We start from the raw sequence: 54,759 nt of genomic DNA on the forward strand, positions 1-54,759 counted from the left end.
GTTCCTGCGCGACCAGGAAGAAAGCTGCCGGTGGCGACGATGTCGACACCGCCAAGCCGACTTCGATGCCCTTCAGCCGGGGCTATTCGGGTGAGCCGAACGGTTTCCGGACACCAGTGCGCGGAGGCGGGACCCAGGGCTTCCATCTTCACGCGCTGCGCGCGTGCTCTGGGCCCCCGCCTGCGCGGGGGTGACGGAGAAGGAGAAGGCAACGGCGGTGACAGAGATACGCCGCAGACACCGCGACCGTCACCGACCACCCGCAAGGCCCAGCAGCACCACCGCCCGCGCCTCGATGCTCTGCCCCATCCCCACCGGCCCCAGGCGCTCCGCGGTCTTCGCCTTCACATTCACCGCACCCGGCGCGATGCTCAGCGCCTCGGCGATCCGCCCGCGCATGCCCGCGATATGCGGCGCCAGCTTCGGCGCCTGTGCCACCACGGTGCTGTCCACGTTCACCAGCTCCCAGCCCGCTTCGCGCACCCGGCGCATCGCTTCCTTCAGCAGCACCACCGAATCCGCCCCGCGGAAGCGTTCGTCGGTATCCGGGAAATGCTGGCCGATGTCGCCCAGGCCGGCGGCGCCGATCAGCGCATCGGTGATCGCGTGCAGCAGCACGTCCGCATCCGAGTGCCCCAGCAGCCCGCGCGCATGCGGGATCTCCACGCCGCCGATCACGAGGCGACGTCCAGGCACCAGCGCGTGCGTGTCCCAGCCTTCCCCGATGCGCAGCTGCATCACCTGCGGCCGCGCAGCACGGCCTCGGCCATCGCGAAGTCCTCGGGATAGGTGACCTTGAAGTTCTGCGCGCCGGCTTCCACCAGCAGCGGCTTCAGGCCCATCTTCTCGATCGCGCTCGATTCGTCCGTCACGTCGTCGCCGGAGGCTTCGAGGGCCTGCCGCAGCATGCCCAGGCGGAACATCTGCGGCGTCTGCGCCTGCCACTTGTCGGTGCGCACCACGGTCGCGGCGACGCGGCCGTTCTCGCCGATCTTCAGCGTGTCGGGCAGCGGATGGGCCAGGAGCCCGCCCACTTCATCCTGGCTGCACTGGTCGATCAGGCGGTCGATCAGTTGCGGCGTGATGAGGCAGCGCGCGGCGTCGTGCACCAGGACCCAGTCGCTGTCGACGGCGCCGGCGCGGCGCAGTTCGCGCAGGCCGTTGGCCACGCTCTGCGCGCGCGTGGCTCCGCCGCAGGGCACGACCAGCGCCGAGGTGGTGGGATTGCGTTCGAAGAAGCCGTCGGTGGGCGCCACCACCACGAGCGTGCGCGCGATGCGCTTGACGCCCGCGAAGGCCGACAAGGTGTGCCAGATCATCGGCTGGCCGGCGACACGTTCGTATTGCTTGGGCCCCGCCGTGCCGGCGCGGCTGCCGTTGCCGGCGCAGGGAATCACGGCGAAGTAGCGGGAGCTGGATGCGGTAGCGTTCATATCCGTCCCTTTCATTCTACGGAGAGCATCGTTCCCCCTACAATGGTCGCACACCCCGCCCTCTCGAGCGCGGGGTGTTTTGCATTTTCGCTGCCGCTTCCCGTATGGATCTGCCCAAGCTTTCCCCTGGACGACGAATGACCGTGCCGCGGCCGGTCGGCTCGGCCGACGCGCTGCTGCTGGCGCAGCTGGCCCAGCGCGAATGGCTGGGCGGCAAGCTCACCGCCATCGTCACCGCCGACGCGAACGACGCCCAGCGGCTGATGGACGAAATCGCGTTCTTCGCGCCCGACCTGCGCTGCGCCCTCTTCCCCGACTGGGAAACCCTCCCCTACGACCAGTTCTCGCCCCACCAGGACCTGATCAGCGAGCGCCTCGCGACGCTGTGGCGCATCCTGCAGCGCGAAGCCGACGTGGTGCTGGTGCCCGCGAGCACGGCGCTGTACCGCCTCGCGCCGCCCGCCTTCCTGGCCGGTTACACCTTCCACTTCCGCGTGCAGCAGAAGCTGGACGAAGCGCGCCTGAAGGCGCAGCTCACGCTGGCCGGCTACAACCACGTGACGCAGGTGGTGAGCCCCGGCGAATACGCGGTGCGCGGCGGCCTCATCGACCTGTTCCCCATGGGTTCGGCCGTGCCGTACCGGGTCGACCTGTTCGACGACGAGGTCGATTCGATCCGCACCTTCGACCCGGACACGCAGCGCAGCCTCTACCCCGTGCCCGAGGTGCGGCTGCTGCCGGGGCGCGAATTCCCGATGGACGACGACGCCCGGGCACGCTTTCGCAGCCGCTGGCGCGAGCTGCTGGAAGGCGACCCGACCAAGAGCCGCATCTACAAGGACATGGGCAACGGCGTCGCCACCGCCGGCATCGAGTACTACCTGCCGCTGTTCTTCGAGGACACGGCCACGGTGTTCGACTACTTCGGCGAGCAGTCCACGCTGGTGTTGCATGGCGAGCTGGAGCCTGCGTTCCAGCGCTTCTGGCAGGACACGCGCGACCGCTACCGCCTGGTGCAAGGGGACCCGGAGCGCCCCGTGCTGCCGCCGGAAGCGCTGTTCCTCACCAGCGAGCAGTTCTACACGCGCGCCAACGCGCACGCGCAGCTCGCGTTCAAGGCGGTGCCGCAGGAAGAAGGCTACGCGGAGTTCCGGCGCCTGCCGGACATCGCCGTGGTGCGCGGCGCCGAGGAGCCGCTGAAGAATTTCAAATACCACGCCGAGCGCTCCTCGCACCGCGTGCTGGTGCTGGCCGAGAGCGCCGGCCGCCGCGAGAGCCTGCTCGACTTCCTGCGCGCCAGCCACCTCACCCTGCCCGCCTTCGACACCCTGGCCGAATTCCAGGCCAGCGAAGAGAAGCTCGGGATCGCGACGGCGGCGCTCGCCAGCGGCTTCGGCTGGGCCGAGGAGCGGATCGACTTCGTCACCGAGACCGAGCTGTTCGCCAGCGCCCCCACGGGGCGGCGGCGCAAGAAGCAGGAACAGGTCAGCGATGTCGACGCACTGATCAAGGACCTGTCCGAGCTCAATATCGGGGACCCGGTGGTGCATGCGCAGCATGGCATCGGCCGCTACCGCGGGCTCATGAGCATGGACGTGGGCCAGGGCAGCACCGAGTTCCTGCACCTGGAATACGCCGACAAGGCCACGCTGTACGTGCCGGTCAGCCAGCTGCACCAGATCAGCCGCTACACCGGCGTCGGCGCCGAGGAAGCGCCGCTGCACAAGCTGGGCTCGGGCCAGTGGGAGAAGGCGAAACGCAAGGCGGCCGAGCAGGTGCGCGACACCGCCGCCGAACTGCTGAACCTCTACGCGCGCCGCGCCGCGCGCCAGGGCCATGCCTTCCGCTTCTCCGCCCAGGACTACGAGGCCTTCGCCAACGAGTTCGGCTTCGAGGAAACGCCGGACCAGAAAGCGGCGATCCACGCGGTGATCCAGGACATGGTCTCGCCGCAGCCGATGGACCGCCTGGTCTGCGGCGACGTCGGCTTCGGCAAGACGGAGGTCGCCCTGCGTGCGGCCTTCGTCGCGATCACCGGCGGCAAGCAGGTCGCCTTCCTGGCGCCGACCACGCTGCTGGCCGAACAGCACTACCAGACCCTGGTCGACCGCTTCGGCAAGTGGCCGGTGAAGGTGGCGGAGATGAGCCGCTTCCGTTCCGCCAAGGAGATCACCGCCGCCGCCAAGGGCCTGGAGGACGGCAGCATCGACATCGTGGTGGGCACGCACAAGCTGCTCTCCACGACCATGAAGTTCAAGAACCTGGGTCTTTTGATCATCGACGAGGAGCACCGCTTCGGCGTGCGCCACAAGGAGGCGATCAAGGCCATGCGGGCGGAAGTCGACGTGCTCACGCTCACCGCCACGCCGATCCCGCGCACGCTGGGCATGGCGCTGGAGGGCCTGCGCGACCTGTCGGTGATCGCCACGGCGCCGCAGCGGCGCCTCGCGATCAAGACCTTCGTGCGCAACGAAGGCAACGGCGTGATCCGCGAGGCGGTGCTGCGCGAGCTCAAGCGCGGCGGCCAGGTCTACTTTCTGCACAACGAGGTGGAGACGATCCAGAACCGGCGCGAGGCCCTGGAGCGCCTGCTGCCGGAGGCGCGCATCGCCGTCGCCCACGGCCAGATGCCCGAGCGCGAGCTCGAACGCGTGATGCGCGACTTCGTGCAGCAGCGCTTCAACGTGCTGCTGTGCTCCACCATCATCGAGACCGGCATTGACGTGCCGACGGCCAACACGATCGTGATCTCGCGCGCCGACAAGTTCGGGCTGGCGCAGCTGCACCAGCTGCGCGGGCGCGTCGGCCGCAGCCACCACCAGGCCTATGCCTACCTGATGGTGCCGGACGTCGAGAGCCTCACCAAGCAGGCGGGGCAGCGGCTGGAGGCGATCCAGCAGATGGAGGAGCTCGGCTCGGGCTTCTACCTCGCGATGCACGACCTGGAGATCCGCGGCGCCGGCGAGGTGCTCGGCGAGAACCAGAGCGGCAACATGCTGGAGGTCGGGTTCCAGTTGTACAACGAGATGCTGTCCGAGGCCGTGCGCTCGCTCAAGGCCGGCAAGGAGCCGGACCTGCTGTCGCCGCTGTCGGTCACGACCGAGATCAACCTGCACGCGCCGGCGCTGCTGCCGGAGGACTACTGCGGCGACGTGCACCTGCGCCTGTCCTTCTACAAGAAGCTGGCCACGGCGAAGAACGTCGACCAGATCGACCGCCTGCTCGAGGAGATCGTCGACCGCTTCGGCAAGCTGCCGCCGCAGGCGCAGACGCTCATCGACGTGCACCGCCTGCGCGTGCTGGCGCGGCCCTATGGGGTGGTGAAGGTGGACGCGGCGCCGACGGTGATCAACATCACCTTCCGCCCCAACCCGCCGGTGGAGCCGCTGGCGATCATCCAGATGGTGCAGAAGAACCGGCACATCAAGCTGGCCGGCAACGACAAGCTGCGCATCGAGAAATCGCTGGTGGAGGTGAAGGACCGGGCGCAGATGGTGCGCGACGTGCTGCGCTCGCTCGGGACGCCCAAGGTGACGGAGCCAGCGTAGCGCACCCCGTCATCCCCGCGCCCTTTCCGTCATCCCCGCGCCCTTTCCGTCATCCCCGCGCAGGCGGGGATCCACGCCCCACCCCCATGCTCGACTCCACCCTCGCGCTGATCGCCCTCGCGCTCGCCCTCGCGCTGCGCCCCTGGCGCCTCTTCGCCGGCCGCCCCGCGCTCGTCACTCCCCTGCTGGCGACGCTCGCGATCCTGCCCTGGCTGTGGGCGCTGCCTGCGCTGCTGAAGCTGTCCCCGCAGCTGCAGTGGTCCGGCGCCGTGCTGGTGTTGCTGATGCTGGGATGGCCGATCGCCGTGCCCGTGCTGCTGCTGGTCGCCCTGCTCGCCTGCCTGATCTCGCCGCTGTCGGCGCAGGACGCACTGGCCGCCGGCGTCTGGCAGGGCATCGTGCCGGCGACGCTGGCGCTGTTCGCCGGGGCGGCGGTGCGGCGCTGGCTGCCTTCGCATGCCTTCGTCTACATCCTGGGGCGCGGCTTCGCGAGCGCGCTGCTGTGCCTGTTCGCGGCGCGCCTGTTGGCGCAGCACTTAGGCGCCGCGCCCGCAGCCGGTGTCGGCGGGATGGGGCTCGTCGTCGCGCAATGGCTGATGGCGTGGGGCGATGCCTTCGTCACGGGCATGCTCACCGCCATCTTCGTCGCCTTCAAACCCGAATGGCTGCTGACGTGGTCCGACGCGCACTACCTGCGACGCTGAGGCAGGCGCGCGGGCCCGATGCGAAAATCGCTGCCATGCCTGCCCAAGAATTCGCTCCCGGCCTCCAGATCCAGGGCTTCACGCCGCCCCTGAGGCTCACAGACTACAAGCTGGTCGCCTTCGACATGGACTCCACGCTGATCAACATCGAATGCGTGGACGAGATCGCCGACGCGGTGGGCATGAAGGAGGAAGTGGCCGCGATCACCGAGGCCGCGATGCGCGGCGAGATCGCCGACTACAAGGAGAGCCTGCGCCGCCGCGTCGCGCTGCTCAAGGGCGTGACGATCGCCGACCTGGAAGAGGTGTACGTGCAGCGCCTGCAGCTGAACCCGGGGGCGCAAAAGCTGGTGCAGGCCTGCCAGGCGGCCGGCCTGAAGACGCTGCTCGTCTCGGGCGGCTTCACCTTCTTCACCGACCGCATCCGCGACCGGCTCGGCATCGACTTCACGCGCTCCAACATGCTGGAGATCCGCTCCGGCCCGAACTGCGGCGAGCTGACCGGCCGCATGGTGGACCAGCCCTGGGGCGACATCTGCGACGGCGCGGAAAAGCGCCGGATGCTGCTGGAAACCTGCCAGCAGCTCGGGATCTCGCCGCGGCAGGCGATCGCCGTGGGCGACGGCGCGAACGACCTTCCCATGATGGGAGAGGCGGGCCTGTCGGTGGCGTATCACGCCAAGCCGAAGGTGCGGGAGCAGGCAATGGTGGCGATCAACGAGGGGGGGCTGGATCGGGTGCTGGAGGTGTTCGCGCGATGAAAGCTGGGGTTCCGGCGCTTCGCGCGTCACCGCCAGCCTGCACGTGACGCCGCCTCGTAGGCTGGCGGTGAGCCGCGAAGGTAGGCTGGCGGTGAGCCGCGAACCGCGAACCCCAGCGCTTCCCGCCTTCAACCCCGCTGCACCGCCGCCCTCCCCGCCCCGGCCGGCCAGCCACGAATCAGCCCCAGCGCGCTGGCGCGCCACAGCAGGAAGCCGACGATGGACAGGTTCAGCAGGTTCCAGGCGATCCCGTTCAGGAACGCCGCGCGATAGGAGCCGGTGAGGTCGAACACCGCGCCGGACATCCAGCCGCCCAGCGCCATTCCCATCAGCGTCGCCATCAGCACGGTGCCCACGCGCGAGCCGACCTCGCCGGGCGCGAAGTACTCGCGCACGATCATCGGATAGCAGGGCACGATGCCGCCCTGGAACAGCCCGAACAGGGCCGAGACCACGTACAGCGACGCGAGCCCGTCGGAGGGCAGGAACAGCAGCAGCGCCACGCCCTGCAGCAGCGAGCCGAGCAGCAGCGTGCGCAGGCCGCCGATGCGGTCCGAGATCCAGCCGGAGACGAGGCGGCTCACCACGCCCATGGCCAGCATCAGCGACAGCATCTCGGCCCCGCGCGCCGCGCCGAAGCCGAGGTCGCCGCAGTACGCCACGATGTGGACCTGCGGCATCGACATCGCCACGCAGCACGCCACCCCCGCGGTCGACAGCAGCACGAGCAGCAGGCCCGGCGCCATGCCCAGCGGACGCGCCGAAGCCGCCGGCCCGCCCGCCACCGCCACCGCGGCCACCACCGGCTGCTCCGGCGGACGCCGGCGCAGGAACAGCGCCAGCGGCACCATGCTGGCCAGGCAGAACACGCCCATGCCGACATAGGTCTGGCGCCAGCCCACCGTGTCGATGAAGTGCTGCATCACGGGCGGCCACACCGTGCCGGCGGTGTAGTTGCCGCTCATGCAGATCGCCAGCGCGATGCCGCGGCGGCGATCGAACCAGCGCGTCGTGTCCGCCACCAGCGGCGCGAAGCTGGCGGAGGTTCCGAGCAGCCCGATCAGCAGCCCCTGCGCGGCCCCGAACAGCACCACGCCGGGCGCGAAGCCCGCGGCGATGTAGCCCAGGCCCAGGCCAACGCCTCCCAGCATCACGACGCGCATCACGCCGATGCGGTCCGCCAGCCGGCCCATGAGGATCCCGCCGAGGCCGAATCCGACCATGGTCAGGGTGTAGGGAATCGACGCGTCGCCCCTGGCGATCCCGAAGTCCTGCTGCATCCGCGGCAGGACCACCGTGATCGAGTACATGCCGGAGCCGCCGATCGTCATGAGCACCAGCGACATGACGAGGCGCCCCCAGGCGTAGGGGGATTCGATCCATTCACGGCCGCTGCTTTGCATGGCCCCGATTGGATACCAAGCCGCGTTCCTCGCAACGAGCCCGTTCGTCAGGGCTTTCCATATGGCCCGGCTGGTGCCTCGTCCCGGGGCCGGCTGCATCCGCCAGTGGGCGCGTGCGGCGGCCGCCGGGCGGATCGTCGGCTGGCGACTACAGTGGCCCCTGCCCGGGGCCGACGGCGGCGCCGCTAGCTGGTGCTTATCGTGGGCGGGCTTCGAGGAGCCGAACATGCAGCAGACCGCGCCCCGTCCGCGCCATTTCTCCATGGTCAGGGAATTCCACCTGGCCGATTTCTTCACCCTCGGCAACGCGGCCTGCGGGGTGGGCGCCATCCTGCTCGGCATGCTGTACATGGCCAGCGGCGACCGCACCCACTTCCTGTTCGCGGCGGCGCTGGCCCCGGCTGCCTTCATCTTCGACGTGCTCGACGGACGCATCGCGCGGGCGCGCCACCAGCACTCGGCGCTGGGGCGCGAGCTCGACTCGCTGTCCGACGTGATCTCCTTCGGCATGGCGCCGGCGGCGCTCGGCTTCGCGGCCGGCCTGCAGGGCGGCTGGGATGCGGCGGCCCTGATCTACTTCGTGTGCTGCGGCGTGAGCCGGCTGGCGCGCTACAACGTGACGGCCGAACAGCTCGCCGATGATGCCTCCGGCAAGGTGAAGTACTTCGAGGGCACGCCCATCCCGACCAGCGTGGTGCTCACGGGCGTGCTGGCGTGGGCGGCCTGGCAGGGACAGCTGGGCGACCGCATCTGGGGCGGCGCGGTGGACCTCGGCCCCTGGGACTTCCATCCGATCGCCCTGCTGTTCGTCCTGTCCGGGAGCCTGATGATCAGCAAGACGCTGCGGATCCCGAAGTTCTAGCGCGGCGGCCGCGGCCGGTTCTTCTGCCAGATCGCCAGCAGGATCAGCCCGTAGGCGACGATCCGCAGGCTGTAGATCGCCGGGCTGTCTTCCGCTGCCGGCGCCATCAGCCCCAGGGCCAGGCGGTCGGCCGCCTCCAGCCAGAAGGACAGCGCGAACCAGAGGAAGAAGCGGTCGCGCGTCTGGCGCCAGAAGCGGAAGAAGAACAGGCCCGCCGCCAGCCAGCCGGCGGCGATGGCGCCCATCAGCATCTGCTCCATGTCAGTCCTCCTCCCAGATGAGGCCGAACAGCAGCAGGAGCACCGCCACCAGCGCCGCGATCAGCCGCGGCATGCCCAGGTCCACTTCCACCGGGAACACCACCCGGTCGAACACCAGCAGCACGTTGTTGACGCTCAGGGCGCCGAAGCACAGGGCGCTCCAGAACAGGAGCCGCGCACCGCTGGCGCGCCAGCTGCGCCACAACAGCACGAGGCACATGATGGACGTGAGGGCACAAAGGGAATAGATCACCGTGGCCATGCCGGCTATTCCTTCCGGAAGCGGAACGCATCGGCGAACTGCTGCGCGCGCCGGTCGATGCGGGAGTGGATGAGACGCGTCACCGCGACGAGGTCGTGCGCGTAGGCTTCGGCGAGCTGGTCGATCAGCTCGCGCAGTTCCGGGGACGGTGCGTAACGGACGCTGCCCGGCGAGGCGTGCTCCGACGCCACGCCGCTGTCGCGCAGCAGCGCGAGCAGTTCCACGCCGGTCTGCTCGGGCACGTAGAGCCGGCGCGAGAGCTGCGCGGCACCCCAGGCCTGCTCCGGGTCGGCGCGCAACAGCAGCACCGCCTCGAGGTAAGGCACCGACGGAACGCTGGTGAGGATGAACCGGCGCAGGTCCGCCGGCAGCTCGCTGGATGTCATTGTTGTTCGCCGTAGCAGGGAGCACGCCGCGCTGGTTTTCCCCCTTGCACCCTGGGCACGCGCCTGTACATTGGCCATGAATGTAGCGCCTGCCATCGCGGCCGGTGGCTCATCGGCGAAATTTCACGAGCGTTGGAGCCCTTCGGGGCTCGTTTTTTTTCGACAATGCGGCCGAAATGACTATGCCGCCGCTCCCGCCGCTGCGCCTGTTCCTCGCCTTGTGGCCTTCGCCCGACACCGCCACGGCCTTGCAGGCCCGGGCCGATGCCTGGGACTGGTCGGCCGGCGCACGCCGCACCCGGCCCGAACGCCTGCACATCACCCTGCATTTCATCGGGGCGGTGAACGCGCCCGACGTGCTGCCGCTGCAGGCGGCGCTGGACCTGGCCTGGGAGGGATGCGAACTGGTGCTGGACCGCGAGGAGGTCTGGCCCGGCGGCATCGCGGTGCTGGAAGCGAGCCGGGTGCCGCAGCCGCTGGCGGCGCTGCACGCGGAACTGGCGGAGCGCCTGCGGGCGCGCGAGCTGCCCGTCCAATCACGGCGCTATCGGCCGCACGTCACCTTCGCGCGCAAGGCGCAGGGCTCCCGGGCGCCGCCGGAGCCGGCGCCGCTGCGCTGGGCGACGGGCTCCGACTACCTGCTGATGCAGTCGCTGCCGGGCGGGCGGGGCTACGTGCCGCTTCAGCGCTTCGGCTGAGCCGGGCGGCGCCGTGCCGCATCGATGGCGCTGCGGGCCGCGATCTCCGCGGCGAGCGCCGTTTCCAGCGGCGATCGGCACAGGCCGGCGTGCTGGTAGTTCATGTTCTCGTAGAGCTCGGCGGCGGCGGGGGAGGCCTGGAGCACCGCTTCCAGCGCGGCGTCGTAGGGCGTGGAACGCAGCACCTCGGTGAGGTGTTCCACCACCCCCCGGTACTGCTGCGGGTCCACGGGCTCCGCACTGCGGTCCAGACGCTCCAGCATGCGCGCGAGCATGACGAGATTCTTGGAGACGGTCGTGTTCATGCATTCGAGTTGAGGCTGCCGCGCCAGCTTTGCAAGGGACTGGCCAGCCCCCACGCACAAAGGGCCTGCCGGCTGGCAGGCCCTTGCCGCGCATGGCCGACGCACTTACGCGGAATCGGCCGTCGCGATCAGCCCTGGCCGGGATGCGTGTCCTCGAAATCGGGCCGCGCCGGGTCGCGCTCGGGCTTGCGGCCCGTATCGGCCATCGCGGCATCCCGGATGGCGAACAGGGCCTGCAGGTCGCTTTCGATGCTCTCGTCGGCGGGCGCCTGCTCCGCACCAGGGCTGCTGCGCTGCGCCTGCGCCTGCGCAGGCTCCAGGGGACCGGCCGGCCGGGCAGCACCGGGGTTCCAGCTCTTGGGGTCCGGCATGTCGGCCGCCTTCACCCCGGTGAATTCCCAGCCGAGGCTCAGCAGCCAGTCGCGGCAGCGCGGCTCGAAGCGGGCGAGTTCCTTCTCGAAGCTGTCCTGGAACGGGAAGACATAGGGCAGCAGGCGCTCGTGGGCCTGCTTGACGACGAAGTTCACGTGCAGCCCGCGCCGCCCGGTGCGGGTGACGGCGGACAGGATGCGGCTTTCGATCCAGTCGGAGGGGATGCCATGCTTGCGCATGGTGTCGCGCAGGATCACCTGCACCAGTTCGCGCCGGGGCGCATTGCGGCCACCCCCCTGGGGGCTGTCCGAATCCGGGTCGTCCTCGTAGAACTGGGTGCTGGACTGCGTTGGCGGTCCGACCTTGTCCTTCTTCTCTTCCTTGCCGGCCGGGCTGTTCTTGAATATGCGATCGATCAGGCCCATGCGGCCATTTTGCTTCATTCCCTGAGCTGGAAGCGCATTTGCGTTCCAGCAAGCTCCAGCACGTCAGCGTCCGCCAGCTGCAGCGGGTCGGCGCCGAAGGTGCTGCCATTGAGCATGGGCGCGGTGGAGCCGGCGAGATGGGTCACGAAGAAGCCGCCGCGCCGGTGCGCCACGGAGACCACGCAGACGTTGGGCTTGCCGAAGGTGGTGACCGCCTTGACCACCGGCATCTCGAGGCCGGCGGAGGAACCGTTCATCACCGAGAAGCTGGCCTGCAGCTGCGGCGGATCTATGCTGCCCATGTGGGTGCCGCCGAAGGCCGTGGTCGGCTCCTCGCTGGCCTGCAGGTACTTGATGCGGTAGGGGCCGATGGCGATCACGTCGCCGTCGTGCAGGCGGGTGCGCTCCTTGACCATGCGGTCGTTGACGTAGGTCCCGTTGGTGCTGCCCAGGTCCTGGAGGAAGACGTCGGCCACGCCCACCAGCTCGAAGGCGCAGTGGTTCCCGCTGACCACCATGGTGTCCAGCACGATGTCGTTACCCGCCTTGCGCCCGAGGGTCGTGCGGTCCTTGTGGAGGAACACGTGCTTGACCTCGACACCCTTGACGCTTGCGATCAGCTGCGGCATGAAGCACCTCCAGCCGTCCGCTGCGGCCGAGTCCCCATGCTAGCGAAGCCGGGGAGCCGCCACAAGCGGAGCGGCCTAGATGTAGCCCACCACCTGCGGGACATGCCGCAGGTGCAGCGCCAGCCCCAGGGCGGCCATGTGGTTGCCGTCGCGACCGAGGATGCGTTCGGCCAGCGGCAGGAACACCGTCTCCTCGTAGCGGGCGTGGCGCAGGAAGGCGCGCACGAGCTCCTCCATCACCTCCGCGTCGACCTCGCTGCGGTTGCCGCGGGCCGCGATGCGCACCGAAGGCTCCAGCTGCTTCCACAGCCCTTCGACCTCGCGGTGTTCGGCCGTCAGGCGCTCGATCATGCCGCGGACCGCCTTGCGTTCGGTCCCGTTGGCGCTTTGCAGGACGGCCGGGAACAGTTCCGCCTCCTCCTCCGCGTGGTGCGGGATGATGGTCCGGCGGAACAGGTCCAGCGTGCTCTGCGCCATCTCGCGTGCGAGGTTGGCCGCATCCACCAGCTCCGGCAGGCGCGCCGTGCCTTCGAGCTGGGTGACGATGCCCAGGTGGCAGCGGGTGAACGAGGTCAGCGGCGTTTCCGGCGCGGCGTCGGCGACGTCGTGCGAGGGGCTCATCGTGGGCTCGTTCGCGCAGGTGCGTTCCGTGTCGGTCGTCGCGTTCGGCGCGGGCGTGAGGCTGCTCATTGCGGGGGGTTCCTGTGCGTGATGCCGCGATGTTGCCCCCGACCCCGCGGGCCCAGTTGACACACGTCAAGCGCGCCGTTCGGGCCGCCCTGCACCATGGTCACAGACAGCAACCAAGGAGGTTCCCATGTTCCGCCACATCCTGCTCGCCACCGACGGCTCTTCCGCTTCCGAGCACGCCGCCCAGCTGGCGGTGGAACTGGCCCGCGTCCACCAGGCACGCCTGACGGCGCTGTACGTGGTCGACCCCTATCCGTACCTGGGTGTCGGCGAGGCCAATCCGCTCGGCTTCCAGGCCTACATGTCCGCGGCCCTGCAGCACGCCGCGCAGGCGCACCAGAAGGTGATGGCGCTGTGCGAGACGGCGCCCGCCGTCGAAGTCCAGCCCCGCCTGGCCGAAGACGTGGCGGCGGCCACCGGCATCGTGCAGTCCGCGCGCCAGGTGGAAGCCGACCTGATCGTGGTCGGCTCGCATGGCCGCACGGGCGTCGCCCGCCTGATGCTCGGCAGCGTCGCCAGCAAGGTGGTCGCGGAGTCGCCGATCCCGGTGCTGGTCGCGCGCTGACCGTCTCCCCCCGCGCAGGCGGGGATCGGTGCGGCTACGCCTGCACCGTGGCGCCGGCTTCGCGCAGCCGGCCCAGCACGTCTTCCCAGCGCTGCCTGTGCTCCGCGTGCAGGCGGCTGCCCTCCTCCAGCACCGGCTGGAATTTCCAGCCCCGCACCGGCGCCGCCTCGAACCATTCGCGCGTGCGCTGGCCCACGATCCACACCGGCGTGCGCCACGCGCCCCAGGGCTCCGCCGTGCGCGCCATGTCGGGGCTGCCCCGCAGCGCGCCGGCCGCATAACTCAGGAGCCCGTAGCGGCGCGGCGTCGAGGGCTGGCGAGGACCGTCGTCGAAGGTCTCGAAGGTGGTCGGGTCCTCCAGCGCCGCCGGCAGCAGTTCGCGCGCCACCAGGTGCTGGCCGCCGTCGTGCCCGTTGCCGCTTTCCGCGTGCAGCAGCGGCCGCAGCTCGAAGCCGGTGAGGCCGCTGGCGCGCAGGCCCTCGGCGGCCTGCGGGCCGACCACGTACTCGCCGGTCCAGTCGTCGACGTGGCTGATGGCGGTCCCGGCGACCGGTTTGCTCAGGTAGATCTTCTGCGGCAACCGCACCGACCACCGGCTGGCGGTGGGATGCAGCGTATCCGAGTGGTAGGCCGCCATCGTGGCCTTGGAATCGGCCCGGGTCTGGGTGATGGTGGAGCGGCAGACCGCCTCGAAATGGGTGGCCGCGGACAGGTCCGCCGGGCTGCACTGCACCTCGCGCAGGAAGCTCACGGGTTCGCCGCCGGCGAGCTCCAGCAGCCGGGGCAGCACGGGCCCGGAGGCATCGAAGAATTTCGGGAACAGGAAGCCGAGGGCCGGATGCGCCTTGGCCCCGAGGGCGCGGGCCAGGGCTTCGTCCGCGGCCAGGCGTTGCGCGAGGCCGGGGCTGCACGGTCGCAGCGCGAGCATTATTTTCATGGACCGTGATGGTAGCGGCAGCGGCCGCAGGGCCGCGTCGGCAAAAGCCGCATGCGACACTTGCGCCCGCCGATGCAAGCTTCCGACCCCCTCCCCAGCCCCCTGGCGATCGCACTGGCGGGGCTGGTCTCCCTCGGCGTGGCCATGGGCATCGGCCGCTTCGCGTTCACCCCGCTGCTTCCGATCATGATGGCCGAAGGCAGCGTCAGCATAGGCGACGCCAGCCTCCTGGCCAGTGCCAACTACCTGGGCTACCTGCTCGGGGCGCTGGCGTGCACCTTCCAACCCTGGTTCGCGCGCCGGCTCGGGTGGGGCACGGCGGTGGACGCACCGCGCATGGTGCGCGCCTCGCTGGCGGCCACCGTGCTGCTCACGCTGGGCATGGCCCTGCCCTGGCCCGTGGCCTGGCCGGCGCTGCGCTTCGCCGCCGGCCTGGCCAGCGCCGTGGCCTTCCTCTACACCTCCTCGTGGTGCCTGGAACAGCTCGCCCGGCGCCGGCAGGCGGCCATGGGGGCCCTGATCTACGTCGGACCCGGGGTCGGCATCGTGGCGAGCGGGCTGGCCGCGAGCGCCCTGGTGGCGCTGGGGGCACGGGCGGCTGTCGGCTGGGTGACTTTCGCGCTGCTCGCGGTCCTCCTCACGGCGGTGGCGTGGAAGGTGTTCGACCGCCGCAACGGTGTCGACGCGCCTGCCCTCAGCGGCGCCGGCGCCCTGCCGGCGCAGGCGCCGGCCTCCGCGGGCGGCCTGGAAGTGGGCGCCCTTGCCTTCGCGTACGGCCTGGCGGGCATCGGCTACATCATCACGGCGACCTTTCTGCCGGTGATCGCCCGCCAGGCACTGCCCGGATCGCACTGGCTGGATCTCTTCTGGCCGCTGTTCGGCGCCGGCGTGACGGCAGGCGCGCTGCTCGCCTCGCGCCTGCGCAGCGGCGGCGACCTGCGCCTGCGCCTGGCGGCCTGCTACGCGGTGCAGGCCGTCGGCGTGGCGGCCAGCCTGGTTTCGCCCACCCTCGCGGGCTTCGCGATCGGCAGCCTGCTGCTGGGACTGCCGTTCACGGCGATCACCTTCTTCGCGCTGCAGGAGGTGCGGCGACTGCGGCCGGCGAGCGCGCCCAGCGCCATGGGCCTGCTGACGGCGATGTACGGCCTGGGGCAGATCGCCGGCCCGCCGCTGGCGGCCTGGCTGGTGGCGCGCAGCGGGGACGCGGCCCGGGGATTCGCGCTCTCGCTGGGGATCGCCAGCGGGATATTGGCGGGAGGGGCGGTGCTGTTCGTGCTGCTTGCGCGCGCGTACCCGGTGCGGCGGTGAGGAGGGACGATGCGACGTGCAATGCGTCATCCCCGCGCAGGCGGGGATCCAGGGCACCCGCGCAGCGCGTGCGGGAGCCCTGGGTTCCCGCCTTCGCGGGAATGACGATCGGGGACAGCCTTTTCAGCGCTGCGCCACCTGCTGCACCGGCTGGGCGCGGCTCAGCGCGGGATACGGATTCACCGCCTCGCCCTGCCACCACTTGGCCGGCGAGCCGAGGCGGAACACCGCGAAGTGCAGGTGCGGCGTCTTCGCGTCGGCGTTGCCGGTGCTGCCCACGTAGCCGATCAGGTCACCGCGGTGCACGTCCATCCCTTCGCGCAAACCCTGCGCATAACCTTGCAGGTGGGCGTAGTAGTAGGCGAGGCGCGACTGCGGATCGAACTGGTAGACCGTGAGCCCGCCCGGCTTGCTGGTGAACAGCTTGGCGATGCGGCCGTCGTCCACCGCGACCACCGGCGTGCCGGCGCGCGCGAGGATGTCGATCGCCTCGTGCGTGCGGCGACCGCGGCTTTGCTCGTAGTGGTCCGAGAGCGCGGTGGGCATCACACCCACCACCGGCACTTCCAGCCGGCGCTGCGCGAGCAGTTGCGCGCCTTGCGCATCGCCGCGGTTGCGCACCGCCGGCAGGTCGGCGGAGGAGACCTTGGCCGGCGCATCGCCGGCAGGCGCCGCGGAAGTCGGCGCAGGGGTCGAGCCGCCGGCGGCGGGCGGGAAAGCCTGCCACATCTCCGTCATCGCGGCGCTGCCCTCGCCTCCCGGTGCCTGCGACGGCGCAGCGGCCGCGCCGGCAGGCTGCGGGTTCGCATCGGGCTGCGCACCCATCACGCTGGTCGACGGCGGCGGCGCTTCGGCCGTGGTTTCAGGCGTCGCCGCTGGCTGCGGCCCCGTGGTGCCATCGGCCGGCGGCCTGGCCGCGACCTGCGGCGACTGGGTGCCGTCGGCCGGCGGCGTGGCCGCGACCTGCGGCGCCTGGCTGCCGTTGGTGCCGTTCAGGACCGCGTCGTCCGGCAGCGAGGCCTGCGGCGGCTGGACCGAAGTCTGCGGCGGCGACTGGTCGCAGGCCTGCAGGCCCAGCGCAGCCACGGCCGCGAGCAGCGTGAGTCGCCACGTCCTCATGACTGCACCTCCACGCCCATGCCGGGGCCGGCGATCGTCGACAGCCGCAGCACGTCCCAGTTGGTCAGGCGCACGCAACCGTTGGTGGTGACGCGGGCCATCTGCGAGGGCTCCGCGGTGCCGTGGATGCCCGCGTGCTCCTTGCTCAGGCCCAGCCACATCACGCCCACCGGGTTGTTCGGGCCGGGCGGCAGCTTCAGCTTCTGGTCGCTCTTCGGATTGCGCAGCAGCGACGGGTCGTAGCTGTAGTCGGGATTCTTGGCCTTGCTCACGATCTGCAGCGGGCCGAGCGGCAGCGGCGGGTCGCCCAGGCTGATCGGGAAGGCGCCCAGCACCTTCTCGCCCTCGCCCAGCACGTACAGCACCTTGTCGGACTTGTCGATGCGCAGCGAGGTGGCGCCGGCGGGCGCGGCGGTCGCGCGGCCCACGTCGGTGACCACGATTGCCTGGCCGACCTGCAATGGCCGGCCCTTGTTCAGCGCGGCGAGCAGCTTCGGGCTCATGTGGAAGCGCTCGCCGATCGCCTCCTGCAGGTTCTGGTAACCCAGCGAAGGAAGTTGCGATTCCTGCTCCGGATCGTTCGGCAAGGTCACATACGGGCCGTTGACGTCGCCGTCGGTGAGCACGTAGGTGGCGAAGGCCGGCGCGTTCTGCTGCGCCAGCGCCTGCCAGGTCGCCTCGTCCATCTTTCCGCTGGTGGGCAGGCCGCGCGAGAGCTGGAAGGCCTTGACGGCGCGCGTCATGTTGGCGCCGAAGCTGCCGTCGATCTCGCCGACGGAGAACCAGGCCCGATCGAGCATCACCTGGGCGCGGATCACGGCCGGCCCCTTGGCGCCCTGCGACAGCACCGGCATGGCCGTGTCGCTGTTCAACTGCTCGATGTGCTGCGTGGCGTCGGCCGGGAAGTTGGCCGGAACCACGGCACCTTGCGAGGCCGACTTGCCGGCGGAGGCGTGCGTGTTCTTGTGGTGCGTTGCCGCCGGCGCCGTCGCCGGCAGGGCCGCGAGGCCCAGCGGCAAGGCGAGCGCCAGAGCGCGCAGGAGGGTGGAATGCTTGGGCATGGGAGGGCTCCGATCAGGAATGCCCTACCGTAGCGCTGCGGCGACCGCGCCTTTGTAGTCGTGCAGCGAAGGGCGCAGTCGGCGCAGGCTTGCCCGGAGCGAATCGGCTCTGGCGGCCCAGGCTCTTCAGGCCGGGCCCGGCTCCCGCTCCACGTCGGCGAGGAAATCGCTGGTGCCCAGGGCGCTCAGCGTGCCGGCCTCCTGCAGCCAGCGCGGATAGCGTTCGCGGAAATCCGCCACCAGGCGATCCAGCGGCACGTCGTCGTAGCGCCCGCGGTCCTGCAGGTACTCCATGTGGCGCTGCCCCGACTTGTCGAAGGCGTGGTAGATCGCGTCCTCGCCACCGTCGAACTCCAGCGGGTGCAGGCCGAAGCGCTCGCACAGCGTGAGGTTGAACGCCGGCGTCGCCTTCACCCAGTGGTTGTCGATCCAGAGGTCGGCGTAGCCGTGCCAGGTGAAGACGTCGGTCTCCATCGTCTCGCGCATGCGCTGCGTGGACAGGTGGTTGCGCACGTCGGCGAAGCCCATGCGCGCGGGAATGCCGGACGCGCGGCAGGCCGCCGCCAGCAGCGCCGCCTTGGTGATGCACCAGCCGTAGCCGATCTCCAGCACGGTGCTGGCGCGCATGCCGTGCGGACTCAGGTCGATCCGGTACGGATCGTAGCGGAAGCCGTCGCGCACGGCGTAGTAGAGGGCCACCGCGCGCTCGCGGTCGGTGGCGCCGCGCGCGTGTTCGGCGGCGAAGGCGCGCACGGCGGGATGGTCGCTGTCCACCTGGGCGGTGGAGGCTAGGCAGGACTGCGGATCGGCGATCGACATGGGGCCTCAGACAAAACGTACCGCGAGCGGCACGAGGGGTGGATCGAATTCGGCGCGCCACTGCTCGCCGCGATGAACTGGCCAGGCGTCCGTCCAGGTGCCGGTCGTCACGACGTCGCCGGCCAGCAGGTCCGGCGCGCCGGGGCAGTCGCGCAGCGCGGCCACGAAGTGCGCCAGTGCATGCAGCGGGCCGTCGAGGACATTGGCGCCGCGTCCTGCGTCGATGCGCTCGCCGTTCCGGGTCAGCGTGATGCGCGCGGCGGCCAGCTGGGCGTCGAACGCCGCCGCTTCACGCGGCAGGGCGGCGACGGGAAGCTTGCGGCCCACCAGCAGGCGGCCATGCAGGCCGCTGTCGGCCACGGTATCCGCGGCGTTGAACTTCCAGTCCGGCATGTGCGACTGCACGATCTCGAAGCCGGGCGCGATCCATTCGATGCAGGCCAGCAGTTGGTCCAGCGTCGCACGGGCCGGCGGCGTCGCCTGCAGGCCGAAGACGCACTCCGGCTCGATGCGCGGCTGGCAGGTGCCGGCCAGCGCGATCTCGCCCTCGCCCTCGCAGAACGACAGGGTCGTGTTCCACACCGTGCCCCAGATCGGCGCATGGACGCCGTAGCGTTCCCAGATCGTGCGGTTGGTGAAACCCACCTTGTAGCCGCGCGGCTGCTCGCCGCGGCCGATGCGCAGTTGCCGCACGCTGAGCGCGCGCTCGTAGGCCTCGCCCACCTCGAGGCCGCAGCCCTGCGGCCAGGGGCTGGCGTCGTCCAGGTGCCGCAGCAGGATTTCCGGCGTCATGCCCGCAGCTTACCGCGACACGGCCGGCGGCCGCCCGCCCAGGTGCGTGCCCCCATCGAGCAGCAGCAGTTCGCCGGTCGTGGTGCGCGCGCCCTCCACCAGCCACACGATCGCTTCGGCCACGTCCTCCGGCGTGGAGGCGCGGCCCAGCGGCGCGCTCCTTTCCACGTTGGCCTTCAGCCGCTCGAAGCCTTCCTGGCCGATGCCCTCCACGAACCAGCGGCTGGTGATCATGCCGGGGCAGACGGCGTTGACGCGGATGTCGGGCGCCAGGCTGCGCGCCAGGTGCAGCGTCATCGCGTTCAGCGCCCCCTTGGAGGCGATATAGGGCAGCGAGGACCCGATGCCCAGCGAGCCCGCGATCGACGAGACGTTGACGATGCAGCCCCGCGCTGCCTTCAGGTGCGGCACGCAGGCGCGCACCATCTGGAAGCTGCCGACGGTGTTGACGGCGTAGATGCGCTGGAAGGCTTCCACATCGAGCGCGTCCCACTCCGCGGCCGCGCCGAACACCGAAATCCCGGCGTTGTTGACCAGGGCGTCGATGCGGCCCCAGCGTTCCACCGCCGCCGCGGCGAGCGCGCGGCAGTCGGCGTCGTCGGCGACGTCGGCGCGCAGCAGCAGCGTGTCGGCGCCGGCTGCGCCGCACTCGGCCTCCGTCGCCTGCGCCTCGGCCTCGCTGCGCGAATAGTTGATCACCACGTCGTAGCCGCGGCGCGCGAGCATCTGCGCGCTGGCGGCGCCCACGCCCGTCGCCGAGCCGGTGACGATGGCGACCTTGCGCTCGCCGCTCATGGTTTCTGCGCCTGCGCCATCGCCGCCTTGCGGTCCGCCAGCACCTTCTGCGCGGCGGGTCGTTCGGCGATCATCGCCACGTAGGGCTTGTAGTCGAGGCCGCGGGCCAGCAGCAGGTCCTCGCCATAGACCGTCTTCGTGGCCAGGCCCGCCAGCGGCAGGTCGGCGAAGGCGCAGCAATCCGCCATGGTGAAGCTGTCGCCGGCGGCAAAGGGCGCGAACCGCAGCAGCTTCTTCACCGCGTCGATCTTCTGCTCGATGTCCTTGCGGATGCGCGCGGAATTGCTTTCCGACAGCGGCGGCGCCCCGAAGAAGGCGGCCGGATAGAGCTGGCGCGCCGCCATCTCCAGGTGCCAGTCGATGAAGGTGGCCAGCTCGCGCACCTTGGCCGCGGCGAACGCATCACGCGGCAGCAGGGGCCGCTCGGGATACGCGGCCTCGAGGTATTCGAGGATCGCCTGGCTCTCGCACAAGGTGCCGTGCCCGGTCGACAGGTACGGGATCTTGCCCAGCGGCGAGGCGGCCAGCAGCGCTTCGCCCTTCTCGCGCACGCCCTCGTACTTCTCCTCGAAGGGCACGCCCTTCTCGAGCAGGGCGAGCTTGACCTTGTTGTAGTAGTTGCTGATGGCGAAACCGTGCAGGGTCAGCATGGCGCTCTCCTCATTCGATCTTGGCGCCCGATTCCTTCACCACCTTGGCCCACTTGGCGGTCTCGGCCTGGATCAGGGTGGCCAGCGCCTCGGGCGTGCCGGGGTTCGGGTCCAGCCCCAGCTTGGCCAGCTTCTCCTTCACGTCCGGCAGCGCCATCGCCTTGAGCGTCTCCGCGTTGATGCGCATCTGCACGTCGCGCGGAATGCCGGGCGAGCCGAGCAGCGCGAACCACGAGGTCGCCTCGAACCCCGGCAGGCCCGATTCGGCGATCGTCGGGATGTTGGGCGCCGCCGGCGAACGGTGCGCGCTCGTCACCGCGATCGCCTTGATCTTGCCTTCCTGCACCAGCGGCAGCGCCGAAGGCATGTTGTCGAAGATCATCTGGATGCGCCCGCCCATCAGGTCCGGGATCGCCTCGGCACGGCCCTTGTAGGGGATGTGCTGCATCTTCACGCCGGCCAGCGTGTTGAACAGCTCGCCCGAGAGGTGGATCGAGGTGCCGCTGCCCGAGGAGCCGAAGAACAGCTGCTGCTTCTTCGCCAGCTCGATCAGCTCCTTGACGTTGCCGGCCGGCACGTTGTTGTTCACGACCAGCAGGTTGGGCGTGGAGGCCAGGAAGCTGATCGGCGTGAAGTCCTTGACGTTGTTGTACGGGATCCGCTGGTACAGCGACGGGTTGATCGCATGCGTGCCCACGGTGCCGATCACCAGCGTGTGGCCGTCGCCGGGCGCCTTGGCCACCAGGTCGGCGCCGATGTTGCCGCCGGCCCCCGGCTTGTTCTCCACCGTGATCGGCTGGCCCAGCGGCGCCCACTTCTCCGCCAGCACGCGCGCCAGCGTGTCGGGCGCGCCGCCCGGCGGGAAGGTGACGATGATGCGCACCGGCTTGGTCGGCCAGGCGCCGCCCTGGGCGTACGCCTGCGGCAGTCCGGCGACGAGAACGAGGCTGGCGACGGCGGCGATGGCACGGATGCGCGAACGGTGCATGGGAAGGGAGTCGTTGGTTGGCATGCCACCATTCTCCAGCGGACCTCGGGCCGTGGAAATGCTGGTGTGCCCTAGTCGCGGCGGGGACAGCCGCTATCCTCCCTTCCCATGCCGCTGCCCGTCCCCACCCCGGAAGAGCTCGCCCTGCTGGAGCCCTTCACGCGGCTCGGGCTCGATCGCATCGCCCTGGTCGCCACGGCATCCGACGCGGACCGCGCTGCGGATGTCCTGCTGCGCGCCGACGCCTGGGGCTTCGACACCGAGTCGCGGCCCACCTTCGTCACCGGCCAGGCCTCCGAGGGCCCGCACGTGATCCAGCTCGCCACGCTGGAACAGGCCTTCGTGTTCCAGCTCCACGATCCCGAGTGCCGTGCCATCGCCGGCGCGCTGCTGGCCCGCGCAGGGATCGTCAAGGCCGGCTTCGGGCTGCGCGACGACAAGCGGCGCATCGTGCACAAGCTGGGGGTGGAGCCGGCCGACGTGCTGGACCTCGACACGCTGTTTCGCCAGCGCGGCTACCGCAAGCAGATGGGCGTGAAGGTGGCGGTCGCGGTGCTGTTCGGCAAGCGCTACCAGAAGTCCAAGCGGGCGGCGACCTCGAACTGGGCCCAGCGCGCCTTGAGCGACTCGCAACTGCTGTATGCGGCCAACGATGCCTGGGCGGCCCTGTGTGTGTACGAAGCCCTGCGCATGCAGCAGCGGCCCTAGGCACGGGCGAGCGGTGAACCGTAGGCTGGTGGTGGAGCGCAGCGAAACCCCAGCGATGCGCGAAGCGCTGGGATTTCCGCAGCGCTGGGGTTCCGGCGCTGTCGCGCGTCACCGCCAGCCTACGTCGCAGCCCCGCCCCGCTTCAGGACTTCCTGCACCTTGCGCAGCAGCACGTCGATCAGCACCGGCTTGCGCAGCAGCTCCAGCTTCTGGGCCGCCAGGTCGACGTCCGTCGCTTCCTGGGCGTAGCCGGTGATCAGGATGACCTTCAGGTCGGGCCGCGTGGCCCGCGCCGCGTCGGCCAGCTGCTTGCCGCTGACGCCCCCGGGCAGGCCGATGTCGGTCAGCAGCAGGTCCACGGCACCGAGCTCGTTGAGCAGCTGCGCGCCTTCGGCGCCCGTGGCCGCCGCGTGCACGGCGTAGCCCAGGCCGGCGAGCGTCTCCACCGCCAGCGTGCGCACCACCTCGTCGTCCTCGACGACCACGATGGTCTCGCCGCGACTGCGGGCCAGCTCCAGCGGCGCGGGCTGCACCAGCGGGCCGTCGTCCGCGCCGCCTTCGTAGCGGGGCAGCAGGATGGACACTGCCGTTCCTTCGCCCAGGCGGCTCGCAATGCGGGCGAAGCCACCCGACTGGCGCGCGAAGCCGTACACCATCGACAGGCCCAGGCCGGTCCCCTGCCCGATCGGCTTGGTGGTGAAGAAGGGATCGAAGGCGCGCTCGATCACGTCGGGCGGCATGCCGGTGCCGGTGTCGCCGACCGCGAGCCGCACGAAGTCGCCGGCTTCCAGCACGTCGTTGGGGCCGACCTGGGTGCGCGGCAGCGTCTCGTTGGCCGTGCGCAGGGTCAGCTTGCCGCCTTCCGGCATGGCGTCGCGGGCGTTGATCGCCAGGTTCAGGATCGCGCTTTCGAGCTGGTTGGGGTCGCAGCGCGTCGGCCAGATGCCGGGCGCCAGCTCGGTCTCCAGCGTGATCGATTCGCCGCAGGTGCGCCGCACCAGCTCGCGCAGCGATTGCACCAGCGCATTCAGGTCGACCGGCTGCGGCGCCAGCGGCTGCTGCCGCGCGAAGGCCAGCAGCCGGTGCGTCATGGCGGCCGCGCGCTGCGCGGAATTCATCGCCATGTCGACGAAGCGCGGAATGTTGGCGGTGCGGCCCGTCGCTTCCAGCTTGCGGATCACGTCCAGCGCGCCGACGATGCCCTGCAGCATGTTGTTGAAGTCGTGCGCGATGCCGCCCGTGAGCTGGCCGATCGCTTCCATCTTGTGCGCCTGCCGCAGCTGTTCCTCGGCGTGCAGCAGCTGCTCGGTGCGCAGCTGCACCTGGCGCTCCAGCTCCTCGCGCGAGCGGCTCAGGACTTCGCGCGCATCGACGATGTCCTGGATGTCGGTGCAGGTGCCGAACCAGCGCACGATCGCGCCCGAGGCGTCGCGCAGCGGCTGCGCCCGCCCCAGCACCCAGCGATAGGCGCCGGAGCGGTGCCGCAGCCGGTATTCGATGTGGTACGGCTCGCCGGTCGCCAGGCTGTGGCGCCACACCGCCCAGGCCCGCTTCTGGTCCTCCGGATGGAACACCCCGCTCCAGGCCTGGCCGTCGGTGGAGGCGTAGGGCACGCCGGTGTACTCGTACCAGCGGTCGTTGTAGTAGTCGTGGAAGCCATCCGCCCGCGTGGCCCAGATCATCTGGTCGATCGAGTTCGTGATGGCGCGGAACTTGGCCTCGCTCTCGCGCAGCGCCTCCTGTGCCGTCACCCGCTGCGTCGCGTCGGTGGCCTGGATGAAGATGCCCGTGATGCGGTCGGCGTCGTCGCGCACCGGCTGGAACACGAAGTCGACGATGCGCTGCTGCAGCAGCGTGCTGCCGGCCGGACGCAACTGCACCGCCACCTCGTTGCCGACGAAGGCCTTGCCGGAGGCATAGACCGTGTCGAGGATGCGCACGAAGCCCTGGTCCAGCATCTCCGGCAGCGCCTCGCCCACCGTGCGGCCGACCAGTTCGCGCTCGCCCACCAGCCGCAGGTAGGCCTCGTTGGCGAACAGGAACTGGTGGCGCGGGCCGCCGAGCCAGGCCACGGCCGCCGGGGCATCGCGGAACAGGCGCTCGAGCTCGTGCAGGCCGTAGCGGGAAGCGTCGGCAGCAGCAGCGGCCACGCCCTGGTCCGTCATGCTGTTCACTGGATCATCCTCATGAGGCGCCCCAGCAGGTCGTTGACGATCTCCTGCACCGGGTCGCTGCGGGCGGGCTCGCGCGGTTTCGGCCGCGGCCGCGGGATGTCGAATTCGGCCCGGGCGTCCACGGTGCGCGTGCGCAGCGCCTGGTTGAAGAAGTCGCCCACCATCGGCAGCGCGCTGCGCGCGCCCGGCCCCCAGCTGTCGCCCATGGTGATGCGCGGGTCGTTGAAGCCGACCCAGGCGCCGGCCACCACCTGCGGATGCATCAGGATGAACCAGCCGTCGGTGTTGTCCTGGGTGGTGCCGGTCTTGCCGGCGACGTCGGCCTGGATGCCGTAGCGGGTGCGGATCGCGGTGCCGGTGCCTTCGTCGACCACGCCGCGCATCACGTTCACCAGCTGCAGCGCGAGCGGCTTGGGCATGGCCTCCTCGCCCTTGGGCCGCGTGAACAGCGCCAGCGTGCGGCCCTTGCGGTCCTCCACCCGGGCGATCAGCTGCGGCTCGCCGAGGTAGCGCCCGTTGTTGGCCAGCGTGCCGTAGGCCGTGACCATCTCGCGCAGCGTCACCGGGCTGGTGCCCAGCGCCAGCGACATCACCGGCTCGAGCTTGCTCTCGCGCACCCCCAGGGCCTGCGCGAGCTCGATCACCTTGGGCGGGCCGACGCGCTGCATCACCTGCGCCGTGATGCTGTTGCGCGAATGCACGAGGCCGTCGCGCAGCGTCATCGGCTGGTTGGTGGGCGGGGTGGTGTCGCGCGGGCTCCAGACCGCGCCACCGCGGTCGCGGATCGCCACCGGCTCGTCGATGAAGACGTCCTCCGGCGCCAGCCCCTGACCGAAGGCCGCGCCGTAGACGAAGGGCTTGAAGGTGGAGCCGGGCTGGCGGCGGGCCTGGTTGACGTGGTCGAACTGGTCGACGGCGAAATCGGAACTCCCGACCCAGGCCAGCACGCGGGCGCTGCGCGGATCGATGGCCAGGAAGCCGGCCTGCACCAGCGCCCGCTCCTCGCCCTTGCGGCGGCTGCGGTCGGCGATGCCCTGCAGCTGCGCCAGCTGGCGCGCCACCGCCTGGTTGGCGGCCTTCTGCAGGCGGGTGTCGATGGTGGTGCGCACCACCAGGCCGTCGGCGTAGATGTCGTAGTCCTCGCGGTCGGCCCAGGCGATCAGCCACTTGCGCACCTGCTGCGCGACGTGGGGCGCGATGCCGATCGGCTCGTTCTGCCGCTCGAAGTCGACCCGCAGCGGCCGCGCCGCCAGCACCTCGGCGCGCTTGGCATCGAGCTTGCCGTACTTCACCATCTGGGCCAGCACCGTGTTGCGGCGCTCGCGCGCCCGCTCGGGATTGAGCACCGGGTTGTAGTAGCTCGTGCCCTTGAGCATGCCGATCAGGGTGGCGCTTTCCAGCACGTCGAGCTTGTCGGCCGACTTGTCGAAGTAGGTCCGCGCGGCCATCTCGATGCCGAAGGCGTTGTAGAGGAAGGGGACCGTGTTGAGGTAGGTCTCCAGGATTTCCTGCTTGGAGTAGATCGCCTCGATCTTCAGCGCGGTGATCGCCTCCTTGGTCTTGCGCGTGAGCGAGGCGGCGCGGCCGATCTCCTGCGGATAGAGGTTGCGCGCCAGCTGCTGCGTGATGGTGGAGCCGCCCTGGCGCACGCCGCGCAGCGTGTTCAGCGCCGCCCCGGCGGTGCGCCGCAAGTCGATGCCGTGGTGCTCGTAGAAGCGGCGGTCCTCGGTGGCGATCAGCGCGTCGACGACCGACTTCGAGACCTTGTTCAGCGGCACCCACTGGCGGTTGATGCGCTTGAACTCGGCGAGCACCACCCCGTCGGACGACATCACGACGGTCGGCACCTCCGACTTGGCCTTGCGCAGGTCGGAGATGCTGGGCGTGAAGGGGATCAGGACCAGGACGTAGAGCAGGAACAGGGTGGGCAGCGCCAGGATGGCGCGCACGGGATGGCGCCGCGCCAGCTCGCGCAGGCGGCGCAGTTGATCGACGCCCCAGGCCTGGGCCCGGGCAAGGGCCGGAGTCATCCGCTGAAATCTAGTGACGGGGGTGGCTGAGCGTTGTAGGACTCGAGCGCGTGGGCACAGTTCAGCTTCTCGCGTAAGCCGATGTTGAGCTCAGCCACCCGCGCGTTTCACCTTGTGGCCGCGCTGCTGCAGCAGGAGCATGACTTTTTCCACGTGGTCGCCCTGGACCTCGATCGTACCGTCCTTGACGGTGCCGCCGGAGCCGCAGGCGGCCTTCAGCTCCTGGCCCAGGCGGACCAGGGCCGCCGCGTCGCCCGGTGCGCCGCGCACCACGGTCACGGCCTTGCCGCCGCGGCCCTTGGTTTCGCGCTGCACGCGCACGATGCCGTCCGTGGGCGCAGCGGCGGGCGTCCTGCTGCAGCTGCATTGGGCCAGGGGGCGGCGGCAGGCGGGGCACATGCGGCCGCCTTCGGTGGAATAGACCAGGCCGCCGATCGACGATCGGGACTTCACTTCAGTAGGCTTTCGTAGGCTGGCGCTGGAGCGCAGCGCACCCCCGGCGATCGCTCAGCGTACCAGCGTCGGGGTTGCGCTGCCCTCCACCGCCAGCCTACCAAACTTGTAGACCGACTCGTCCAGGTAACGCGCGACCGCGTCCACGTCTTCCTCGGTCCACTGCAGGCGCGACTCGCCAGCCCAGTGGCGCACCCAGGTGCGCAGCGTGTCCCAGTCGCGCGCCCGGCGGGCGTCGCGCCAGTGCATCTGCGTGCTGTGGCATTCGATGCAATGGGTGGTGTACAGCAACTGTCCGCGCGAAGGCGTGGCCTGCGCGTGGACACCGGCGCAACCGGCGATCAGCAGCAGCGGGAGAAGGCGCATCCAGGGCATGCCTGCATGCTAGGCAGCGGGGCCGGCCCGCCATTGCGACAGATCAACGCTTGCGGCCGGTGCGCGCCAGCAGCCACTCGACGAATACGACGACGCCGGCGATGCCGACCGCCCAGAGCGCCACCGACGAATCGAAGGACCAGGTGGCGTACGCATCGGACGCCCGGCCATAGGCCTGCACGCCCCTTTCCGCGTCGTGCACCAGGGGCGCGAAGTCCGCGGCGCCGCGCGCGTGCGCCGCCGGCAGGCCCGAGGCGGCGGCCAGGGGCTGGAGCGAGTCTCCGAGGAATTGCAGGATGTTCATGGATCCTCCCTCACATGGTGCCGCAGTGCAGGTTCATCAAGGTAGCCCCCTTCGATCAGCCCTCGCCGCCCCGCGCGCCCTCCGGCAAGGCCATGTAGCCCACGCCGGCTTCGCAACCGGCGGGATAGGCCTTGCGCTCCGGCTCGCCGGGCTGCAGGTCCGCTTCGGAGCGGAACAGCCGGCCGAACAGGCGCCGGCTCTCCCCCGTCAGTCCGTCGACGAAATAGCGGTGGCCGCAAGGCCCGGTGTGCGCATTCGAGAAGCTGATGTAGCGAAAGCCCGCGCCCTGGAGCGGCAGGGCGCCCGGCTCCACGCCCAGCTTGGCCTGCTTGCGCCCGTCGGCGATGAAGGCCCCGGCCAGCACCGTGTCCGCCCGGTTGAACGTGACGTAGGTGCGGCCCTTCGGGCGCAGCTGGTGGATCCAGCCGCGGTGGCCGTCGGCGCGCACGCAGGGCGCGAGCAGCACCACGTTGTGGGCGGCGCCCAGGGCCTCGCTGGCGCCCGGCACCTCCAGCGCGTACTGCAGCAGGTGGGCCCCGAGGCCGTGCGCCGCGACGGTGAACGGCTGCGCGTTGGAGATCAGCCGGCAGGTCGCGAGCATGCGCAGCAACCTGGCGAGGCCGTCGACCGACTCCTGCGCGTTCACTTTCGCCTGCCGGTAACGCCGCGCGAGCTGCTGGCCGGTGCCGTCGACCCGGTTGCCGCCCTTGAGGCCGGCGAGCTCCAGTTCCTCCACCGGGGCGTCGGGCGCGGCCAGCCCGGGCAGGGGCTGGCCGTCGCACAGCAGGCCTTCGGCGGGCCACGAGAAGCCGATCACCTCGACGCCGTATTCCGCTTCCAGGGCGGCGCAACGCGCGAAGCAGGCCGCCGGCGCGGTGCCCTGGTCGTGCAGGTACAGCAGCAGCGGCCGCGCGCCGCCGAAGAGGGGCAGCAGCCGGTCGAAGGCATCGCGCTCGGTCACGTCGTCGTCGAGCTTCGAGAGCGCCCACCGGCCGGCGCCATCGCGTGCCACCGAAGCGACGCTGATGCGGTTGCCGCCGGGCGTGAAGCTGCGCTGGAACGCGGACGGGTCGGATGCCGCGGCGATAGCGCGGTTGGTGAACACCAGCATGGGGCCTCCTCGGTCCCGTCCACTGTGCCCGCGTGCCGGCCCCTTGTCCTCCTCCGAAAAGCCGGTCCCGCGTCAGCGGGCTTCCCCCTAGAAGCAGCGGGGGCAGCCCGGGCTAGATTGCAGTCCGGGTCACCGTACCCCCCTTCATCCGCGACCAGGAGACCACCCATGCCCCGCAATTTCCGCCGCTCGCTGATCGCCGGCGCGTTCGTCGCTGTCGCCCTCGCCGCCGCCCTGCCCGTTGCGGCACAGAACTATCCCGCCCGGCCGATCACGCTGATCGTGCCCTGGGGCGCCGGCGGCGGCACCGATGCCACCGCCCGCATCCTGGCCAGCCTGATGGAAAAGGACCTGGGCCAGCCCATCAACGTGGTCAACCGCACCGGCGGCAGCGGCGTGGTGGGCCACGCCGCCATCGCCGCCGCGCCCCCGGACGGGTACACCATCGGCCTGGCCACAGTGGAAATCGGCATGATGCACTGGCAGGGCCTCACCGAGCTGAGCGGCGCCTCGTACACGCCGGTCGGCCTGGTCAATGCCGACCCCGCCGGCGTGCAGGTGCGGGCCGACGCGCCGTACAAGACCGTGCAGGACCTGCTGGCCGCCATCAAGGCGAATCCCGGCAAGTTCAAGGCCTCCGGCACCGGCCAGGGCGGCATCTGGCACCTGGCGCTCGCCGGCCTGCTGCGCGACCAGAAGATGGATCCGGCCAGCGTGGCCTGGGTGCCGAGCAACGGCGCCGCGCCCGGCCTGCAGGACATGGTGGCCGGCGGCATCGAGATCGCGCCGGTGTCGCTGCCCGAGGCGCGTTCGCTGATCGACGCCGGCAAGGTGAAGAGCCTGGCGGTGATGGATTCGAAGCCGGCCGCGCTGTATCCCAACGTGCCGACGCTCAAGGCGGCCCTGGGCAGCGACTGGACGATGGCGGCCTGGCGCGGCATCGTCGCGCCCAAGGGCATCCCCGCCGACGTGCGCGACAAGCTCGCGGGGGCGGTGCGCAAGGTCGCCAACAGCAAGGAATACCAGGACTTCATGCACAGCCGCGGCTTCGGCGTGGTGTACGCCGGGCCGGAGGACTTCGGCAAGTTCATGGCCAAGTCGGACGCCGAACTGGGCGCCACGATGAAGGCGGTGGGCATCGCGAAATAGCGCCGTCGTCCCCGCGCAGGCGGGGACCCGGAACGGCCCGCGCGACGGGCCGGCCGCAAGTCCTGGATTCCCGCCTGCGCGGGAATGACGGAGCAGCGCGGGAATGACGGAGCAAGGAGCCGCTTGTGAAATTGAATGACGCCATCTTCGGCGTGCTGCTGATGCTCCTGGGGGCGGCCGTCCTGGTCGCCATCCAGGGCTATCCGAAGATCCCGGGCCAGCCGGTCGGGCCCGCGCTCTTCCCGGGCCTCATCGCCGCCGGCCTGTGCATCGGGGGCGTGCTGCTGATGGCCCGCGGCTGGCGCCAGCGCGGCGCGCAACCTTGGCTCGCCTGGGACGCCTGGGTGCGCTCGCCGCGCCACATCCTTGCGCTGGTAGTGCTGCTGGGGTCGGTGGTGTTCTACATCCTGGCGGCCGACGCGCTCGGCTTCCTGATCACCGCGCCGCTGATCCTCGCCGCCCTGCTGTTCGTGCTGCGCGTGCCGCCGCTGCGCGCGGTGACGATCGCCATCGTCGCCACGCTGCTGGTCCACTTCGCCTTCTACAAGCTGCTGCGCGTGCCCCTGCCCTGGGGCGTGCTGAAAGGGATCGCCTGGTGACGTCCTCCGCCGCCGTGCTGCAGGCGTTCTCGATGGTGTTCGAGCCGGGCACCCTGCTGGCGATGCTGCTGGCCTCGCTGTTCGGGCTGTTCGTGGGCGCGGTGCCGGGGCTCACGGCCACGATGGCCACGGCGCTGCTGGTGCCGGTCACCTTCTTCATGCCGCCGATCCCCGCCATCGCCACCATCGTCACGGCCACCGCGATGGCGATCTTCTCGGGCGACGTGCCGGGCTGCCTGCTGCGCATCCCCGGCACGCCGGCCTCGGCGGCCTACACCGACGAAGCCTTTGCCATGACGCGCAAGGGCGAGGCCGAAGTGGCGCTGGGCGCCGGCCTGGTGTTCTCCGCGGTCGGCGGCCTGTTCGGCACCGCGGTGCTGATCGTGGCGGCGCCGGCCCTGGCCGAATTCGCGCTGCATTTCAGCTCGTTCGAGTACTTCTGGCTGGTGCTGCTGGGCCTCACCTGCGCCGTGTTCATCACCAGCGACGAGCCGCTCAAGGGCGTGATGACGCTGTTCCTCGGCCTGCTGGTGGCCTGCGTCGGCCTGGGCAATCCGGCGGGCTTTCCGCGCTTCACCTTCGGCAGCGCGGAGATGACGGGCGGCATCGGCATGATCGCCATGATGATCGGCATGTTCGCGATCTCGGAGGTGATCCGCTACGTGGTGGACACCAGCCCGCCGGCGGAACTGGCGGTCGAGAAGGTCGGCAACGTGCTCAGGGGCCAGTGGGTGCTGGCGAAGAAGTACCCGCTGCAGATCCTGCGCGGCAGCACGCTGGGCACCGCGGTCGGCGCCCTGCCCGGCGCCGGTGCCGACATCGCGGCCTGGATGTCCTACGCGATGAGCAAGAAGTTCTCGAAGGAGCCGCACAAGTTCGGCACCGGGCACGTGGAGGGCATCGTCGAATCGGGTTCCGCCAACAACAGCGCGCTGGCGGGCGCCTGGATCCCGGCGCTGGTGTTCGGCATCCCGGGCGACTCGATCACGGCGATCGTGATCGGCGTGCTGTACATGAAGAACATGAACCCGGGGCCGACGCTGTTCACGACCAACCCGCAGAACATCTATGCCGTGTTCCTGCTGTTCATCCTGGCCAACATCATCATGGTGCCCATGGGCCTGCTGTGCATCAAGGTGGCCCGGCGCATCCTGCTGGTGCCGCGCAACATCCTCATGCCGCTGATCCTGCTGTTCTGCATCGTCGGCACCTTCGCGATCAACAACTCGCTGTTCGAGGTGACCGTGATGCTGGTCGCGGGCATCGTGGCCTATGTGCTGGAGGCCAACCGCTTCCCGATCGCGCCGGCGATCCTGGGCGTGGTGCTGGGCGGCATGCTGGAGGAGAACTTCATCACCTCGATGATCAAGTCCAACGGCGACCTCTCCGCCTTCGTAACGCGGCCGATCGCCGCCGGCCTGGCGCTGGTGACGGTGCTGGTGTGGTTCGTGCCGCCGGTGCTGAGGGCGCTGCGGGTCAGGCGGGCGGCGGTGCCGGCGTGAGGGCTGCGGGGAAACGCTGGGGTTCGCGCTGGCGCGGCTCACCGCCAGCCTACGGGATGCCCCGCTGCGCTCGCGTAGGCTGGTGGTGAGGAGCGAAGCTCCCGAACCCCAGCGATGCGCGAAGCGCTGGGGTTTCGCTGGCGCTCCACCGCCAGCCTACAAAGGCCGCGGGAACTCCACGGCCAGCTTCTGCGCCCACGGCTGCAGCGCCTCCATGATGCCCGCGTGCAGCGCCACGCCTTCGGCGCGCTGCTGCCGCGCCAGCGCGAAGCCCTTCTCGCCCGGCAGCCGCACCGGCTGGCCGGCACGCGCCGGGCGCGACGCATGGCATTGCTGCGAGACGGCATCCATCTGCCGCACGAAATCCGCCCGGCCGGCGAAGGCCTGCGGGTCCAGGATCTGCAGGAAGACGGTGGCGCCCCAGCCCTGCCTGGGATCGGCCCGGCCGAAGCCCGCCAGCCCGCCCGTCAGCGCTTCGACGGTGAGCGACAGGCCGTAGCCCTTGTGGCCGGAGTCCAGCCCGCCCAGGGGCAGGATCGTCCCCTTCGGTTCGCGGAACAGCACGGAGGGGTCGTCGCTCGGCTGGCCATGGCCGTCGATCACCCACGGGGCCGGCAGCCGGCCGCCTTCGTCGTGCAGGCGCTTGGTCAGGCCGTTGGTGGTGGCGGACGTGGAGATGTCCGTGACGATCGGGTCGCCGCTCCCCGGAATGCCGATGGAGATCGGGTTGGGCGTGAACACCGGGTCGAGGCCACCGAAGGGCGCCACGCTGGCGGAGTTCGCGTCCGACGAGGCCAGGATCATCATCAGGCCGCGATCCGTCGCGCGGCGGTGGAAGGCGGCCAGGCAGGCGATGTGGTGGCTCTGGCGAATGACCACCGTGCCGGTGCCGCACTGGCCGGCCTTGGCTGCGGCCGCCTCCATCGCCTGCAGCACCAGCCACGGCCCCGGCAGCCGGCGGCCGTGCCAGGTGAGCGTGGCGGGCGTTTCGCTGATCACCTCGGGCCCGCCTTCGACGACCATGGAGCCGGACTCGATCTCGCGCAGGTACGAGGGCAGCAGCTGCAGTCCGTGCGTGGTGTGCCCGAGCAGGTCGCCGTCGACCAAGACTTCGGCGACGCCCTGCGCCTTGTCGTCGGGCATGCCGGCGGCCGCCAGCAGCCGGCGGGCCAGTGCGAGCAGGTCGGAAGCGGCGTAGCGGGGGGAGGACTGCGTCATGGGCGGGCTTGCGTGCAAGGCGCCGAGTCTACGGCGGAACACTCGGTTACCGACAGCCCCGCGCCACGCCGCACGCGCCCACAATCCGCCGAAACAACGGCCGAGCTTGTCGCTTCACCCATGCTTGCATCCACCCTCTGGGTCTGGCTTTCCTTCGCCCTGATCGCCGTCCTGATCCTGGTGATCTACTCGATCCGCTGGCACCGCAGCCCGATCCTCCAGGTCAGCTCCGAATCGACGATCGACAAGCTCATGCCCTCGCTCTCGGGCCTGACGCTCAGCACCTCCGTCGACGGCAACGCGGTGGAAGTGCTGGAAAACGGCGCCTTCTTCGACGTGCTGATCGAGCGCATCCGCGCCGCGCAGCATTCCGTGCACTTCGAGACCTTCCTGTGGAAGCACGGCGAACTCGCCCAGCGCATGTACGAAGCGTTCATCGATAGGGCGAAGGCCGGCGTCACGGTGCGCATCCTGCTCGATGCCCAGGGCGGCAAGAAGATGGACAAGGACATGATGCAGCGGCTGCGCGAACAGGGCTGCAAGCTGAAGTTCTTCCACAAGAAATCGCTCTACACCATCGGCGTGCTGAACGACCGCGACCACCGCAAGCTGTGCGTGATCGACGGCCGCGAGGCCTTCGTCGGCGGCCACTGCATCACCGACGAATGGCTCGGGAACGCGGAAGACGGCCAGCACTTCTCCGACGTGAGCGTCTGGCTGCACGGGCCGATCGTGCACAGCGTCCAGGGAGCTTTCAGCGAGAACTGGGCCGGCGAGACCGGCGAACTGTTCGTCGGCGACGAGTTCTTCCCGGTGCTGGAGAAGGTGGGCGACACGCCGATCCACGCCGCCTTCGTGAAGCCGGAAAACTCCGCCCCCGCGGTCAAGATCCTGCACCACGCCGTGCTGTGCCTCGCCAAGAAGCGCATCTGGATCCAGAACCCGTACTTCATTCCCAAGGTGGAGGCGATCCACGCCCTGGCGGCCGCGGTGCGCCGCGGCGTCGACGTGCGCGTGCTGATGCCGGCGGCCAGTGGCTCCGACAGCCCGATGGTGCAGCACGCGGGGCACCGGCACTTCGAGCAGATGCTGCGCAGCGGAGTGCGGCTGTTCGAGTACCCGCACACGCTGCTGCACCAGAAGCTCATGACGGTGGACGGCTGCTGGTGCGCCGTCGGCTCGACCAACTTCGACGACCGCTCCTTCGACACCAACGACGAGATCACGCTGGGCATCCTGGACCAGGACGTGGCCGCGAAGTTCGACCGGATCTTCGAGCACTACGGCGAGCGCGCGACGGAAATCGAGCTGGAGCAATGGCGCAAGCGCGGCGCGCTGCACAAGCTCAAGGACAACGCCGCCTACCTCCTCAACGACGTGCTCTGAGCCGCTGGGCGAAAATCGCCGCCATGTCCCGTCCGCTTGCCGAAGACCTCCCGCCCGAAGCCCTCTCCCTCCTGCGACAGGCCACGCGCCTGACCACGCCCTGCGGCGACGGCGACATGGTCTGGCACGCCTGGGGCGACGGCGAGCCCCTGGTGCTGCTCCATGGCGGCAGCGGCAGCTGGACGCACTGGATCCGCAACGTCGCCACGCTGGCTGCCGCCGGCCGGCGCGTGCTGGTGCCGGACCTGCCGGGCTTCGGCGATTCGGCACGGCCGCCGGGCAACGGCGACGCCGACGGCGTGGTGCCCGTGCTCGCCGAAGGCCTGCCCTACCTGCTCGGGATGCAGTCGGCCGACATCGCCGGCTTTTCCTTCGGCGGCCTGTGCGGCGGGCTGCTGGCGGCCGCGCACCCCGAGCTGGTCCGGCGACTGGTGCTGGTGGGAGCGCCCGGCTTCGGCCTGCGCGAGAAGCGCCTGACGCTGGTCGCGTGGCAGCACCTGGACGACCCGCAGGCCCGCGCCAACGCCCACCGCCGCAACCTGGCCACGCTCATGCTGCACCGGCCGGAAGCGGTCGATGCCCTGGCCGTCGCCGTGCAGTCGGCCAACGTCCCGCACGACCGCATGCGCCGCCGCAAGCTCGCCATGACCGACATCCTGCTGCGCCAGCTGCCCGGCATCGAATGCCCGGTCGATGCCATCTACGGCGAGCACGACTCCCTCTACAGCGGCGGCCTGCTCGACCAGGTGGAGCAACTGCTGCGCAGCGCCGCCCCGCGGTTCGGGCGTTGCGTGCGTATCCCCGGGGCCGGACATTGGGTACAGTTCGAGGCGGCCGCCGCCTTCGACCAGGCGCTACTCCAGATCCTGGGGTGAAGGCAAGCCCAAACAGACGTGAACGGATCACATTTACACCGGTATCGAGTCGTCTCCCCGCGTTGCCTTGCGTTCATAGACTGGCCTCACCCTAATGGAGGACAGCGCATCATGGACGCAGCAACCCAGTCTCTGACCACCTTCACCCTGTACCGCCCGGCGCCGCCCACCGGCGACCCGCGCGCCGTCGCGGTGGCGCGCTGCGCCTGGCGCGTGCTCGACGAAATCGACTACGGGCTGATCCTCCTGAGCGCCAGCGGCGAGTTGCAGCACGCCAACCAGCTCGGATGGAGCGAGCTGTCCCGGGCGCGCTTCCTGCGCATGGAGGAGGGCCAGGTGGTCGGCGAGACGCCGGCGGTGACGCAGGAACTGCGCCGGGGCCTGCAGGCCGCGGCGCTGGGCCGCCGCCACATGCTGATGCTGCGCGAAGGCGGCGACGTGCTGCCCGTGACCTGCGTTCCGCTCATGCCCGCGGAAGGCAGCGCGACGCCGGTCCTGCTGATGCTGGCGCGCCAGAGCGCCACGCGCAACCTCAACGTGGGTTTCTTCTCGCGCACCCACGGGCTGACGGCCGCCGAGGAATCGATCCTGCGCCACCTGTGCGAAGGCCTGCAGGTCAAGGAGATCGCGCGCGTCAAGGGCATCACGCCGTCGACGGTGCGCACGCACCTGCGCTCGCTGCGCGAGAAGACCGGGCTGCGGCACATCCGCCTGCTGGCGCAGCGCGTGGCGATGCTGCCGCCGATGCTGCCCACCAATCCCACCCTCATGTCGGGGCCCTCGGCGGGCCGCGTGGTGCATCAGTGAGGAGGGACCTCCGCCTCCCCGGCGATGCCGCGGACGCGGAGGGCCTTCCTTTCGACGGCAACTCGCGCCATACCGAGGCGCTGGCGGCGCGCGGCACGCTGCGCAACTTCCGCCGCGGCATGCTCCTGATCCAGGAGGGCGACTTCGGCAGCACGCTGTACATCGTGCGCGCCGGCCGCCTGCGGGCCTATGCCGCCGACCCCAAGGGCAAGGAAATCACGCTGGGCCTGTACGGGCCCGGCGAATACGTCGGCGAGATGTCGCTCGACGGCGGCCCGCGCTCGGCCAACGTGGAAACGCTGGAGACCACCACCTGCGCGGTGATCACCCGCGAGACGCTGCTGTCGTACATCGCGCAGGAGCCGGACTTCGCGCTCGAGATGATGGCGCGCCTGATCCGCCGCGCCCGCCTGGCCACCGAGAGCACGCGCAGCCTGGCGCTGATCGACGTCTATGGCCGCTTCAAGCGGCTGCTGGAGCAGTTGTCCGAGCCGGCCGCCGCCGACGGCAGCCGCATCCTGCGCGAGCGCATCACCCACCAGCAGGTCGCCAACCACCTGGCCTGTTCGCGCGAGATGGTGAGCCGCCTGATGAAGGACCTGGAGGTGGGCGGCTATGTCGGCAAGCGCGATGGCCGGATCGTGCTGTTCAAGGATCTGCCCGCGCGCTGGTGACCGTGGGGCGGCGGATGTCGTCCGCTGGCGGTGTCGCGTGGGCTGGCGGTGACGCGCGAATGCGCCGGAACCCCGGCGTTGCTCCCGCTACCCGCGCTCCCCCCTCCGCGCCCCCATCCACCACACCACCAGCACCCCCACCAGCGCCAGCGTCAACACGTTGTCCGCGCTCTCCACCGGCCCCACGAACGCGGGCCAATTCCACCCGAACGAGCGCATTCCGACCTGCGCCACCGCCACCTGGATCAGCGCCGCCAGCGCATCGGCGGCCAGGAACGGCTGCCACGGCATGCGCAAGGACCCGAAGAGGAAATACAGCGTCGCGCGCTGCCCCGGCAGGAAGCGCGTGACGAAGGACAGCAGCGCGGCATGGCGCAGCATCCCCTCCTCCAGCCCCGGCAGCCGCTGCGGCGGCACGAACCGCGCCGCCCACGGCCGCCTCACCCAGCGCGCACCGTAGTGATGCCCGAACCAGACGCTGATCGCATCGCCCGCCAGGATCGCGACCCACGCCGTGGCAGCCACCGCCACCGCATCGAGCCCGCCCGGGTGCAGGCTCAGACCCGCGGCGGCGAGCAGGAGGACGTCCTGCGCCCAGGGGGCGCCGATGCCGGCGCTGGCGACCGCGGTGAAGAGAAGCCCACAAGCGGCCGAGCCGTGCAGCGTCGAGAGAACCTCAAGCAAGATTTGCTGAAACACACCCGCATGGTAGCCGCGCAGCTTGGTGGTGGGCCGTCAGGTCATTTCACGACCACCCAGCGCCATTCGAGCCAGTTGTCTGCACGATGAACAGCGGTGACGTTCCTGCGCATCGCCCAGGGGATGACCTGGCGGTGCAGCGGGATGTGGTGGATCTGCGCATTGTGTTCTCGGAACGCTGCCTTGATCAGTTCGGCGCGCTTGGCGGGATCGGGTTCCAGTGAAGATGCGGCAGCGAGTTCGTCGAGCCTCGCGTTTCGGTAGTTTCCCCAGTTCCAGAAGCCGATGCCCTTTTCCCCCCGCGGCCGGAGGACCGGCGTCAGGGTGGTCTCCGCATCGGTGATCGAGCCACCCCACCCGAGCAGGTAGAGCGAGGTGTCCAGCTTCTGCCCCTTGGCGAAGTAAGGCGCGCGCGGCATGGCGTTGACGCTCACCTTCACGCCGACCTGGCTCCACATCGCGGCCAACGCCAGGCAGATTTCCTCGTCGTGAATATAGCGGTCATTCGGGCAGTCCATTGTCACGGCGAAGCCGTTCGCGTAGCCGGCTTCGGCCAGCAGCCTGCGCGCCGCGGCGGGATCGTAGGGCAGGCGCCGCTCGAACTCGGGATCGCTGAAGGTGCCGAGGCTGTTGTGCATCATCGAGCCGGTCGGCACTGACAGGTTGCGCATCAGGCGGGTTTTGAGGGTGTCGATGTCGATAGCCTGGTACATCGCGCGGCGCACGCGCAAGTCCTTGAACGGATTGCGGCCCTTCTCGCCGCCGTACAGGAGCTGGTCGCGCGCCTGATCCATGCCGACGAAGATGATGCGGTTCTCCACGCCTTCCAGCACCCGGATGTCGGGGTGCTCCCGCAACTTCTGCACATCCTGGGGGGAGGGGTCCAGCACCAGGTCCAGCTGTCCGGACAGCAGCCCCGCCGTCCGCGTGGCGTCGCTGCGCAGTGGCGTGTAGACGACTTCCTGCACATTGCCGTCGAACTTTCCCCACCAGGACGGATTGCGCCTGAACACGCTCTTGACGTCCGGCTGCCGCGACACCAGCACGTACGGACCCGTGCCATTCGAATGAAGTGACGTGAACTTGACCTCGCCCGTACGGAAGTCCAGCGGCGTGCCGGCTCCGTGCTGCTCGCTCCAGGCGCGGCTCATGATCATTACCAGCGATGCCTGCTCGAGGAATACCGGATTGAACTGGGGCAGCGCGAATTCGACCGTTAGGTCATCGATCCGCCTGGGTTCCCCCATCGCCGAAGCATAGGCCTGGAACGCCGAGGTGGACTGTTGCGCCCGTCGAATCGAGAACACTACGTCATCGGCGGTGAACGGGCTACCGTCGTGGAACCTCACTCCGCCGCGCAGCGTCATCCGCCAGGTCGTGGGATCAAGTTGCGTCCAGGAGGTCGCAAGCCCCGGCACGAGGCGCAACTGCTGGTCGCGTCGCAGCAACGGTTCGTAGACCTGGCCGTTGATGGAGTTCGTCATGACCTCGTTCTGCGAGTGCGGATCAAGGGTCTGCACATCGCCCTGCGATGCCCACCGCAGCACCTGTGCAGGTGCAAGGCTCCAGGACAGGCAAAGGCCCAGGAGCAGGGCCCAGGCGCGCGGGAACGTCATGGCACCGAGCTACGACGGACGCGGCGCAGGGTCCGCCGCGCCGGCTGCCGACGACATGGAGTCGCGGTGCCGCTTTTCCTTCAGCCTGCGCTTATCCCATTGCTCTCGCCGCAGCAACGGGCTCCGCACAACCGGCAGTTCGTCCCCCGGCTGCCGCTGCGGCGCGGGTACCTGCCCCGTTCCACCATTCTCCTTGCGGTACTTGACCACGGCGCGGGTGGTGACCGCCGCCGATACGCTGGTGCCCGGCAGGCGGACACGGTCCGTGCCGATCACAGCGGCAGCGGCGACTCCGGGAAGCGCATCGCTCTCGTCGCTGAGTGCGAACCACTCCGGGTGCTGCTTGGCGCCGGCGGGCGGTCGCGGACCACGCGCGGAATATGCGGGCGCCGACCCTGCATCGCCGATGAGGCCACCGACAACGATCGTCTCGCGGCCACTCGCCACGCTGTTGAGCGTGTCATCCTTTCGCAGCCACGGCGTGGTGCCGAAGCGCGCCTGCCGCGGGCCACTGGCCGACATGAACACCGGTTCGTCGCGTTCGATCCAGGCCTTGACGGTCACCTCGCCGGTCCCGCCATTGCGCACATCGAGCGACCAGCGGCCGTAGGGCGCCGCCGCCCGCCCGCCACGACGCACCGTTGGTGCGACGACCACCAGCACCATCCTTCCGCGCCTGCCCTGCGTGACTTGTCCGGGTGCGATCACCATAGCGACGACGTCACCGTCCCGCTCGATGGCCGCGGACTTGCCAGGCGCCACCCACTGCGAACGCGACGCGTCGTGCCCAGGGGGCGTCAGGCGAACCTCGCATGGAGAGGCGCCCTCGCCTACCAGCCAGACCTCGGTGAACTGGTCCGTCGGGTTGTCAGGTATGTTGACCCAGGGGAAGGACACCTCGGCCTGGCTGCTGCCCGCAGCAGTGAGCGTTGCCTCGACATGCGTGTCGCTGTCCGCGCCGTTCCCCGCGGCAATGATGATGTCCGTGGGCCCTCCGAGGCCGCGGCGCCTGGTAATCACGGCGTCGAGCGCCTCCTCCAGGATCGACGTGCCGTCGTGCGGCCCCGCGTACGCGCCATAGCTCAGGTTGATCGTCAGCGGGACCTTCGGCTCGGCGCAGGCACAGATGTACCGCACGGCATCGAGAACGTAGGAGCGCAGCAGGCCGGAGACCTGCCGGCCCTGGAAGAAACGCGGCAATTGCACGAAGACAATGTCAGCATCCGGCTCAGGATCCTGCTCCTCTTCGCCCGACGGCTGGAGGGGATCGGGGTAGCCCGCGGCGATGTCCATGACGAAGGTTCCGTGCGCAACCGGGCATCGAACCGCGTCGTAGCCGCTCGCCGCATAGCAGGACTCTTCGTCGAGGACGCCGTTATGGATGAACTGCTCGATGAATGCATCGATGCCGACCGTGCCGGTGCCAGCCCCCGGCGATGCAGGCGTGCGCCGCCATTCCCTGCCGTAGCCGAAACCCGGCACCGGCTGCCAGTCAGGCGCCTTGTACCCGGGAAGCGCCGCGACCGGCCCAGTGGACTGCTGGTCCCAGAGCGCGAATACGCGACTCGCATCCGTGCGCGTTCCGCGACTCCAGCGCCTGAACTGGCGGTGGGCGAAGGCGCACCCGTAGTCGATGAAGCCGATCACCTGTCGACCCGAGCGCGCCCGCGACAGGGGCGCATCCTGGCCGTCGGCGTGCTCCGCGGCGAGCGCTACATCGGACGCATCGCGATGCGTAATCGCGTCGGGGCTTGCGAAAGGGACGGCGAGCTCCCAGCGGATTCCGAGATGGCTGAGAAGTTCTAGCACTGTGCAGCGGACCTCGCGGGCCAGGAGCATGGTGAAGAAGACCGGCCCCGAGGCGCGCGGCACGCCGAGCACTTGCTGCGACTTGTCGTAGCCCCGCGAACGGACCTCGATTTTCAGATCGGCGAGTTGCTCCGGCGTCGCCTCTGCAATGACGGGGATCCAGTCGCCGTCAGCCCGCGGCGTGCCAGCATACCCCGTGATCTCGGCCCAGACCAAGTAAGGGTCCACCCTGCCCCAGCCCAGGATATCCTGGCACATGTCTGCCATGGCGCGCCCCCACTAGAGGGCCGGCTCGGCTGCGGCAGCCGGCCCCCGGGGATCCGCGGGTGGAAAGCCCAGCCCAGCAACTTCCGCCCTCGCCTGGTCCCACATATGCCCCAGGATCTTCGACTTTGCGATCGGCTTCTCGGGGGGTTCGGCGACGTAGTAGGCGCGGGATCCGCTTCCATCCAGGGCGACGGCCAAGTCGAGGTCGGCGTCGCGGAGTTCCTTGGTCGCGGAGCCGTCGAATCGACGCGGCATCCAGCCGGCGCCAATGCACTTGGCAACGGCGTATTCAGCCACGCATGCACCGAGCAGCCGACCCGCGATGCCATCCATCTGGTAATGCAGGCCCGCATACACGCGGTTGTCCGCAATCGCTTTCGCCTGCTCCTGCAGCGCGCGATCAAGTTGCGAGTCGGGCTTCAGGCCCAGCAGGCTGCGCATGAAGTGCGCAAAGACGAATGCCTCGGTGGCATGGCCGCTCGGCAGGGCGGACCAGCCGGGCGTCAGCAAGATCGGCTGGACGGACACCGAAATTTCATTGGGCCGCGGCACGGCGAGCACCTGCTTGATGCGGTGCACGATCTGCATCGAGAAGGTAAGCACGGCGCTTACCAGTTCCCAGGTGAACTTCGTGCGCCAGGGTGTCAGGGGTACGAGCGTGCTCCAGTAAGGAACCTGGGGCAGCACCTGGGTCAGGACTTCGGCCGCGCGCGCGCGCCGCAGGTCCGCGCGGCCGAAGGCTTCGACCTTGCGGGCTTGCTCGTCGACAACCTCGCGAGCAGGGCGGGCGATGCCCGCCAGCCGGCGGATTTTCGCAGACCCTGCCTTCGCCGTTGTCGCATCCAAGGTGAAGTGCGCGCCGCTCCACTCGGCGTGCACCATGACCACGCCTTGGGCGGGGCCCGCCGCGTCCGCGTAGTAGGCGAGACCCTCGTTCAGCGCGCTCAGGCAAAGATGGGTGCGCACCTCGGGCTGCCAGCAAGGCAGGTTCGCCTCATCGTCGAATGCCGGCATGTCCGCGGTGCCGTACTTCCCGTACACCTGGGAGCCACCGCCCATGCTGAGCCGTGCACCGGCGGTGATCAGCCCTTCGGTGACCAAAGGGTCGCCGAGGAGGCCGGCAAGGTCCGCCATCTGCATGACGCCGCGGCCATAGACCGAGGCGCCGGTTGCCCCCGTCGCACCCGTCGCGCCGGTGGCGCCGGTGGCGCCCGTCGCACCAGTGAAAGTGCTCATCTCGTGCTCCTTGCGGAAGACTTAGTTCGCGGGAACGCCAGCCTCCTTGAGTGCGTCGGCCAGCACCTTGGCGTGGGGGTGCGCTCGCCCCCCGTACCGTTGCAAGAAGATCTCCACGCTGAAGCGCGGTTCCAGGCGCAGCAGGGCTTGCACCACCTGCCGCGCCTCCTCCACCTGTCCATCCAGCGTCAGTGCCATGGTCAAGGCGCGGTGCGTGGACGTATGGGCGCCATTGAGCCGCAAAGAGTGCCGTAGGATTTCAATGGCCTTCTTCAGGTCGCCCGCGCAAAGCAGTGCGAGACCCGCGAGCGACTGGACGTAATACTGCATGGGCCCGATCGGCGCGAGCTCGAGGGCGCGCCGGGCCGCTTCGCCCGCTTGCGGCCCACGGCCCTGCCAGGCGCAGAGCGTGGCCGTGTACAGCCACGCGAGCAACTCGTTGGGATTCGCCGCCAGCGCCTGGCCGTAGCAGCGCGCCGCGCCTTCAAGGTCCTGGTCGTAGTAGGCCTTCACCAAGCCGGAGATGGTGAGCGTGAACGGGCTGTCGGGCAGGGCCTGGACGGCGCGATCCGCGAGGTCGGCCGCGATCTTGCGGCTGGAGGGGCCGCCCAGCCCCCGGTTGGTGCCGATGGCATGCCATTTGGCCAGCCACGCATAGGCTTCCGCGTGCCGCGGGTGGCGCTCGATGACGGCCGAGAGCGCCTTGCCACTGAAGTCGAACCCTTCGGGTGCGACGTGGTGGACGCCCGCGATGCCGGCGAACATCAATGCCTGGCCGGCCAGTGTCGGTAGCGGCCTGTGCATCGCCTTCTGCACTGCACTTCCGAGCACCGCTTGGTGTGCCTGCAAGGCGATCTCGTAGCACAGCTCGCTGTTCGGCCGGAGCAGGTCCGCAACGTCGCCGTTGAGTCGGTCCACCCACAAGATGTCCTCGGAGCCGGTGCCCACCAGTTCGGCAGTCAGCAGCAGCCTCGATCCGATCACGACGTAGCTGCCGCTGAGGACATAGTCCGCCTTGAGTTGCGCACCGGCCTCTCGCACGCCGATATCGCGATGGCGCAGCACCGTCGTCGCCAGACGGGAGATCACCTTCAGCTCCGTGGTCTTGCCCATGTGGGCGATCACGCCATCGGCGATCAGCTCGCCAATGGCGAGGTGCTCCGCGCCCATGCTGCGCCCGCTGAAAGGGATGACGGCGATCGTGGGCTGGACGCCCCGGAGGTATTCGCGCTCCGGCAGGAGAACAGGCGTGGGTCCCGCCGAACCTGCGCGGAACACGCGGATGGGTTCTGCGACGTGTTTGACGTAGCACTCCCCCATGTCCTCGACATGTGCATCCAGGCCTTCGGTCAGGCCGTCGCGCACGGCGGCGGTCACCATGGTCTCGCCGGGGCCGGCGAGCGTCGCCACGCGTGCCGCCAGGTTCACGCCGCTGCCGTAGATGTCGATCTCGTCTACATACACGTGCGTGAGATTGAGGCCCGCGCGAAGGTACATGCGTTCGTCTGCGGGGCGACTCGCATTCCCGGCCTCGAAGTAAGCCTGCAGTTCAAGCGCCGCCGCGACTCCTTCGCGAGCGGAGTCGAATTCGGCCATCAGCCCGTCGCCAAGGCTCTTGACGAGGCGTCCTCCGTGATGCGGAAGCACATTCCCGGTCGCGAACTGAAGGAACCCGCGCCATTGTTCAATGACCCCAAGCTCGTTGGCGGACATCAGCCTCACTGACTCCACGAGATCGATCACGAGCACGACTTTCTGCCGCTGCGGCAGTAGGGCACCTGAGCCCGCATGTGCGGCGGCGGTGACGATGCTGTCGCGGCCGTCTTGCGACGTCATGCTTCAAATGGCGTAGTGAAGGGGCGAGTGTCACATGTTGTACAGCCCACCACAAGCTGGCACCAAGACGAAAGGAAAGGACGGTCTGCGGCAATCCAGCGTGCGCCCCCTGCCGGGCATGAGCGGTCGCTCCGGAGTGCCACGGCCTCGCCGGAAGGGCCCTAGAGCGCCCGACCCAGCCGCGCCACCCCTTCCCTGATCTTCTCCACGTCCGCCGTCGCGAAGCTGAGACGCAAGGTGGCCGGATCCGCATCCTTCGCGAAGAACGGCGCGCCCGGCACGAAGGCCACGCCCTGCTCGATCGCGCGGCTGGCGAACTCGCCGGCATCGCGCACCTTGCCGCCCGCGCCGGTCAGCCGGGCCCAGAAGAACAGGCCGCCCTGCGGCTCGGTGAATTCGATCGCGTCGCCCAGTTCGCGCCGCAGCGCCTGCGCCATGGCATGCGAACGCTCCGCGTACTTGCGCCGAACGTTGGCCAGGGTCGCCGGCATGCGCCCGCTCTTGAGGTACTGTGCCGCCGTGGCCTGCGCGAAGGTGCTGGTATGCGCGTCGCTGAACTGCTTGCACATGGTCGCCTTGGCCAGCAGCTCCGGCTGCGCGACCAGCCAGCCCACGCGCAGCCCGGGGCTGAGCACCTTGCTCATGCTGCCGCAGTGGGCAATCCATTCGCGGCTGCCCGGCACCTCGGAGGAAAGGGCCAGCATGCTGGGCGGCGGTGCCTCGCCGAAATAGAGGTCCCCATAGGGATCGTCTTCCACCACCAGCACCTGGTGCTTCACCGCCAGCTCCAGGATGCGCCGGCGCCGTTCCAGCGACAGCAGCGCGCCGCTGGGATTGCCGAAGGTCGGGATCAGGTACACGAACTTCGGCCGGTGTTCGACGATCATTTGCTCGAGCCGGTCCACCTGCACGCCCTGTGCGTCGATCGGTGCGCTCTGGATGTCGGCGCCATAGAGGCGGAAGCACTGGATCGTGGCCAGGAAGGTCGGGCCTTCCACGATCACCTTGTCGCCGGGGCCCACCATGGTCTTGCCGATCAGGTCCAGCGCCTGCTGGCTGCCGGTGGTCACGATCAGCTGCTGCGGCTCGATGTCCGCCACGCCCTTGCTGCGCTCGAAGGCGGCGAGCTGCGCGCGCAGCGGCTCGTAGCCCTCGGTCGCGCCGTACTGCAAGGCGCCGCCCGGCTCCTCGGAGAGGGCCTTCTGCGAGGCCTCGCGCAGGCCTTCGACGTCGAACATGGCGCTGTCCGGAAAGCCGCCGGCGAAGCTGATGATCCCCGGCTTGCCAAGCAGCTTGAACAGCTCGCGGATGGCGGAGGTTTCGACGTTGTCGAGGCGGGAGGCGAATGGCAGGGGCATGGATTCTTTCGTTCGGCTGGCGCGGCGATGCGCCATTTTCGCCCAGGAGCCGGCTGCTACGCCCAGGCGGCCTTCACCCGCGCCAGCGCCTGCTCCACGTGGCGGGTCAGCCGCGACGATCCGACGGCCGTCAGCACCAGGCTGTGCGTGGCCCGCGTCATGGCCACGTACAGCAGGCGCAGCTCCTCGACCCGGTTCGCCTGGGCGTCGTCGATGCGGTCGATGCCGACCACGAACACGCAGGGGAACTCCAGGCCCTTGCTGCTGTGGAACGTGGTCAGCGTCACCTCGGGAGCGCCCTGCTCGCGACGGCGGCGCTCATTCTTCGCCGGCGTGCAGCGCACGCCCTCGGATTCGAGCGCCGCGCGCACGCCGTCCAGCGCCGCCCGGTAGCGCGCGAGCACCGCGATGTCCCCGGGGTCGCGGCCGTGGGCCAGCAGTTCGCGAATCTGGTGCGCGACGCCGCTCGCCTCTTCGCGGCCGCTGTGGAAGGAAAGGAACATCGGCACCGGGCCGCTGCGGCCGGCGGACTGCGGCATCACCAGCGGCACCTCCTCCGCCACTCCGGTCTGGCCCGCCTCCAGGATGCCTTGCGCGCACTCGATCGCCAGCGCGAGCACCTCGGTGGTGTTGCGGTAGTTGACGCGCAGGATCTCGGTCCGGCCCTGGGCCTCGATCCCCAGCCTGGCAAAGCTGGTCCTGCGCCGGCCCCTCTGGTGGTAGATCGACTGCGCATCGTCGTACAGCACGAGCAGGGACTTCGTTGCCGGGTCCACCATCTGCACCGCGGCCGCCAGCCATTCGTCCGCGAGATCGTGGGCCTCGTCGATCAGCAGGGCCGTGTATTGGCCCTTGGGCACCCGCGCGGAGGTGATGCCTTCGCAGGCCAGGCGGGCGAGCGCCTCGTAATCCTCGCTCGTGAGCGCGCCGCTGCGGATCGTTCCGAGCTGGTAGGTGCGGATCAGGTCCATCGCCCAGGCGTGGAAGGTGCTCACCTGCACCGCGGCACCGACGCCCTTGAGGCGCAGCATCGTCTCGATGCGCGTCGCCAGGTCGCGGTTGTAGCAAAGCACCAGGATCGGCTTGTCCGGGCGGGCCGCTGCGGCGAGCTGGACGGCGCGGAAGACGAGGATCATCGTCTTGCCCGAGCCGGCCGGGCCGTGGATCACCCGGTGCCCCTCGCCCAGGTTGCGCGCCACCGTCTCCTGGTGCAGGTCCATCACCTGCAGCACGTCCTGCACCACCAGCCGCGAGGGCGTGTCGGCCAGCGGAAGCATGCGCTGCGCGCCGATGCGCAGTTCCGGGAACAGCAGGCCGCGCACGATGTTCATCTGCGGCAGCGAGAGCGGGTGCTGCCACTGCACGTTGAACATCCCCCACAGCCTTTCCTGGAAGGCCATCGCATCGACGTCCTCGGCCAGGTCGTCCCACAGCAGGACCTTGTGCGGCTCGAACACGCTGGCGAAGCTGGCATCGCCCTCCACCTCCCTGCGGCGGATGCCGTTGAGGACGGCCCCCCAGCCCCAGGGCAGCAGCAACTGGCCGCGGTGGCGGCCTTCCGGGTGCAGCAGTTCCGGGATCTTCTGCAGCTGGTGCGTCAGCTCCAGCATGTAGCCGCGAGCCTGGGCGACCGGGTGCATGGTGCTGACCCGCCCGCGCTCGGTCTCGATCTGCACGCGCATGGGATTCGCGTCGAGGATGGTCCGCCGCTTCCAGTCCTTCACCTCCAGGACCAGCAGGCCGCGGCGTGGATGCAGGAGGACGACGTCCGGCTCGCGGCCGGAGCCCATGATCGGAATGTTGTGCCAGACGGTGTAGTCGTCTTCCAGCTTGCGCGCCAGCGCTTCGAGCAGACGCCTCTCCCCGCCGCGCGAACGTTCGATGACCCTCGTCTTGCCCTGAGGAAAGATCGCCACCCCGGGAGCCCTCCCGGGGTGAGTCTAACGTCGGCGCATCCGGCCCCCGCGGTGCGGGAGCGAACGATCAGCGCGGCTTGTCGCCGCCCTCGTGCGCGCTGGAGATGTCCGGCGAGGCGATCGGCTTGTCCTCGTCCACCACCTTCAGCTCGCGCTGCTCACCCCACCCTTGGGAGGCGATCGCGCGCTCGGGCGTGCGGTCGACGGCGCTTTCGTCCTCCAGATCCGCGCTGGTGCGCTCCGGCGGGAACAGTTCGCCCTCGCGCCGCAGGTCCATGTTGTGGCTCGCGCCCATGTCCGCGCGGGCGGTGCCGAAGCGCTGCTCCAGGCTGCCCGCATTGCGCTCGGCCACCACGTCGCGCAGCGGCCGCTCACCCGCGCGATGCACCAGGCTGAAGTCGGACGGGTTCAGGCCGTGCAGCACGTCCTGCGCCCGCTGCGCCTCGTCCTCGTCGCGGCCCTCGACCAGCACCACGTACAGCCCCCGCTCCACGGCGCGGCTGTACGTGTCCGCGTGCGGCGCGTTCCTGCCGGCGCCGAACAGGCGCTCGAAGAACGAGAACTTGCCGACCACGTCGTGGTCGCGATCGCGCCGCTCGCCGTCGTCGTTGACCTCCGCCATCGGCGTGCCGTCGGCGTGGCGATGCTCCACGTGGACCTCGCGCGGGTCGAAGCCGGCCTGCTCCAGGCGCGCGGCGGCCTGTTCCGCGGCCGCGCGGTCCTCGAACGTACAGATTGCGGTATGCATGGATGCTTCCTCCATCAGCCGTTGGGCTTGTCCTTGTCGGAGTAGCGCAGGCCCGGTGCGCGCTCCACGTCCGGGTCGCGCAGGTCGGGGCCCGCCGTCGGCGCCACGCGATGCGAGGCCAGCGCGCGCTCGCTCTCGAGGTCCGAGGAGGTGTTGGTCCAGCCCTCGTAGGGCTCGCGGCTGCGCTCGGTCATGCCGGCGCCTTCCTGGCGCATGCCCACGATGTCGCGCAGCGGCCGCTGCTCGGCGCGCGGCACCACGTTCAGGTCACCGGCCTGCATCGCGTCGAGCATGCTGCGCGCGCGTTCCGCCTCGGCCTCGTCCCGGGCGTCGACGACCACGACATAGCTGCCGCGCTCCACGTGGCCTGCGTACGTGTCGACATGGCCGGCCGGGTTGTCGCGCCCGAACAGGCTGGCGAAGAAGTGGCCGAAGGAGGACAGCACGCCGCGATCGACGGCGATCTCGCGCTCCATGCCGTCCCAGCGGTCGTTGGCGTCGCGGCGTTCGGCGTGCAGTTCCTTGTGCTCGATGTGCACGTCGTGGCGCGCGAAGCCGGAGCGGACCAGGCTGTCGAGGGCCTGCTCGGCGCGGGCCCGGTCGTCGAAGGCACAGATGGCGGTATGCATGGTGTGTTTCCCCTTTTCGATGGCACTCCTTCCTATGTAGGGCCGCGGCCGCGCTTGCCGTGTCGTCCGGCCGAGGTAGGCCGGGTAGGTGCGGGACTACCCTGTAGCCACCCGCCGAGGTGCTGCCGCATGCTCTGCGGCCAGGAGCCGCCCATGATCGAAAAGCACCTGGACATTCCCACGCCCGACGGCGCGATGAACAGCTTCGTCGTGCATCCGGAGGAAGGCGGGCCGCACCCGGTCGTGCTGTTCTACATGGACGCACCCGGCAAGCGCGAGGAACTGCACGACATGGCCCGGCGGCTGGCCAGCGTGGGCTACTACGTCGTGCTGCCCAACCTCTACTACCGCCGCACCCGCGAGTTCGAACTCAAGGAGCGCACGCCCGACGCGATGAAGCCCATGTTCGAGCTGATGGACAGCCTGGCCAACGCGATGACCGTGCGCGACACGGCGGCCATGCTGGCCTTCGTCGACGCCCAGCCGGAAGCCGATGCGCAACGCGTGGGCGCCGTCGGCTATTGCATGAGCGGGCCCTTCGTGTTCGCCGCCGCGGCGGCCTTCCCTGAGCGCATCGCCGCGATCGCGTCGATCCACGGCGCCCGCATGGTCACGGACCGCGACGACTCGCCCCACCACATGGCGCCGCGCATCCGCTGCGAGACCTACGTCGCCTGCGCGGAGACCGACATCTGGGCGCCGCCGGAAGCCGTCGCCACCCTGCAGGCGGCGCTCGAGGCCGCCGGCACCCCGCACCGCATCGAGTGGTATCCCGGCGCGCACCACGGCTTCGTGTTCCCCCGGCGCGCGGGCATCTACGACCAGCCGTCCGCCGAGCGCCATTGGGAACGCCTGTTCGCCCTGTTCGACCGCAACCTGCGGGCGCGCTGAAGGGGCGGCCCCGGCGCCGTCCCCCACCCTCCCTATACTCGCCGCCATGTCCCGCGGACCCCGCCCCCTGCTCGCGATGCTGATCGACCGCCTGTGCCGCTTGCTGTCCGCCGTCATGGTGCTGTTCCTCGCGCTGATGGTGGTGATGGTGTTCGGCAACGTGGTGCTGCGCTACGGCTTCAACAGCGGCATCACGGTCTCGGAGGAGCTGTCACGCTGGCTGTTCGTCTGGATGACGTTCCTGGGCGCGCTGGTCGCCCTGCGTTCGCACCACCACCTGGGCACCGACAGCCTGGTGGCGCGCCTGCCGGTGCGCGGCAAGAAGATCTGCCTCGGATTCACGCACCTGCTGATGCTGTACCTGTGCTGGCTGATGTTCCAGGGCTCGCTGCAGCAGACGAAGATCAACATCGGCACCAGCAGCGCCGTGATGGAACTGTCCATGGGCTGGTTCTACGGTGCCGGCCTGTTCTTCTCCGTGCTCGCCTTCCTGTTCATCCTCGACGACTTCTGGCGCCTGGTGAGCGGGCGCCTGGCGGACAGCGAACTGGTCGGCATCGTGGAGTCCGATGGCATGCCCACGGGCGATCCGCATCCCGCCCCCGCCGCCAGCAAGTGAGCCGATGACGATCGCCATCTTCCTCGGCGCCCTGCTGGGCGCCATGGCCCTCGGCGTGCCGATCGCCTTCTCGCTGCTCGCCTGCGGTGCCGCGCTGATGTGGCACATGGACATGTTCGACCCGCAGATCCTGGCGCAGAACACGATCGAGGGCGCCAACAGTTTCCCGCTGCTGGCCGTCCCCTTCTTCATGCTGGCCGGCGAGATCATGAATGCGGGGGGCCTGTCGCGCCGCATCGTGCATTTCGCGATGACCCTGGTGGGCCACGTGCGCGGCGGCCTCGGCTACGTGGGCATCATGGCTGCCGTGCTGATGGCGGCGCTCTCCGGTTCCGCGGTGGCGGACGCGGCGGCGCTGGCTGCGCTGCTGCTGCCGATGATGAACCGGGCCGGCTACGACACGGCGCGCTCCGCCGGCCTGCTCTCGGCGGCCGGCATCATCGCACCCATCATCCCGCCCTCGATCGGCTTCGTGGTGTTCGGGGTCGCGGCCAACGTCTCGATCTCGAAGCTGTTCCTGGCCGGCATCGTGCCGGGCGTGCTGCTGGGGGCCGCGCTGTGGATCACGTGGTGGTGGCTGGTGCGCACGGACAAGATCCAGCCCGCGCCGCGGGCGACGCGCGCCGAGATCGCCGCCGCCTTCAAGGACGCGACGCTCGCGCTCGGCATGCCGCTGATCGTGGTCGTGGGCCTGAAGATGGGCGTCTTCACGCCCACCGAGGCAGCCGTGGTCGCCGCGGTGTACGCCCTGCTTGTCTCCATGCTGGTCTACCGGGAACTGAGGCTGCGCGAGCTCTACCGGCTGTTCGAGGCGGCCGCGAAGACCTCCGCGATCATCATGTTCCTGGTCGCCGCCGCGATGGTCTCGGCCTGGATGATCACGGTCGCCAACCTGCCGGCGGAAGTCATCTCGCTGCTGCAGCCGCTGCTGGACCGGCCGACGCTGCTGATGATCGCCATCATGGTGCTGACCATGGTGGTCGGCACGGCGATGGACATGACGCCCACGATTCTGATCCTCACGCCGGTGCTGATGCCGATCGTGAAGGCCGCCGGCATCGACCCGGTGTACTTCGGCGTGCTGTTCATGATCAACAACGCCATCGGCCTGATCACCCCGCCGGTGGGCACCGTGCTCAGCACGGTCGCCGGCGTCGGCAAGGTGAGCATGGACGACGTGACGCGCGGCGTCTGGCCCTTCATGGTGGCGCAGTTCGCCATGATGTTCCTGATGGTGTTCTTCCCGCAGCTGGTGATGGTGCCGGCGCGCTGGTTCTACGGCTGATTCCCCCAGCCCCAAGGAGAGACAACGATGATGAAGCGGTTCCTGCTGCAGGCCGTCGCGGGCGCCGTGGCGCTGGGCGCGCTCGGCCTCGCCCAGGCGCAGACGCGCACGATCAAGTTCGCCAACCAGAACGCCAAGGGCCACCCCATCGTGCTCGGCATGGAGCGCTTCGCCGAACTGGTGGAGAAGAAGTCCGGCGGCCGCCTCAAGGTGCAGGTGTTTCCCGGCGGCGCCCTCGGCAGCGACCAGGCCAACGTGTCGGCCCTGCAGGGTGGCACGCTCGAGATGGCGGCGATGAACTCCGGCATCTTCGGCAACGTGGTCAAGGAATTCGCGATCTACGATTTCCCCTTCCTGTTCGGGAACCCAAAGGAGGCGGATGCGGTGGTGGACGGCCCCTTCGGGCAGAACCTGCACCGCAAGCTGGAAGACAAGGGCCTGGTCGGCCTGGCGTACTACGAGCTCGGATTTCGCGAGCTGACCAACAGCCGCCGCCCGGTGCGCAAGGTGGAGGACATCGCGGGCCTGAAGCTGCGCGTGATCCCGAACCCGATCAACGTCGACTGGGTCACGGCCCTGGGCGCCAACCCCACGCCGCTGCCCTTCCCGGAGCTGTATGCGGCGCTGGAGCAGAAGGCGGTGGACGGCCAGGAGAACCCGGTGGCCACGATCAAGGGCGCCAAGCTGTACGAGGTGCAGAAGTACCTGACGCTGACCAACCACCAGTACAACCCGCAGTCGGTGGTGGTCAGCAAGCGCTTCTGGGACACGCTGGCGCCGGCGGACCGCAAGACCCTGCAGGAGGCCGCGCAGGAGTCCGCCGTCTACCAGCGCACGCAATCGCGCGCCATGCTGCAAAGCGGCATGGAAGATCTGCGCAAGGGCGGCATGGAGATCACGGAACTGCCGCCGGCGGAAGTGGCCAAGCTGCGCGAGAAGATGAAGCCCGTGATCGCCAAGCACAGCGCCAGCGTCGGCGAGGAAACCGTGAAGGCCATGATGGCGGAACTGGCGAAGCTGCGCCGGTGATCGACGGCAACACGCAGGTCATCGCGCACCTGGGCTGGCCCACCCACAGCTTCAAGGCGCCGCTGATCTACAACCCCTACTTCGAGGCGATCGGCGTCAACGCGGTCGTGGTGCCCATGGGCTGCAAGCCGGGGACGTTCGCGCAGGTGCTGCAGGGCGTGTTCGCACTGGAGAACATCCGCGGCGCGCTGATCACCATGCCGCACAAGGTGAGCGTGGTCGAACGGCTCGCCGAGGTCACGCCCACCGTGCAGGTCGCCGGCGCGTGCAATGCGGTCAAGCGCCTGCCGGACGGCCGCCTGGCCGGCGACATGTTCGACGGCGAAGGCTTCGTGCGCGCGCTCGCGCGCAAGGGCCTGGCGCTGCGCGGTGCGAGCGCGCTGGTGGTGGGCAGCGGCGGCGTCGGCTCGGCGATCGCGGCCTCGCTCGCCGCAGCGGGCGCCGGCACGCTGGCCGTCTTCGATGTGCGGGCGGAGGTTGCGGAATCGCTGGCGCAGCGCCTGCGCACGCACTATCCGGCGCTGCCCGTGCAGACCGGCAGCAAGGATCCGGCCGGCTTCGACCTGGTGGTGAACGCGACCCCGCTGGGCATGGAAGCCGGCGATCCGCTGCCGCTGGACGTGCAGCGCATCGCCCCCGGCAGCTTCGTCGGCGAAGTCGTGCTGAAGACCGAGATCACTCCCTTGCTGGCGGCGGCCCAGGCGCGCGGTTGCCGCATCCAGGTGGGCACCGACATGCTGTTCGAGATGATCCCGGCGTACCTGGAGTTCTTCGGGTTTCCGACGACGACGCCGGAGACCCTGCGCAGCCTGGCCCCCCTCGGCGTTTCGTAGGCTGGCGGTGAGCGCCGCAGGCCGAACCCCAGCGTTGCGCGCGATCGCCAGTGTTGGCGGGATCACGTGGGTTCGCGAGATCGCTGGGGTTCGCGCTGCGCGGCTCACCGCCAGCCTACGGTTCCGCACCCCTCAGGCCAGCCACTTCAATGCCGCGTCCGCCTCCTGGAAGAACCGCACCCCCTGCGCCTCGCGAACGCCCGTGCCGGCCGCCACGACCGCGATCTTCTGCATGCCGGGCAGCCTGCGCATCGCCTCGGCGGCCAGGCGCGACTGCTCCTCCTGGCCCAGCGGGCTGCGCAGGCCGCGCAGGTCGAGCAGCACGGAGGGCCGCGGCCAGGAGGTGCTGTCCACCTCCAGCACCTGCATCAGCGAAAGGAGGCGCCCGAGCGTCGGCTCGCCGATCACGCCGACGCGGGTACAGGTGGCCTCATGGGCGATGGAGACATCGAACCTCATGCCGGCTACTTTGCAGCCGCAGCCGCCCGGGCGCTGTCCACTAATCGCGTGAGCGGCCGGTGAAACACGTGTTGCGGACGATGCCGCCCGCTACACATGCCGTTGCCCACCGTTACGGGAACTCCGTTCAGAACCCCGCGGCGAGGCCGTCGCGCCGGGAATCGGACGCGATCACGTAGCCCTCACGCGACGGATCTCCCATGCGCCAGATGAACTGGCCGGCGCCGAAGTCCTGGTAGCTGTCCTCGATGACGTCGATGCGGTGGCCGCGCTGCACGAGTTCGGCCACCGTGCCCTTGTCCATCTGGTGTTCGACGTTGATCTGCAGGCCGGCATTGAAGCGCCAGCGCGGCGCGTCGCAGGCCGCTTGCGGGCTCTGCCGGTAGTCGAGC

The 54,759-nt window shown here is 69.9% G+C and carries 56 protein-coding genes (1 of these 56 only partly in view); 20 read left to right on the top strand and 36 right to left on the bottom strand.

Annotated elements, in window-relative coordinates:
* Positions 1-249 precede the first annotated feature (249 nt).
* Positions 250-738: a 2-C-methyl-D-erythritol 2,4-cyclodiphosphate synthase gene (ispF, locus tag JI746_RS24995; protein WP_201693020.1), complete on the bottom strand. Its 489-nt coding sequence runs from the start codon at positions 736-738 to the stop codon at positions 250-252.
* Positions 738-1,433, bottom strand: coding sequence for a 2-C-methyl-D-erythritol 4-phosphate cytidylyltransferase (gene ispD, locus JI746_RS25000; RefSeq protein ID WP_330893073.1), 696 nt, complete (start codon positions 1,431-1,433; stop codon positions 738-740). The genes ispF and ispD overlap by 1 nt, the downstream gene beginning before the upstream one ends.
* A gap of 104 nt (positions 1,434-1,537) precedes the next feature.
* Here ispD and mfd point away from each other — a divergent pair, with 104 nt between their 5' ends.
* From mfd to serB, 3 genes are all read left to right on the top strand, one after another.
* Positions 1,538-4,981 (top strand): transcription-repair coupling factor, encoded by a 3,444-nt coding sequence (gene mfd, locus JI746_RS25005; RefSeq protein ID WP_201693022.1) that lies wholly within the window; start codon positions 1,538-1,540, stop codon positions 4,979-4,981.
* A gap of 86 nt (positions 4,982-5,067) precedes the next feature.
* The gene (locus JI746_RS25010) at positions 5,068-5,685 is read left to right on the top strand and encodes a hypothetical protein (protein ID WP_201693023.1); all 618 of its coding nucleotides are present in this window, start codon (positions 5,068-5,070) and stop codon (positions 5,683-5,685) included.
* A 35-nt stretch (positions 5,686-5,720) separates the two neighbouring features.
* Entirely contained in the window at positions 5,721-6,446 is a 726-nt protein-coding gene (gene serB, locus JI746_RS25015) for a phosphoserine phosphatase SerB (protein ID WP_201693024.1), read from the top strand.
* A 128-nt stretch (positions 6,447-6,574) separates the two neighbouring features.
* Here serB and JI746_RS25020 read toward each other — a convergent pair whose 3' ends face one another.
* A complete protein-coding gene (locus tag JI746_RS25020) occupies positions 6,575-7,849 on the bottom strand; it encodes an MFS transporter (protein ID WP_201693025.1) in 1,275 nt (424 codons plus the stop codon).
* 226 nt (positions 7,850-8,075) lie between these two features.
* Between JI746_RS25020 and JI746_RS25025 the strand changes: the two genes are divergently transcribed.
* Positions 8,076-8,711 (top strand): CDP-alcohol phosphatidyltransferase family protein, encoded by a 636-nt coding sequence (locus tag JI746_RS25025; RefSeq protein WP_201693026.1) that lies wholly within the window; start codon positions 8,076-8,078, stop codon positions 8,709-8,711.
* Here JI746_RS25025 and JI746_RS25030 read toward each other — a convergent pair.
* From JI746_RS25030 to JI746_RS25040, 3 genes are read right to left on the bottom strand one after another with little or no spacing between them, the layout of a single operon-like run.
* Complete coding sequence (locus JI746_RS25030; RefSeq protein ID WP_201693027.1) at positions 8,708-8,971, bottom strand: DUF5985 family protein; 264 nt, start codon at positions 8,969-8,971, stop codon at positions 8,708-8,710. The genes JI746_RS25025 and JI746_RS25030 overlap by 4 nt on opposite strands.
* A 1-nt stretch (position 8,972) precedes the next feature.
* Positions 8,973-9,233 carry a DUF5985 family protein gene (locus tag JI746_RS25035; RefSeq protein ID WP_201693028.1) on the bottom strand — a complete coding sequence of 87 codons (261 nt, stop codon included), beginning with the start codon at positions 9,231-9,233 and terminating at the stop codon, positions 8,973-8,975.
* A gap of 5 nt (positions 9,234-9,238) precedes the next feature.
* Positions 9,239-9,619 carry a hypothetical protein gene (locus JI746_RS25040; RefSeq protein ID WP_201693029.1) on the bottom strand — a complete coding sequence of 127 codons (381 nt, stop codon included), beginning with the start codon at positions 9,617-9,619 and terminating at the stop codon, positions 9,239-9,241.
* A gap of 176 nt (positions 9,620-9,795) precedes the next feature.
* Here JI746_RS25040 and thpR point away from each other — a divergent pair, with 176 nt between their 5' ends.
* Positions 9,796-10,317 (top strand): RNA 2',3'-cyclic phosphodiesterase, encoded by a 522-nt coding sequence (thpR, locus tag JI746_RS25045; protein WP_201693030.1) that lies wholly within the window; start codon positions 9,796-9,798, stop codon positions 10,315-10,317.
* On the opposite strand, the gene JI746_RS25050 is transcribed toward thpR, so the two are convergent.
* The 4 genes from JI746_RS25050 to JI746_RS25065 form a co-directional block, all read right to left on the bottom strand.
* Positions 10,302-10,622, bottom strand: coding sequence for a hypothetical protein (locus JI746_RS25050; RefSeq protein ID WP_201693031.1), 321 nt, complete (start codon positions 10,620-10,622; stop codon positions 10,302-10,304). The two genes, thpR and JI746_RS25050, sit on opposite strands and share 16 nt — an antisense overlap.
* A gap of 128 nt (positions 10,623-10,750) precedes the next feature.
* Positions 10,751-11,419 (bottom strand): hypothetical protein, encoded by a 669-nt coding sequence (locus tag JI746_RS25055; protein WP_201693032.1) that lies wholly within the window; start codon positions 11,417-11,419, stop codon positions 10,751-10,753.
* 14 nt (positions 11,420-11,433) lie between these two features.
* Positions 11,434-12,048: an FHA domain-containing protein gene (locus JI746_RS25060; protein WP_201693033.1), complete on the bottom strand. Its 615-nt coding sequence runs from the start codon at positions 12,046-12,048 to the stop codon at positions 11,434-11,436.
* A 75-nt stretch (positions 12,049-12,123) separates the two neighbouring features.
* On the bottom strand, positions 12,124-12,738 hold the full coding sequence (locus tag JI746_RS25065) for a hemerythrin domain-containing protein (protein WP_236600120.1): 615 nt from the start codon (positions 12,736-12,738) through the stop codon (positions 12,124-12,126).
* A gap of 127 nt (positions 12,739-12,865) precedes the next feature.
* Between JI746_RS25065 and JI746_RS25070 the strand changes: the two genes are divergently transcribed.
* A complete protein-coding gene (locus tag JI746_RS25070) occupies positions 12,866-13,303 on the top strand; it encodes a universal stress protein (RefSeq protein WP_201693034.1) in 438 nt (145 codons plus the stop codon).
* Positions 13,304-13,337: 34 nt separating this feature from the next.
* Here JI746_RS25070 and JI746_RS25075 read toward each other — a convergent pair whose 3' ends face one another.
* Positions 13,338-14,240, bottom strand: a complete 903-nt coding sequence (locus JI746_RS25075; RefSeq protein WP_201693035.1) for a hypothetical protein — start codon at positions 14,238-14,240, stop codon at positions 13,338-13,340.
* A gap of 72 nt (positions 14,241-14,312) precedes the next feature.
* Here JI746_RS25075 and JI746_RS25080 point away from each other — a divergent pair, with 72 nt between their 5' ends.
* Entirely contained in the window at positions 14,313-15,548 is a 1,236-nt protein-coding gene (locus tag JI746_RS25080) for a YbfB/YjiJ family MFS transporter (RefSeq protein WP_201693036.1), read from the top strand.
* Positions 15,549-15,671: 123 nt separating this feature from the next.
* Here the strand turns inward: JI746_RS25080 and JI746_RS27900 are convergent, their stop codons facing one another.
* The 7 genes from JI746_RS27900 to JI746_RS25115 all read right to left on the bottom strand — a co-directional run bounded on the left by JI746_RS27900 (position 15,672) and on the right by JI746_RS25115 (position 21,796).
* Complete coding sequence (locus JI746_RS27900; protein WP_236600121.1) at positions 15,672-16,667, bottom strand: peptidoglycan DD-metalloendopeptidase family protein; 996 nt, start codon at positions 16,665-16,667, stop codon at positions 15,672-15,674.
* A complete protein-coding gene (locus tag JI746_RS25090; protein ID WP_201693037.1) occupies positions 16,664-17,728 on the bottom strand; it encodes a L,D-transpeptidase family protein in 1,065 nt (354 codons plus the stop codon). The genes JI746_RS27900 and JI746_RS25090 overlap by 4 nt, the downstream gene beginning before the upstream one ends.
* Before the next feature lie 126 nt (positions 17,729-17,854).
* The gene (locus JI746_RS25095; RefSeq protein ID WP_201693038.1) at positions 17,855-18,547 is read right to left on the bottom strand and encodes a transglutaminase-like domain-containing protein; all 693 of its coding nucleotides are present in this window, start codon (positions 18,545-18,547) and stop codon (positions 17,855-17,857) included.
* 6 nt (positions 18,548-18,553) lie between these two features.
* Positions 18,554-19,339 (bottom strand): 2-keto-4-pentenoate hydratase, encoded by a 786-nt coding sequence (locus JI746_RS25100; protein ID WP_201693039.1) that lies wholly within the window; start codon positions 19,337-19,339, stop codon positions 18,554-18,556.
* A gap of 9 nt (positions 19,340-19,348) precedes the next feature.
* Positions 19,349-20,134: an SDR family NAD(P)-dependent oxidoreductase gene (locus JI746_RS25105; RefSeq protein WP_201693040.1), complete on the bottom strand. Its 786-nt coding sequence runs from the start codon at positions 20,132-20,134 to the stop codon at positions 19,349-19,351.
* Positions 20,131-20,784 carry a glutathione S-transferase family protein gene (locus JI746_RS25110; RefSeq protein ID WP_201693041.1) on the bottom strand — a complete coding sequence of 218 codons (654 nt, stop codon included), beginning with the start codon at positions 20,782-20,784 and terminating at the stop codon, positions 20,131-20,133. The genes JI746_RS25105 and JI746_RS25110 overlap by 4 nt, the downstream gene beginning before the upstream one ends.
* Positions 20,785-20,794: 10 nt before the next feature.
* The gene (locus tag JI746_RS25115; RefSeq protein ID WP_236600122.1) at positions 20,795-21,796 is read right to left on the bottom strand and encodes a Bug family tripartite tricarboxylate transporter substrate binding protein; all 1,002 of its coding nucleotides are present in this window, start codon (positions 21,794-21,796) and stop codon (positions 20,795-20,797) included.
* An 84-nt stretch (positions 21,797-21,880) separates the two neighbouring features.
* On the opposite strand from JI746_RS25115, the gene JI746_RS25120 reads away from it, so the two are divergent.
* Complete coding sequence (locus tag JI746_RS25120) at positions 21,881-22,480, top strand: 3'-5' exonuclease (RefSeq protein ID WP_201693042.1); 600 nt, start codon at positions 21,881-21,883, stop codon at positions 22,478-22,480.
* A gap of 119 nt (positions 22,481-22,599) precedes the next feature.
* Here the strand turns inward: JI746_RS25120 and JI746_RS25125 are convergent, their stop codons facing one another.
* From JI746_RS25125 to JI746_RS25150, 6 genes are all read right to left on the bottom strand, one after another.
* Positions 22,600-24,645 carry a hybrid sensor histidine kinase/response regulator gene (locus JI746_RS25125; RefSeq protein ID WP_236600126.1) on the bottom strand — a complete coding sequence of 682 codons (2,046 nt, stop codon included), beginning with the start codon at positions 24,643-24,645 and terminating at the stop codon, positions 22,600-22,602.
* A 5-nt stretch (positions 24,646-24,650) separates the two neighbouring features.
* Complete coding sequence (locus JI746_RS25130; RefSeq protein ID WP_201693045.1) at positions 24,651-26,684, bottom strand: penicillin-binding protein 1A; 2,034 nt, start codon at positions 26,682-26,684, stop codon at positions 24,651-24,653.
* Positions 26,685-26,774: 90 nt separating this feature from the next.
* Entirely contained in the window at positions 26,775-27,137 is a 363-nt protein-coding gene (locus tag JI746_RS25135; RefSeq protein WP_201693046.1) for a translation initiation factor Sui1, read from the bottom strand.
* Between the two features lie 54 nt (positions 27,138-27,191).
* Complete coding sequence (locus JI746_RS25140) at positions 27,192-27,512, bottom strand: c-type cytochrome (RefSeq protein ID WP_236600123.1); 321 nt, start codon at positions 27,510-27,512, stop codon at positions 27,192-27,194.
* Between the two features lie 43 nt (positions 27,513-27,555).
* Positions 27,556-27,816: a hypothetical protein gene (locus tag JI746_RS25145; protein WP_201693047.1), complete on the bottom strand. Its 261-nt coding sequence runs from the start codon at positions 27,814-27,816 to the stop codon at positions 27,556-27,558.
* A 55-nt stretch (positions 27,817-27,871) separates the two neighbouring features.
* On the bottom strand, positions 27,872-28,927 hold the full coding sequence (locus JI746_RS25150; protein WP_201693048.1) for an alpha/beta hydrolase: 1,056 nt from the start codon (positions 28,925-28,927) through the stop codon (positions 27,872-27,874).
* 168 nt (positions 28,928-29,095) lie between these two features.
* Here JI746_RS25150 and JI746_RS25155 point away from each other — a divergent pair, with 168 nt between their 5' ends.
* From JI746_RS25155 to JI746_RS25165, 3 genes are all read left to right on the top strand, one after another.
* Positions 29,096-30,076, top strand: coding sequence for a tripartite tricarboxylate transporter substrate binding protein (locus tag JI746_RS25155; RefSeq protein WP_201693049.1), 981 nt, complete (start codon positions 29,096-29,098; stop codon positions 30,074-30,076).
* 125 nt (positions 30,077-30,201) lie between these two features.
* Entirely contained in the window at positions 30,202-30,675 is a 474-nt protein-coding gene (locus tag JI746_RS25160; protein WP_201693050.1) for a tripartite tricarboxylate transporter TctB family protein, read from the top strand.
* A 32-nt stretch (positions 30,676-30,707) separates the two neighbouring features.
* Positions 30,708-32,177: a tripartite tricarboxylate transporter permease gene (locus JI746_RS25165; protein ID WP_201693125.1), complete on the top strand. Its 1,470-nt coding sequence runs from the start codon at positions 30,708-30,710 to the stop codon at positions 32,175-32,177.
* 156 nt (positions 32,178-32,333) lie between these two features.
* On the opposite strand, the gene JI746_RS25170 is transcribed toward JI746_RS25165, so the two are convergent.
* Complete coding sequence (locus tag JI746_RS25170; RefSeq protein WP_201693051.1) at positions 32,334-33,395, bottom strand: Ldh family oxidoreductase; 1,062 nt, start codon at positions 33,393-33,395, stop codon at positions 32,334-32,336.
* A 120-nt stretch (positions 33,396-33,515) separates the two neighbouring features.
* Here JI746_RS25170 and JI746_RS25175 point away from each other — a divergent pair, with 120 nt between their 5' ends.
* The 4 genes from JI746_RS25175 to JI746_RS25190 all read left to right on the top strand — a co-directional run bounded on the left by JI746_RS25175 (position 33,516) and on the right by JI746_RS25190 (position 37,137).
* Positions 33,516-34,781, top strand: coding sequence for a phospholipase D-like domain-containing protein (locus JI746_RS25175; protein ID WP_201693052.1), 1,266 nt, complete (start codon positions 33,516-33,518; stop codon positions 34,779-34,781).
* Positions 34,782-34,804: 23 nt separating this feature from the next.
* Positions 34,805-35,656 (top strand): alpha/beta fold hydrolase, encoded by an 852-nt coding sequence (locus JI746_RS25180; protein WP_201693053.1) that lies wholly within the window; start codon positions 34,805-34,807, stop codon positions 35,654-35,656.
* A 111-nt stretch (positions 35,657-35,767) separates the two neighbouring features.
* Positions 35,768-36,463, top strand: coding sequence for a helix-turn-helix transcriptional regulator (locus tag JI746_RS25185; protein ID WP_201693054.1), 696 nt, complete (start codon positions 35,768-35,770; stop codon positions 36,461-36,463).
* Entirely contained in the window at positions 36,460-37,137 is a 678-nt protein-coding gene (locus JI746_RS25190) for a Crp/Fnr family transcriptional regulator (RefSeq protein WP_330893075.1), read from the top strand. The genes JI746_RS25185 and JI746_RS25190 overlap by 4 nt, the downstream gene beginning before the upstream one ends.
* An 87-nt stretch (positions 37,138-37,224) precedes the next feature.
* On the opposite strand, the gene JI746_RS25195 is transcribed toward JI746_RS25190, so the two are convergent.
* The 9 genes from JI746_RS25195 to JI746_RS25235 all read right to left on the bottom strand — a co-directional run bounded on the left by JI746_RS25195 (position 37,225) and on the right by JI746_RS25235 (position 49,251).
* Complete coding sequence (locus JI746_RS25195) at positions 37,225-37,821, bottom strand: DedA family protein (RefSeq protein ID WP_201693055.1); 597 nt, start codon at positions 37,819-37,821, stop codon at positions 37,225-37,227.
* 56 nt (positions 37,822-37,877) lie between these two features.
* Positions 37,878-39,452 carry an ABC transporter substrate-binding protein gene (locus JI746_RS25200; RefSeq protein WP_201693056.1) on the bottom strand — a complete coding sequence of 525 codons (1,575 nt, stop codon included), beginning with the start codon at positions 39,450-39,452 and terminating at the stop codon, positions 37,878-37,880.
* 9 nt (positions 39,453-39,461) lie between these two features.
* Positions 39,462-41,528, bottom strand: coding sequence for a S8/S53 family peptidase (locus JI746_RS25205; RefSeq protein WP_201693057.1), 2,067 nt, complete (start codon positions 41,526-41,528; stop codon positions 39,462-39,464).
* Between the two features lie 12 nt (positions 41,529-41,540).
* Positions 41,541-42,764, bottom strand: coding sequence for a phosphatase PAP2 family protein (locus JI746_RS28100; protein WP_201693060.1), 1,224 nt, complete (start codon positions 42,762-42,764; stop codon positions 41,541-41,543).
* A gap of 21 nt (positions 42,765-42,785) precedes the next feature.
* The gene (locus JI746_RS25215) at positions 42,786-44,600 is read right to left on the bottom strand and encodes an adenylate/guanylate cyclase domain-containing protein (RefSeq protein ID WP_201693061.1); all 1,815 of its coding nucleotides are present in this window, start codon (positions 44,598-44,600) and stop codon (positions 42,786-42,788) included.
* Between the two features lie 161 nt (positions 44,601-44,761).
* Positions 44,762-45,952 (bottom strand): aminotransferase-like domain-containing protein, encoded by a 1,191-nt coding sequence (locus tag JI746_RS25220; protein WP_201693127.1) that lies wholly within the window; start codon positions 45,950-45,952, stop codon positions 44,762-44,764.
* A 62-nt stretch (positions 45,953-46,014) separates the two neighbouring features.
* Positions 46,015-47,874 carry a 3'-5' exonuclease gene (locus JI746_RS28285; RefSeq protein ID WP_201693064.1) on the bottom strand — a complete coding sequence of 620 codons (1,860 nt, stop codon included), beginning with the start codon at positions 47,872-47,874 and terminating at the stop codon, positions 46,015-46,017.
* Positions 47,875-47,941: 67 nt separating this feature from the next.
* A complete protein-coding gene (locus tag JI746_RS25230; protein WP_201693066.1) occupies positions 47,942-48,622 on the bottom strand; it encodes a hypothetical protein in 681 nt (226 codons plus the stop codon).
* Between the two features lie 14 nt (positions 48,623-48,636).
* Complete coding sequence (locus JI746_RS25235; protein ID WP_201693068.1) at positions 48,637-49,251, bottom strand: hypothetical protein; 615 nt, start codon at positions 49,249-49,251, stop codon at positions 48,637-48,639.
* A 153-nt stretch (positions 49,252-49,404) separates the two neighbouring features.
* On the opposite strand from JI746_RS25235, the gene JI746_RS25240 reads away from it, so the two are divergent.
* The 5 genes from JI746_RS25240 to JI746_RS25260 are packed head-to-tail and all read left to right on the top strand — an operon-like array spanning position 49,405 to position 53,908.
* Positions 49,405-50,142: a dienelactone hydrolase family protein gene (locus JI746_RS25240; RefSeq protein WP_201693069.1), complete on the top strand. Its 738-nt coding sequence runs from the start codon at positions 49,405-49,407 to the stop codon at positions 50,140-50,142.
* Between the two features lie 46 nt (positions 50,143-50,188).
* On the top strand, positions 50,189-50,761 hold the full coding sequence (locus JI746_RS25245; RefSeq protein WP_236600124.1) for a TRAP transporter small permease: 573 nt from the start codon (positions 50,189-50,191) through the stop codon (positions 50,759-50,761).
* Positions 50,762-50,765: 4 nt separating this feature from the next.
* Complete coding sequence (locus JI746_RS25250; protein WP_201693070.1) at positions 50,766-52,046, top strand: TRAP transporter large permease subunit; 1,281 nt, start codon at positions 50,766-50,768, stop codon at positions 52,044-52,046.
* Between the two features lie 30 nt (positions 52,047-52,076).
* Entirely contained in the window at positions 52,077-53,075 is a 999-nt protein-coding gene (locus JI746_RS25255) for a TRAP transporter substrate-binding protein (RefSeq protein WP_201693129.1), read from the top strand.
* Complete coding sequence (locus JI746_RS25260) at positions 53,072-53,908, top strand: shikimate dehydrogenase family protein (protein WP_201693071.1); 837 nt, start codon at positions 53,072-53,074, stop codon at positions 53,906-53,908. The genes JI746_RS25255 and JI746_RS25260 overlap by 4 nt, the downstream gene beginning before the upstream one ends.
* A 132-nt stretch (positions 53,909-54,040) precedes the next feature.
* Here JI746_RS25260 and JI746_RS25265 read toward each other — a convergent pair whose 3' ends face one another.
* Both JI746_RS25265 and JI746_RS25270 read right to left on the bottom strand, forming a co-directional pair.
* On the bottom strand, positions 54,041-54,367 hold the full coding sequence (locus JI746_RS25265) for a hypothetical protein (protein ID WP_201693072.1): 327 nt from the start codon (positions 54,365-54,367) through the stop codon (positions 54,041-54,043).
* Positions 54,368-54,494: 127 nt separating this feature from the next.
* Positions 54,495-54,759: the final stretch of a gamma-glutamyltransferase family protein gene (locus JI746_RS25270; RefSeq protein ID WP_201693073.1), read on the bottom strand. It continues 1,349 nt past the right edge of the window; only the last 265 of its 1,614 coding nucleotides appear in the window; the start codon falls outside the window, past its right edge — the gene reads right to left on this strand; the stop codon is at positions 54,495-54,497.

Source organism: Ramlibacter alkalitolerans (genome assembly GCF_016722765.1).
GTDB classification, from domain to species: Bacteria; Pseudomonadota; Gammaproteobacteria; order Burkholderiales; family Burkholderiaceae_C; genus Ramlibacter; species Ramlibacter alkalitolerans.

Excerpts from the sequence above, each read along its gene's own strand:
- ispF (WP_201693020.1), bottom strand. The coding sequence starts at position 738 with ATGCAGCTGCGCATCGGGGAAGGCTGGGACACGCACGCGCTGGTGCCT.
- ispD (WP_330893073.1), bottom strand. The coding sequence starts at position 1,433 with ATGAACGCTACCGCATCCAGCTCCCGCTACTTCGCCGTGATTCCCTGC.
- mfd (WP_201693022.1), top strand. The coding sequence starts at position 1,538 with ATGGATCTGCCCAAGCTTTCCCCTGGACGACGAATGACCGTGCCGCGG.
- JI746_RS25010 (WP_201693023.1), top strand. The coding sequence starts at position 5,068 with ATGCTCGACTCCACCCTCGCGCTGATCGCCCTCGCGCTCGCCCTCGCG.
- serB (WP_201693024.1), top strand. The coding sequence starts at position 5,721 with ATGCCTGCCCAAGAATTCGCTCCCGGCCTCCAGATCCAGGGCTTCACG.
- JI746_RS25020 (WP_201693025.1), bottom strand. The coding sequence starts at position 7,849 with ATGCAAAGCAGCGGCCGTGAATGGATCGAATCCCCCTACGCCTGGGGG.
- JI746_RS25025 (WP_201693026.1), top strand. The coding sequence starts at position 8,076 with ATGCAGCAGACCGCGCCCCGTCCGCGCCATTTCTCCATGGTCAGGGAA.
- JI746_RS25030 (WP_201693027.1), bottom strand. The coding sequence starts at position 8,971 with ATGGAGCAGATGCTGATGGGCGCCATCGCCGCCGGCTGGCTGGCGGCG.
- JI746_RS25035 (WP_201693028.1), bottom strand. The coding sequence starts at position 9,233 with ATGGCCACGGTGATCTATTCCCTTTGTGCCCTCACGTCCATCATGTGC.
- JI746_RS25040 (WP_201693029.1), bottom strand. The coding sequence starts at position 9,619 with ATGACATCCAGCGAGCTGCCGGCGGACCTGCGCCGGTTCATCCTCACC.
- thpR (WP_201693030.1), top strand. The coding sequence starts at position 9,796 with ATGACTATGCCGCCGCTCCCGCCGCTGCGCCTGTTCCTCGCCTTGTGG.
- JI746_RS25050 (WP_201693031.1), bottom strand. The coding sequence starts at position 10,622 with ATGAACACGACCGTCTCCAAGAATCTCGTCATGCTCGCGCGCATGCTG.
- JI746_RS25055 (WP_201693032.1), bottom strand. The coding sequence starts at position 11,419 with ATGGGCCTGATCGATCGCATATTCAAGAACAGCCCGGCCGGCAAGGAA.
- JI746_RS25060 (WP_201693033.1), bottom strand. The coding sequence starts at position 12,048 with ATGCCGCAGCTGATCGCAAGCGTCAAGGGTGTCGAGGTCAAGCACGTG.
- JI746_RS25065 (WP_236600120.1), bottom strand. The coding sequence starts at position 12,738 with ATGAGCAGCCTCACGCCCGCGCCGAACGCGACGACCGACACGGAACGC.
- JI746_RS25070 (WP_201693034.1), top strand. The coding sequence starts at position 12,866 with ATGTTCCGCCACATCCTGCTCGCCACCGACGGCTCTTCCGCTTCCGAG.
- JI746_RS25075 (WP_201693035.1), bottom strand. The coding sequence starts at position 14,240 with ATGAAAATAATGCTCGCGCTGCGACCGTGCAGCCCCGGCCTCGCGCAA.
- JI746_RS25080 (WP_201693036.1), top strand. The coding sequence starts at position 14,313 with ATGCAAGCTTCCGACCCCCTCCCCAGCCCCCTGGCGATCGCACTGGCG.
- JI746_RS27900 (WP_236600121.1), bottom strand. The coding sequence starts at position 16,667 with ATGAGGACGTGGCGACTCACGCTGCTCGCGGCCGTGGCTGCGCTGGGC.
- JI746_RS25090 (WP_201693037.1), bottom strand. The coding sequence starts at position 17,728 with ATGCCCAAGCATTCCACCCTCCTGCGCGCTCTGGCGCTCGCCTTGCCG.
- JI746_RS25095 (WP_201693038.1), bottom strand. The coding sequence starts at position 18,547 with ATGTCGATCGCCGATCCGCAGTCCTGCCTAGCCTCCACCGCCCAGGTG.
- JI746_RS25100 (WP_201693039.1), bottom strand. The coding sequence starts at position 19,339 with ATGACGCCGGAAATCCTGCTGCGGCACCTGGACGACGCCAGCCCCTGG.
- JI746_RS25105 (WP_201693040.1), bottom strand. The coding sequence starts at position 20,134 with ATGAGCGGCGAGCGCAAGGTCGCCATCGTCACCGGCTCGGCGACGGGC.
- JI746_RS25110 (WP_201693041.1), bottom strand. The coding sequence starts at position 20,784 with ATGCTGACCCTGCACGGTTTCGCCATCAGCAACTACTACAACAAGGTC.
- JI746_RS25115 (WP_236600122.1), bottom strand. The coding sequence starts at position 21,796 with ATGCCAACCAACGACTCCCTTCCCATGCACCGTTCGCGCATCCGTGCC.
- JI746_RS25120 (WP_201693042.1), top strand. The coding sequence starts at position 21,881 with ATGCCGCTGCCCGTCCCCACCCCGGAAGAGCTCGCCCTGCTGGAGCCC.
- JI746_RS25125 (WP_236600126.1), bottom strand. The coding sequence starts at position 24,645 with ATGACGGACCAGGGCGTGGCCGCTGCTGCTGCCGACGCTTCCCGCTAC.
- JI746_RS25130 (WP_201693045.1), bottom strand. The coding sequence starts at position 26,684 with ATGACTCCGGCCCTTGCCCGGGCCCAGGCCTGGGGCGTCGATCAACTG.
- JI746_RS25140 (WP_236600123.1), bottom strand. The coding sequence starts at position 27,512 with ATGCCCTGGATGCGCCTTCTCCCGCTGCTGCTGATCGCCGGTTGCGCC.
- JI746_RS25145 (WP_201693047.1), bottom strand. The coding sequence starts at position 27,816 with ATGAACATCCTGCAATTCCTCGGAGACTCGCTCCAGCCCCTGGCCGCC.
- JI746_RS25150 (WP_201693048.1), bottom strand. The coding sequence starts at position 28,927 with ATGCTGGTGTTCACCAACCGCGCTATCGCCGCGGCATCCGACCCGTCC.
- JI746_RS25155 (WP_201693049.1), top strand. The coding sequence starts at position 29,096 with ATGCCCCGCAATTTCCGCCGCTCGCTGATCGCCGGCGCGTTCGTCGCT.
- JI746_RS25165 (WP_201693125.1), top strand. The coding sequence starts at position 30,708 with ATGGTGTTCGAGCCGGGCACCCTGCTGGCGATGCTGCTGGCCTCGCTG.
- JI746_RS25170 (WP_201693051.1), bottom strand. The coding sequence starts at position 33,395 with ATGACGCAGTCCTCCCCCCGCTACGCCGCTTCCGACCTGCTCGCACTG.
- JI746_RS25175 (WP_201693052.1), top strand. The coding sequence starts at position 33,516 with ATGCTTGCATCCACCCTCTGGGTCTGGCTTTCCTTCGCCCTGATCGCC.
- JI746_RS25180 (WP_201693053.1), top strand. The coding sequence starts at position 34,805 with ATGTCCCGTCCGCTTGCCGAAGACCTCCCGCCCGAAGCCCTCTCCCTC.
- JI746_RS25185 (WP_201693054.1), top strand. The coding sequence starts at position 35,768 with ATGGACGCAGCAACCCAGTCTCTGACCACCTTCACCCTGTACCGCCCG.
- JI746_RS25200 (WP_201693056.1), bottom strand. The coding sequence starts at position 39,452 with ATGACGTTCCCGCGCGCCTGGGCCCTGCTCCTGGGCCTTTGCCTGTCC.
- JI746_RS25205 (WP_201693057.1), bottom strand. The coding sequence starts at position 41,528 with ATGGCAGACATGTGCCAGGATATCCTGGGCTGGGGCAGGGTGGACCCT.
- JI746_RS28100 (WP_201693060.1), bottom strand. The coding sequence starts at position 42,764 with ATGAGCACTTTCACTGGTGCGACGGGCGCCACCGGCGCCACCGGCGCG.
- JI746_RS25215 (WP_201693061.1), bottom strand. The coding sequence starts at position 44,600 with ATGACGTCGCAAGACGGCCGCGACAGCATCGTCACCGCCGCCGCACAT.
- JI746_RS25230 (WP_201693066.1), bottom strand. The coding sequence starts at position 48,622 with ATGCATACCGCAATCTGTACGTTCGAGGACCGCGCGGCCGCGGAACAG.
- JI746_RS25235 (WP_201693068.1), bottom strand. The coding sequence starts at position 49,251 with ATGCATACCGCCATCTGTGCCTTCGACGACCGGGCCCGCGCCGAGCAG.
- JI746_RS25240 (WP_201693069.1), top strand. The coding sequence starts at position 49,405 with ATGATCGAAAAGCACCTGGACATTCCCACGCCCGACGGCGCGATGAAC.
- JI746_RS25245 (WP_236600124.1), top strand. The coding sequence starts at position 50,189 with ATGTCCCGCGGACCCCGCCCCCTGCTCGCGATGCTGATCGACCGCCTG.
- JI746_RS25250 (WP_201693070.1), top strand. The coding sequence starts at position 50,766 with ATGACGATCGCCATCTTCCTCGGCGCCCTGCTGGGCGCCATGGCCCTC.
- JI746_RS25255 (WP_201693129.1), top strand. The coding sequence starts at position 52,077 with ATGAAGCGGTTCCTGCTGCAGGCCGTCGCGGGCGCCGTGGCGCTGGGC.
- JI746_RS25265 (WP_201693072.1), bottom strand. The coding sequence starts at position 54,367 with ATGAGGTTCGATGTCTCCATCGCCCATGAGGCCACCTGTACCCGCGTC.